Source organism: Oceanospirillum sp., assembly GCF_982874595.1.
Map to the genome: position 1 here is coordinate 1 of NZ_CEYNZH010000003.1, position 57,671 is coordinate 57,671.

Here is a 57,671-nt window from a genome sequence, read left to right on the forward strand (position 1 = left end):
ATGAGGTTCATCGGGCGCTGTAAAAAAGTGTCAACTTATATCAGGACTAGACACTTTTACTTTTTAAATTGGCTTAAGCATCATCATAAAAGAGCGGGTAAAAGCTTTTAGGGGTTCCGGGCGACAGCCATACCATCATATTTCTTCTTCGCCTTAACAACCTTTTCAATGTACTTGCGGGATTCCGCACTCGGGTGACTCCGGTTCAGTTTTATATAAACCTGCTGTGGCGTCAGACTGTTAATCACCTTAACCGCATGCTTACGATCACGGGAGAAGGTCCGTAACACATTACCCGCACCGCCATTATAGGCAGAAATCACACAGTACTCCCGCGCCAGTGGATGCTTAACGCCTTTCAGGTAGATGTCATCCAAAATGCTCAGGTATGCCGTTCCGGTATCAATATTATTGGTTGGATTAAACAGATAACTGCGATCAGGCTGATCATTTCGCTTCTTGATACGCTGAAACACATCCCGCCCGGCGGTACTGGGCACGACCTGCATCAGGCCATAGGCCGGAATATGGCTGGTCGCATACGGGTTAAAGTGACTCTCCGTCTCCATAATGCTGTAGATCAGCGATTCCTGCACGCCATACTGCTGTGCTGACTTGCGCACCAGAGCTTCATATTTCTGCCCACGAACCTGTTCGTGGTTCGCTTCCATAGGAATCTCAATCCGGTAGATCGTTTTGCCATCGGTGTTAACCCGCTGCAGTTTATTCTCCACCAGCCAGTCAGCATAACGGTTCGCACGCCACTCCCACTTTACGATCACCCCGTCATGGTCTCTGACCTGACCTTCCAGCACAGAAGGGCCGCGATAGGTTATTCCCTGATCCGAGAACAGATTTGGATCCCTGGCGTTATCCGGTGTCAGCAGCGTTGTCACAATCGCTTCCTGAAGGCGCGCCTTATGATTACGCTCTTCAACCGTTTCTACAATGATATTACCCTTGGCAAAATCGACCTCACCACGACTGGTATAACCGGTGCCGTACTTCACATACTTATCGGACCCCGACTCATGAACATTGCCATCCCCCCAATAACGGCGGGCTTTCTGCTTAAGATTCTGAACCTTTTTCTCGTACTGACGGTACTCTTTCTCCAGCTCTGACCGGTACTGCTCATACTCCTTGGCTAATGCCGGATAACGGGAGATCCAAGTAGCCGCTTCTTCATCCTTAATCGCTTTAGCGATAGGGGAACTTTCCCGATTAATACCGGAGCTGATCACGGGTGGAGGTGTTGCTACAGGCTGGCTTTTAGGAGCACTACTGAAGACTGAACTGAAGCCCCCAGGTGGAGGCTGAGGCACCAAACTCTTTGGCGGTTTGACCTGAGCTGAATCCTGCTGACTATTATGATGACCGGATGTGTTAACACAGGCTGTAAGCAGCAATGTGGAGCAAACCAGCATCAACGTACGCCACCCCGTCCCTGAGGCCCTCAATACGCTTTTTCCATTTTGTTGATTAGCCAATAATTCAAACATCCCTGCCTGCTACCTCTGGTGCTTCAAATAGGGTTTCGCGACGCTATGCAAAAATTCAAAGGGAAATTTTAAAGAGATCCCCCGGTTTGTCCATTAGGAGCGTCAAAACTATGAGAGAGACCTCATAAGCCGCTCAATATCCCGGTCTCATAACGGCCTACTGGTACGGATTCAAAGCAATTGCCGGTTGAGCCAACAGAGCTTTCTGTTGTTCAAGGCTATTGATGTGCTCCTGCCACCAGTTTTCGCCTCCAAAATGACTAAACGCGGCTTTAAACGCCGGATCTTCCCGACGTTGCGCCAGCCAACCGCTGTAATAGATCATCCGGAGCGTACGCAAAGGTTCGATCAGCGCCAGCTCCCGACGGGGAAACTCACGATACTCCTCGTAACCTTCTACCACTTCTGATAACCACTGCTGTTGCTGGATCTTATCGCCGGAGAGCAGCATCCATATATCCTGCATCGCCGGTGCCATGCGGCAATCATCAAAATCCAACAGCATCAGTTCATCATCACGCCAGAGCATATTGCCGCCATGACAATCCCCCTGCACACGAATCAGAGGGGCATCAACCTGTTTAAGGCGAGCGTCGCACTCCGCAAGCAGCTCATCGGTCAGAGCCTGATAGCGGGACTGAAAAGACTCCAGCAACCCACTCTCCAGAACCTGCTGCTGACCAAGACGCGCGTAATCTGCCACATTCAGCTGCGGACGATATTGAAACGGCTTTATCTCACCGATACTGTGCATCAGCCCCAGAAAACGTCCCAGTTCAAACAGGTGATCCTCGTTATCCAGCTCTGGGGTATGGCCACCCTTACGGGGAAACAAGGCAAAACGGTATTCCTCAAACCTGTGCAGACTCTGATCAAACCGCTGCAGGCTCTGACCTTCCCCTGAACCCTGATCACCGGAATCAACACTCCCGGAAACGGGCGTATTAATCAGCAGAGGCGCGATAACATTCATTCCTGCCTGTGCGAGTTCAAGGGAATACTGATGTTCCTCAAGGATCTGAGCATCACTCCAGCGATTTGGCCGGTAAAATTTGGCGATCAGAGGCTGTTCATCTTCAATCCCCACCTGAAACACCCGGTTCTCATAGCTGTTCAGCGCCATGATCCGGCCATCACAATAGAAGCCGAGAGACTCAACGGCATCCATGACCCGATCAGGATTGAGCTGATAGTAAGGAGTTACATCTGCCGGATTGCTGCTATCTGTCATCACTGAAGCCTTATTGTCAGGTGGATCTAACGCCGCTGGTAAGGAGTACGGGCTAGTGCCCACACCTGTACCGAATGGGCGCCATTATCCCTTAACAGCGCCGCAATAACATCTGCTGTGGAAGCCGTCGTCACCACATCATCAACCAGCGCCACGGATCTCCCTTTAATCCGCTCAGAATCACGCAAACCAAAACTCTGATCCAGATTCTTCAGGCGTTGCGCCCGGTTCAGATCATGCTGAGGCTTGGTCAGAATCTGCTTGCGCAGCAGATCCATCTCAACCGACAGTGTCAGCTGACGACCCACAGCATCAGCGAGACAGGCTGCCGGGTTAAATCCCCGCCGCAATCGGGTTCGCCAATGGGTGGGAACAGGCAGAATAAGATCAGGCGGGTTTATCGCTCCGGCTTCAAGCCGTTCCAACACGTGTACAGAAAGCAGATCTGCCAACAGCCGGTTCAGCAACAGATGATCACGGGTCTTGAATTGCCGGATGATCTCACTCATCGGATAACGGTAAAGATAGGGTGCGACCACCCGCTCATAGGCAGGCGATTGTTTCTGACAGCGGGCACAAAGAAGGTCAACTGAATCCTGGTCTTCCGATAGAACCTGACCATTGGTGATACCGGTTAAAGGCTCAGCACAACACCGGCAAGCGGTCTGATTCAGCGGCAAATCTGCCTGACAGGAGCGGCAAAGCAGCCCCGAGGCCAAATATTCCGGCTCAACCTGAGCACGACATAACAAACAGATACGGGGAAAGAGAGCAGCAAAGCGCGGCGAAATGCCGGATTGCAAAAAAGAAGGCAGCATCCTCTGCCAAAACATCCTGATCATATGAATCCCTTCATCCTGAAATATTGTCTGGCGCAACGGCTCCACACAGACAAGACTGCGTCCCTAAAATCAAAAAACAGGTTTACGGTAAACCTAAAAAACAAAACAAGGTTGACAGCTTTTTGTTGCCCGTTATGATCTCTGCAACGTCTATTGATAATCGGCTTTTGAATTTAGCACAGGAATTTCCATGACTGCATCCACCGCGACAGCTTCTCAATCCACCCGCCACGACTGGTCCCTTGAAGAGGTGGAAGCCCTTTTTGCCCTGCCTCTGAACGACCTTCTGTTTAAGGCGCACAGTATTCACCGTGAGAACTTTGATCCGAATGCGGTTCAGGTCAGCACCCTGCTGTCGATTAAAACCGGTGCCTGCCCGGAAGACTGTAAATACTGCCCGCAGTCCGGTCACTACAACACCGGTCTGGCTAAAGAGCAGCTGATGGAAGTTCAGAAAGTGCTGCAGCAGGCGAAAGCCGCCAAAGAGACCGGTGCCAGTCGTTTCTGCATGGGTGCCGCCTGGAAATCCCCCAGCAAGAAAGACTTTCCTGCCGTTCTGGAGATGGTTAAGGGTGTTAAATCCCTGGGTCTGGAAACCTGTATGACACTGGGTATGCTGGATGAAGATCAGGCCAAAGAGCTGTCTTCTGCCGGTCTTGATTACTACAACCACAATCTGGATACCTCGCCGGAATACTACGACCAGATCATCACCACCCGCAGCTATCAGGATCGTCTGGACACTCTGTCTCATGTGCGTGAGGCAGGTATGAAAATCTGCTCCGGCGGTATTCTGGGTATGGGTGAAGAAGAAACCGACCGCGCCAAGATGCTGATTCAGCTGTCTAATCTGGCACCACATCCGGAAAGCGTACCCATCAATATGCTGGTAAAAGTGGAAGGTACGCCAATGGATCAGGTGGAAGACCTCGACCCAATCGATTTTGTCCGCACCATCGCTGTGGCCCGTATTATGATGCCGCAATCCCACGTTCGTCTGTCTGCTGGCCGCGAAGAGATGAGCGATGAGATGCAGGCGATGACCTTCTTCGCCGGTGCTAACTCGATTTTCTACGGCGAGCGTCTGCTGACCACCGCCAACCCACAGGCAGACAAAGACCGTCAGCTGTTCACCCGTCTGGGTATTCATCCGGAGCGTCGTGAAGCACCGGTGGATGAAGCGACCCATGAAGCGGCACTGAAAGAAGCGATCACCGAACAGAAGAACAGCTCCCTGTTCTACGATGCCGCTCAGGCGGACAGCGCTGAAGCCGGCCGTGAGCGCAAACCCTGCGGTCTGGTGGTTTAAGGCCTCTGTCTGTGACTGAAATAACAACCGACCGGCTCACCGAAGCCCTGAGTCCTGAGTTAGAGGCGCGCCGTGCGGCGCACCTCTATCGCTCCCGCCGTACCCTTAACGGGCCGCAGCAGCCGCAGACTCAGGTGGATGGCCGCGACCTGCTCACCTTCTGCAGCAACGACTATCTGGGGCTGGCTAACGATCCCCGTGTGATAGCACGCTTTCAGCAAGCCGCCAGCCGTTACGGTGTCGGCAGTGGCGCGTCACATCTGGTGAACGGTCACAGTGCCGAACATCACGGATTGGAAGAGGAGCTGGCTGCCTTTACCGGACGGGACAGAGCGATTCTCTTCTCCACCGGTTTTATGGCCAATCTGGGGACGATTCAGGCGCTGGTCGGCAAGGCTGATACCGTATTTCAGGACCGTCTGAATCACGCCTCTTTGCTGGATGGCGGCCTGCATTCCGGTGCCCGCTTTAAGCGCTATCAGCACAACGATGCCGCACATCTGAACCGTTTGCTGGCAAAAACCGACACGGATAACCCTAGCCGCAAGCTGGTGGTCACCGATGGCGTATTCAGCATGGACGGCGACTGCGCCCCCATGCAGCCATTAATTGAAACCTGCCAGCAGCATAACGCCTGGCTGATGGTGGATGATGCCCACGGCTTTGGCTGTCAGGGTGATAACGGGCAGGGTATCGGTGCGAGTTTCAGTCAGAACGAAGTACCGGTTCTGATGGGCACCTTAGGTAAGGCGATCGGCACCAGCGGTGCTTTTATCGCCGGTTGTGACGCCCTGATCGAAACCCTGATTCAGTTTGCCCGCCCCTATATTTACACCACCGCGATTCCACCTGCCGTCGCCGCAGCGACCCGCACCAGTCTTGAGATCGTGCAGCAGGAACCGGAGCGCCGTCAGCACCTGAACGCCCTTATTGCCCAATTCCGCACCGGTGCTCAGCAGCTGGGACTGACGTTGATGGATTCACCGACCGCGATTCAGCCGATCCTGATTGGCAGTGAGGCGGAGACCCTGAACTGGAGTCAGGCTCTGGAAAAGGCCGGACTTCTGGTAACCGCCATCCGGCCACCGACCGTGCCCAAAGGCAGCGCCCGCTTGCGGGTCACCCTGAGCGCCAGCCATACGACAGAACAGGTCGATCGTCTGTTAGCGGTGCTTGCGGATATTGCCCAGCAACGGGGTGTGCCTGAGGTCGTTTTACCATGACCCCCAAGATGATAAACAAACCTCTTGTTCTGCTGCACGGCTGGGGCGCAACACCGGCCATCTGGCAGCCTCTAACCAAAGCTCTGCAAGCCCTGAATCCCGGACGAGAGATTCTGACACCGGCTCTGCCCGGTTATCAATCGGATCAGACAACCTCGGATTGGGCAGGTAGCAAAACAGAACTGCCGGACTTAATCGAACAAATGCAACTACCGACCGATGCCCATTGGCTTGGCTGGTCTTTGGGCGGCAACCTGCTGCTGGAGATCGCACAGTTTCTGGCGGAACAGCGTCAGCCTCTGCCCCGCAGCCTGACACTGTTATGCAGCAATCCTTCGTTTCAGCAGCGTGGCAATCACTTGACTGCCATGCCGGAAGAAACACTGGGCCAGTTCCGATCCGGTTTTGATCTGCAGCCGGAGAAAACCCTGAAGCGTTTTCAGCTGTTACAGCTACAGGGCGAAAGCGATCTGCGGGCAATCAAAAAGCAGCTAACGGGGCTAAACTCTGAAGCACTGCCCGCCTCCATTGAAACACTGGCCAACGGTCTGACCGCGTTATCGGTTCTCGATCAGCGTGCCTACTGTGATCTGTCTGAAAACGGCTGCCCAACTCTTTGGCTGCTGGGTGAAAACGACCCTCTGGTTCCTGCTGCTATTACTGAGCAACTGAATCATAAACTACTGACCGATTGCGGCCATCTGCCGATGCTGAGCCAACCGGAACCACTGGCACAACTGATTCACGAAACTCTGACCCGACTTGAATCGACACACGAGGCATCCCAGCCATGAATGCGATGACAGCACTGGCGGTTACGTCTGAAGCTACTCCTGGCTCTGGCTCTACCCCCACCCCTGCCCAAAAGCCTCGGGATAAGGGCAAAATTGCCGATGCCTTCAGTAAAGCCGCGGGTCAGTACGATCAGTTGGCCGAGGCGCAAAAACGTATCGCACAAAAGGTACTGGATCTCTGCCCGACATCAACCTCAGCGGAAAGCCGTATCCGCAATGCACTGGATATTGGCTGTGGCACCGGCTACTGGACACGCAGGCTACGGGATCATACTCAGGCACTGCAGGTCACCGGACTGGATCTTGCCGAAGGCATGCTTCGCTTTGCGGACGAGCAGCCCGACAACCAGCGCATCCAATGGCTCTGTGCCGATGCCGAGCAGCTGCCGTTACCGGCTGAAAGCCTTGATCTGGTGTTTTCCAGTCTGGCAATTCAGTGGTGTAACGATTATCACGCTCTCTTTAACAGTATCGCCGGAACACTGAAACCGAGCGGCGAAGCCCATATCGCTACCCTGCTTCCCGGAACCCTCTGCGAACTGGAACAAAGCTGGGCACAGGTGGATAACAAAACCCATATCAACCGCTTTACTGACTCAGAGATACTGGTACACGCGATCCGACAGGCCGGGCTGACCCTAAGCGCAACGAACGCATATTGCGAGACGATGTTTTATCCTGACCTGCGCGCTGTTTTTGACTCCATCAAGGGCGTTGGGGCACACCATACCGAAGGTGAGGCCGGTCTGACCGGACGACGCCGTCTGCTGAAGCTGAAACAGGCCTACGAATCCCTGCGCACGCCTGAAGGCTTACCGGTCAGTTATCAGGTGCTGATTCTGTCCATCACCAAACCCTGACATAATCACCTTCACGCTTTTCCCGTTTTTCTAATCTTTCTGTGTATAAGGCAACGCTATGAAGACCTATTTTGTGACCGGAACCGATACTGACGCAGGCAAAACCTTTTCCAGCTGCGCCCTGTTGCACGCGGCTAATAATCTGGGCTTTAAAACCCTCGCCCATAAGCCTGTGGCCGCCGGTTGCGAACAAACCGAGGCAGGCCTGCGCAACAGAGATGCCGTAAGCCTGATGGCTGCCATGAGCGAGTTTGAAGCGTACGAGATGGTCAACCCTATCGCGCTGGAACCGGCCATCGCCCCGCATATTGCGGCACAGGAAGCCGGAAGCCAGCTCAGTGTCTCCCGCAGCGCCGGTTTTGCCCGGGGCATTATGATGGCTCGCGCTGACCTCTTGTTGATCGAGGGAGCCGGGGGCTGGCGTGTTCCCCTGAACAGCCGTGAAACCCTGGCCGATCTGGCAAAAAACCTAAAGCAGCCGGTCATCTTAGTCGTGGGTATGAAGCTGGGCTGCATCAACCACGCGCTGTTAACCGCCGAATCGATCAAAGCGGATGGATTAGAGATTGCAGGCTGGATCGCCAATAAAATTGATCCGGATATGAATCGTTATCAGGAAAACCTGGCAACACTGGCCCAACTAATTCAGGCACCGTTACTGGCAGAAATTCCTTATATGGAAAACAGTGACTGGAAAGCCGCGGCTGACCATATCCCCGAGGCTGCGGTAAAACATCTCCTGAACGCGTCTTAAACTCCGCTTTCTAAGATAAAGCCTGCTCCCGAGAGGAAGCAGGCTTTTTTTATGGCTTGAGATCCCGCTATATTTTGATATGTTACATCATAACATTTTATAGCCGGATACCCTGATGACCGCTCAACAAACCCTCTTTAACATCACCGATGATTCATTAAAGACCCACCGGGATACACACGCGATTTCAGGTCAGGATCCCCTGATTCTAACCGAGATCTATCAACCTGAGGTTCACCTGACCTGCTGGCAAAGAAAACAGGAAGCCGCCTGCCTTGATTATGCTCAATGGCTCACCGAGCGTGGCCGCTTACTTCCTATCCGCCTTATTGCTAAACCGGATGAGCTTCTTAAGCAACTGAAACAGGATCTGCCGGATCACCCCAGTCGTGATGCTTTCTTGTCTGATGTCATCCTGCTGGCCGACATGCTTGCTTGTCTGTTTGGCATGGAAGAAGTCGGATTGCGGCTTTCATTATTGAAGCAGGCCATGTGCCCCCGCTTCCATGTCGATCGAATCGGTGCCCGCATGGTATGCACCTATACCGGAGAAGGCACTCAATGGCTGGCAGATGAGTGGGTAGACCGCTCAAAACTCGGACACGGCAGTAACGGCCTGCCGGATCATCAATCCGGTCTCTATCCGGGCCATGTAGCCCCCCTGCAGGCATCAACAGGAGATGTCATTATTATGAAAGGTGATACCTGGCCGGAACATGAAGGACGGGGTGTCGTGCACAGATCCCCTGAATGTAGCGAGAAAACACCCCGGCTATTTTTGAGCCTTGATGTGATGTAAATGGGTTTATCTTATTGAAGAACAATAATTTTTTGTTTTTTCAGGCTTTTGGCTTGACCCTTATAAACACTTAACTATAATACGCTCCGTGCTGCGGGAGTGGTGAAATTGGTAGACACGCCAGATTTAGGTTCTGGTGCCGTAAGGTGTGAGAGTTCGAGTCTCTCCTTCCGCACCATCTTCTCTTCCCTCCGACATGTTTCTGAAAGATGTCACTGAAGATGGCCCAGCACGGTTTTAGAGATCACGCTTAACGATCTGCTAAAACAGACAATTGCCCGATCAATGAGATCACCTCCTCAGATCAGCGGCATACGAAAAGATGCGGGAGTGGTGAAATTGGTAGACACGCCAGATTTAGGTTCTGGTGCCGTAAGGTGTGAGAGTTCGAGTCTCTCCTTCCGCACCATCTTTTCTTATTATCCATCAAGCTTTTAGATTCTCAGTAAAATTTCTCCCTTCAAAATTATTCATCTTTATTTACCCGTTACTCACTCGCCAGCTTCAAAAACACTTTATCCACACCCTTAGCCAAAATTCACTCTTGTGGATAATTACTACGTCAAGCCAGCCCAGCAAACCCTAGCTATTTAATAAAAACCAAAGCGCTAGTACCAAACCAGCGCCATACTAATCTTGTTCAACTCTATTCCCGTAAAAAGACCTGTCAGGCTCACAGGAACCCACAGATGCCACAATTATCAGGGATTAATTACACCTATCTCGTGCTTATGGGGTGGCTGATGCTACCTTTCGTTTCCGCACAAACTTTCGCATCATCCCATGATCCGATTACCTCTTACAGGCAACTGCCTGCTTATGAAAAAGCGCGCTGGAACGCTCTGATTCATGCTGAGCCTAATCAAAAAATTACTGACGAGCACTTTATCTTAAGTGGCGCTGATTTCAGCCCGGAAAACGAATGGCTGGCAACCTACCGACAACTCACAATCAGCACGGAAGCGATCTGTCGCTTCCCGGCGCGTTACCGGTTTATGCAAGCCTATACCGATCTGCCGATAAGAAATCCGCTAAATATCTGCCCCGAATATCGGGATTTTGTCGAGAGAGTCCCATTTGAGCAGCTAACACTGGTTTATGCCTCGGTGGATGTCGCCAACCCCGTTACGATGATGGGACATGTCATGCTGGCAACAGAGGGCATTGATCATAAGGGGCAACTCAAACGTAACTCCATCTCATTCTCCGTCGATCTGGAACAGATCAAACTACTCAAAGATGGCTGGCGGACACTCATCAGCGGCAAGGAAGGTTATCTGGCCATCACGCCGCTCAAAGAGCATTTCGCTTTTTACCAGAATACCGAACAGCGTGATGTCTTGAGTTTTACTCTGATCCTGCCGGAGAGAAATCTGCCTTTGATTCGGGATCATATTTGGGAACTGAAACAGCCCCGTCTCGACTATCTCTTTCACAGCTATAACTGTGCCACCCTGACGGCCAATATTCTGAAAGTCAGCCAACCGGAACTCGATGTCAGCTACTGGACCAGTCCACTGGATGTCGTTCAGGCTGCTGATAAAAACCAGATGATCGTAAAAAGCCACCTGAGACCCGCTTCCCGCTGGCAGGTAAACGAGATAACAGATGAGGACTTTCATCATCCGGCGAAACAAAACCAAGACTCACAAATCAATGTCGGCCTTGCCAACAGTAAAAGGTTGGGGACTGTTACGACTCTTGAATGGCTACCGACCTCTCACACCCTTGAGGATTACCAGCTCAGCCGCTTTAGCGATAGTGAGCTGAAAATAGCCGGGGTTACACTGGAGCATCAGCTTGATAGCAACAAAACCGAACTGCAGAGAGTGGATATTTATTCGATGACTAAACTGTCTGCAAATAAAGGGCTCTATAACGAGCTATCAGGCCGTTTACAGCTGGGCTATAAGCCCTTCTATGATAACGAACTTACTCGCCATAAAGCCGGTTATATCGAAGCCGGCGTTGGGAAAACCTATCCGCTCACAGAATCACTTTATCTGTTCGGATTGGTTAACGCTGGCTACCGACCATTAAAAGATGCAGACGGGCTTTATATCAGACCAGAAATCGGCAGCTACCTTTATAGCACCCCATTTTCGACAGGAAGGCTTAAAACCCGGTTAACCGCTTCAGCCCTTAGACTCAAACAGGATCGGTGGCAGCAGGATTATCGACTGACTCAAACCTTGTCTTTCAGAGAGCAGGCAATCGTGCTGAGTTATCGGCATTTAGCAAGCCAGCAGGATAGCGAGAATATCTCAGAGCTTGTTTGGAAGCATTACTTCTGAAGCTGTCAGCGGCTTAGATGAACCGAATGTCGACCAGATCAAGAAGCATAAAAAAACCGGCTAAGGGTTACCCCCTCAGCCGGTTTTCAGATCAGAAATTCTGCTCTCAGGGATTACTCACCGTAGAACAGCTCTTCTTCCAGATCCATCAGGGTTTCTGCGCCAGCATTCACCTGAGCCGCCAGAGAAGCAGCTTTAGGCAATACACGAGCGTAGAAGAAGTTAGCTACTTTCACCTTAGAGCTGTAGAAGCCGCTGGTGTCATCCGCCGCTTTAGGCGCAGCCACTGCAACCATACGCGCCCACATGTAGGCGTAAGTCACCAGACCAAACAGATCCAGATAATCCTGTGATGCCGCACCGATCTCTGCAGGATTCGCCGCTGCCTTCTCAATTACACCTTCAGTTACCTGAACCAGGGTGTCCATTGCCGCAGACAATTTCTCCAGATAAGGCTTAACCAGCTCATTATCAGCATTGGCTTCAATAAAGCTGCGAACATCCTGCTCGAACAGTTTTACGTATTCACCTTTGTTGGAAACAACCTTACGGCCCATCAGATCCAGCGCCTGAATACCGTTAGTGCCTTCGTAGATCTGTGCGATACGGGCATCACGCACATACTGCTCTGCGCCCCACTCACGGATATAACCCTGACCACCATAGATCTGCTGAGCAGAGATGGTGCAGTCCAGACCGCGATCCGTCAGGTAAGACTTAGCCACTGGTGTCATCAGAGCAACAAGAGCAGCTGCTTTCTGACGAACGTCAGCATCTTCATGGAACTTAGACATATCCAGCTGCATGCCGACGTATGATGCAAAGGCACGACCGGCTTCGTTGAAAGCACGTACATTCAGCGCCATGCGACGTACATCCGGGTGAACCAGAATGTTGTCTGCAGCCTTCTCAGGGTACTTAGCGCCGCCCGGTGCACGGGACTGAATACGCTCCTGAGCAAAGTCCATGGCACTCTGATATGCCACTTCGCCCAGACCCAGACCCTGAATGCCGATCGACAGACGCTCGTAGTTCATCATGGTGAACATACACGCCAGACCTTTGTTTGGCTCACCGATCATCCAACCCTGAGCGCCATCAAAGTTCATAACGCAGGTGGCGGAACCCTTGATACCCATTTTGTGCTCGATAGAACCACAGAATGCAGGGTTGCGCTCACCCAGAGAACCATCTTCGTTGATCAGGAACTTAGGCACCATAAACAGGGAAATACCACGGGAACCTGCCGGTGCATCCGGCAGTTTTGCCAGCACCAGGTGAATGATATTCTCACACAGATCGTGTTCACCACCGGTGATGAAAATTTTGGTACCGCTGATTTTGTAAGAACCGTCAGCATTGGGCTCAGCCTTGGTGCGGATCAGACCCAGATCAGTACCGGAATGCGGCTCGGTCAGACACATGGTACCCAACCAGCGACCTTCATACATAGGAGGCAGCAGCTGCTCTTTCATTTCGTCGCTGGCGTGGTTATCCAGACACAGCGTTGCACCGGAGTTCAGCGCCGGGTACAGAGCAAAAGAGGCGTTAGACGAGTACAGCATCTCTTCAAACAGAACGGTCAGCATTTTAGGCATGCCCTGACCGCCAAAATCAATATTACCACCCAGACCCAACCAGCCACTTTCAGCCATCAGCTGGAACGCTTCTTTGAAGCCTTTTGGCGTGGTTACTTCGCCATCGTTAAACTGGCAGCCTTCTTCGTCACCAGTGCGGTTCAGAGGGAACAGCTCGTTTTCATTAACCTTGGCACCCTCTTCCAGAATCGCATCTACCAGATCAGGGGTTACTTCCTGAGTCGCCGGCATGGAAGACCAAAGCTTGTCAGCTTCAAAAACTTCATTCAGAACAAAACGCATATCGCGTAAGGGAGCTTTATACTTTGCCATGGGGCCTACTTCCTCTTGGTTCTCTTGATTCTGTTGGTTGATTCTGGCCGGTTTCATCAAGTAGTTAGACAGCCAGAGTAAGGTCATTCGGTTACGGGGTTTACTCTGAAACAGTGCGGAACAACCCTGTAAAAATTCGACCAGATTTTAAATTTCGGTCATATTACTGAATGAACCATCAAGCTACCAGCTTGCTGCGTGACTTACGGGTTCAGGTTTTATGCGGGTTTCAGCCGTTGTGCACCGCAAGATAGGGCAGTTGCAAATTGCTGAAAAGTCAAGGGGGGACAGCTTTATTCTAAGGTCTATAGCATTGAGGTAAAACACGGGCCATCCCTGGCCCGCTATAGTCTTTTCCTACTGATCCGGAATCAGATTTCGAAACCAGCTCCGAACTGATCCTCATCCATCGCCATCAGGCTATCACCGCCTTCAGCCATGGTTGCAACCAGCGCTTTAGTGCGCGGCAGCAATTTGCTGAAGTAGAACTCAGCTGTCGCCAACTTACCTTTATAGAAGGCTGTTTCAGTGGTGCCGTTAGCCAGTGCTTCCTGAGCCACCTTAGCAGCCTGCGCCCAGAAGTAAGCCAGAGTCACGTAACCGGAATACATCAGGTAATCAACAGAAGCAGCACCCACCTCTTCACGGTTCTGCATCGCTTTCATACCGATCTGCATGGTGATGTCGCCCCACTCTTTGTTCAGCTTACTCAGAGGCGTCACAAACTTCGCCATATCAGAGTTGCCTTCTTCTGCCTGGCAGAATTTGTGCACCTGCTTGGTGAACTTACGCAGGCTCTCACCCTGATTCATCAGAATCTTACGACCCAGCAGATCCAGCGCCTGAATACCGGTTGTACCTTCGTACAGACGGGTGATACGGGCATCACGTACGAACTGTTCCATACCCCATTCGTGGATAAAGCCGTGACCACCAAAGATCTGAATACCTTCGTTGGTCGCTTCAAAACCTGCTTCAGTCAGGAAGGCTTTAACGATTGGCGTCAGCAGACCCAGCAGCTCATCAGCCTCTTTACCTTCTTCACCACCTGCAGAAACCTGATCGATCAGCTGTGCCGTGTAGTAGATCAGCGCACGACCGCCTTCTGCGAACGCTTTCTGGGTCAGCAGCATGCGACGCACATCAGGGTGAACAATGATAGGATCAGCGGCTTTCTCTGGCGCTTTCGGACCGCTCAGAGCGCGCATCTGCAGACGATCACGGGCATACGCCAGCGCATTCTGGAAAGAAACTTCGGTCAGACCCAAACCCTGTATACCGACACCGATACGGGCAGCATTCATCATAACGAACATATAGGACAGGCCTTTGTTTGGCTCACCAATCAGGTAACCTTCGGCATTATCAAAGTTCATTACGCAGGTGCTGTTACCGTGGATACCCATTTTGTGCTCGATGGAACCACACTGAACACCATTACGCTCACCCGCTTCGCCATTCGCATCAGGGGTGAACTTAGGCACGATAAACAGAGAGATACCTTTAGAACCTTCCGGGGCGCCCGGCAGCTTCGCCAGTACCAGATGCACGATGTTGTCAGACATATCGTGCTCACCGGCTGAGATAAAGATCTTGGTTCCGCTCACGGCGTAAGCACCATTATCTTTCGGCTCTGCTTTTGTACGGATAAGCCCCAGATCAGTACCGCAATGGGGCTCGGTCAGGCACATGGTACCGGTCCAGCTACCCTCGATCATCTTGGTCAGATACAACTCTTTCTGTTCTTCGGTACCGTGGTGCAGCAGTGCATCCATCGCACCGTGAGACAGGCCCGGATACATACCCCATGAAAGGTTAGAAGAGCAAATCATCTCATTCAGAACCATACCCAGAGACTGTGGCAGACCCTGACCGCCGTAACGGATGTCCTGAGTCATGGATGGCCAGCCGCCTTCAACGTACTGTTTGTAAGCTTCTTTAAAGCCTTTAGGCGTGGTTACTTCGCCATCGTTGAACTGACAGCCTTCAGCATCGCCGCTCTGGTTCAGGGGAGTCAGCACTTCTTCAGAAAACTTAGCGCCTTCTTCCAGAATAGCATTCACAATTTCAGGGGATGCCTCATCACCATTTGGCAGCTGCGCGTAATGGGCAGGGAAATCCAGCATCTCGTCCATAACAAAACGGATATCACGCAGGGGGGCTTTATATGTTGGCATATCGACCTCGGCTATTCTTGTTGTACAAGTATTCTTGTTTTATGGCCTGCAGCTTCTCAGCAGAATGCGGTCTAAGAAGTCCGGCAGATCAAATAAAGAAATCTGATTCAAACGTATGTTTGAAACTTAAGTCAGACAAACTTCTGGGTCAAGCGCTATTTTATCTAAATTGGTGTCCGGTCAGTCGAGCCTGGCCATACTCCAGATACAAAAAAGCCCCGATACGGGGCTTAGTCGATTAAAATCAATGAGTTATAAATCATAGCGTTAAAAAAATCATCAAGCGCTTATAGCGACCTGCTGGCCTGTTGGAGTGGGTGGATAACTCAGGCCCAAAGTGTCAAAGCGATCTTTAAGTTGCTGAGCAGCAGTCAAACCGGCAGCGGCACTCTGCTCTGCCCCAACAAAGTTCTGAGGGAAGCTCAAACCAAAAGAGAAACTTTTTGGCTCTTTATACATCCCGGATGGCAACTGATTATCATCAGCACCTAATATCGAAGCCTTTTCTGTCGTATCAGTGTCTTCCTTACTATCGGATTCTTCTGCCTCGTCACTACCTTCCAGCTCTTCGGTACGCTCCAGAAAATCCCGTTCACGAATATCGACGCGAGCTTCATTGCCCATCGCCCGCGCTTCAGAGGCTACTTTCAGATCCTGCTCAGAAGGCTGCGCCGGAGCTAAAGCAGCGCGTTCTACAATCTGGGACTTATCCAGTGTCGCTTCCGGGTCATCAGCCACAGGAGAGGTATCAATAGTGACATGACCGCCAACAGCATATTCACGGCCATCAGGCCCTTCTGTCATATCGTATGAGGGTGCGGAGGCATAACGACCACCTACAGAAGCATGAGCCTGTTCATGAGTACGAACCTCCTGATCCCGCTTGCTCAGCTCTGAGATAACCTGTCGCTTCTCCTGCTCAAGACTCGCCTTTTCTTTTTCCGCTTCAGCTTTTTCCACAGAACTGGCGCTCACAGACTCGGCTGCGCGCTCTTTCTCGCGGTAATCCTGAACAAGGCGACTATATCGCGATGCAGTACTGACGGATGGCGTTTCCATAAAAAACCTTTAATGGCTATTTACTGAATATTAATTAAACGTGTGATAAAGATATTATGGCTAATTTTTAACCTTTTTTCATAGCCAATTCATGTGACCGAATTCTTATTTACAACAATTAATTAGGTAGATATAAAAGGAATTTTATTAACACACTGATATACCAACGCATTCTTTTCATTACCTAAACCATCCTCCTTAAAAGACAGTTCTTGATTTATATTCAAAAAAAAGCCTCGCATAATGCGAGGCTTTCATATTAAGCAATACTTACTACAACAATCGACTACTCATCGATAAAGCTGCGCAAGTGCTCAGAGCGAGTTGGATGGCGTAACTTACGCAGTGCCTTCGCCTCAATCTGACGAATACGCTCACGGGTTACATCAAACTGCTTACCCACTTCTTCCAGCGTGTGGTCGGTATTCATATCGATACCGAAGCGCATACGCAGAACTTTCGCTTCACGGCCCGTCAAACCACCCAGAACAGAGCGGGTAGCTTCAATCAGACCTTCGCCGGTCGCTGTATCGATTGGCGAGTCAGTACCCACATCCTCGATAAAGTCACCCAGGTGCGAATCTTCATCATCGCCGATCGGGGTTTCCATGGAGATAGGTTCTTTGGCAATTTTCAGCACTTTACGAACTTTATCTTCCGGCATTTCCATACGCTCACCCAGCTCTTCCGGAGTAGGCTCACGCCCCATCTCCTGAAGCATCTGACGTGAAACACGGTTCAGCTTATTGATCGTTTCAATCATGTGTACCGGAATACGGATGGTACGTGCCTGGTCAGCAATCGAACGGGTAATTGCCTGACGAATCCACCAGGTGGCATAAGTCGAGAACTTATAGCCACGACGGTATTCAAACTTGTCCACCGCTTTCATCAGACCGATGTTGCCTTCCTGAATCAGGTCCAGGAACTGCAGACCACGGTTGGTGTATTTCTTCGCAATGGAGATAACCAGACGCAGGTTAGCCTCAACCATCTCTTTCTTAGCGCGACGAGCTTTAGCTTCACCAATCGACATGCGACGGTTAACTTCTTTAATCTCGCTCAGATTAAGATGAACATCTTTCTCCACTGTCAGAATCTTGCGCTGGCAACGCAGGATCTCGATACGCAGACCTTCAAGCTTTTCAGCGTACTTAGGCTTGTCTGCCAGTACGTTATCCAGCCACTCAAGGTTGGTCTCGTTACCGGGGAAAGAGGTAATAAATTCTTTACGGGTCATTTTAGCCTTGCGTACACAAAGCTGCATAACACGACGTTCCTGACGACGAATCTCGTCCATGCTATTGCGCACACGGGCAACCATCGCATCGAAGTTTTTAGGCGTCAGTTTGATCGGCGCAAAGTAATCAGCCAGAGCCAACTGGGCTGCCTGATAATCAGCGCTGTCAGTCCCTTTCTTCTCAGCAACCTCAAGCACTTCGTCGTGCAGTTCTTTAAGACGAGTAAAGCGTACACGCGCTTCTTCCGGATCCGGACCGCTCTCGGTTTCTTCCTCATCATCCAGATCGTCGTCATCATCATCAGACTTTGCACTTGCTACCGGACCAACAGGAACTTCACCATCGTCCGGATCAATATAACCGATCAACAGATCACTCAGACGCCCTTCTTCTGTCTGGGTTTGTTCATAGGTATCCAGCACTTTCTGAATCGTACCAGGCAGATAAGAAACAGCGTGCATAACTTCACGCAGACCTTCCTCAATCCGTTTAGCGATAACAATCTCGCCTTCACGGGTCAGAAGCTCTACAGTACCCATTTCACGCATATACATACGAACAGGGTCAGTGGTGCGGCCTACATCGGACTCAACTGCAGCAAGGGCTGCAACTGCTTCTTCTGCGACAACTTCATCCGTTGAAGAATCACCATCAGTCATCAACAGGGTTTCTGCATCAGGTGCTTCCTCGGAAACACTGATACCCATGTCGTTGATCATACGAATGATATCTTCAACCTGATCTGGGTCTGATATATCTTCCGGAAGGTGGTCATTTACTTCTGCGTAAGTGAGGTAGCCCTGTTCCTTTCCGCGGGCGATCAATTCCTTCAAGCGCGACTGTTGCTGCTCATTTCCAGCCATAGATACCCTATCTCAAATGTAGTGCAAAGAACGAGGTGGGAAAAATGCTAAGCGTTCAAATTTAGCATAATTCGGTCTTGACTTCCACCCGATTCTAAATTATTGCGAAAATTCAGCGTTATCACCCTCCGGCTGACTTTTCTTTTTAGCCAACAGGTTAAGCAACATCACCAGCTCTTCATTTTCATTTCTGGTCAGTTTCTGACCGGAACGGCTTTTCCGCGTCAGCTCGTCAAAACGTTGATCGTGCTGATATTCACGCCGCTTAAGCTCCAGTGACCGGAGCCATTCTTTAAATTCTGAGACAATAAACTCTTCGGCAAGCACCTCTTCCAATGCAATCTGGTCCAATAAACGGCCTGTTTCAGTGCCGTACCAGTGCGCTTGTAGAGAAGAAGTGGTGACTCCCGGGGTGCATTTCAAGTATTCAAGCACCTGATCAAAAACCTTTCCCCAGAAGAAACCTTTATTTTCGTCGATAATCTCTTTTAATTGCTGGTACTCAGCATCGGTAAGAGCCTGACAAACATCAGGACATCGCACCAACCAGACCAGTAATTTATAGGCATAACTGGTCGATAATTTAACTTCTGGCTCGTTATCGGCCTGAATTTCAGTTTCTGCAGCATATTCCGGAATAATATCAACCGGTTGGCTTGGCACGGCTTCCCGCGGGGCCGGCTCCTGCTGCTCATCAATTCTTGACTGAAGGTCTGTCGCTTCAATCCCCACCATCTCCGCCAGCTTTTTAACCAGCAAAGTGCGCAAAATACCTTTGGGGATTTTCTTAAAATAGGGCAATGATTTCTGCGTCAGCAGGGCCATCCCTTCAGGCTCATGAGGATTAAGCCCCTCCTGAAGAAATCGAAACAAAAACTCTGACAGCGAATCAGCCCGGACAATACGCTGCTCAAACAGATTCTTACCATTGGCGCGTACCATAGTGTCAGGGTCCTGTCCTTCGGGTAAGAACATAAACCGCGCCTGACGCCCGTCAATCATATGAGGCAGAACATTTTCCAGCGCTCGCTGCGCCGCTCTGACACCTGCTTTATCACCATCAAAACAAAAGACGACTTCAGGGACGACTTTAAACAGCCGCTCCATATGCTCTGATGTAGCCGATGTCCCCAAAGTAGCCACAGCGTAGGGAATACCGGCTTCAGCAAGGGCAACCACATCCATATAGCCTTCCACAACCAGCAGGCGTTCCAGCTGACCTGGAGAGGTTTTGGCCTCGTATAAACCGTAAAGCTCTTTACCCTTCTGGAAAACCGGTGTTTCCGGAGAGTTCAGGTACTTAGGCTTCTCATCACCCAGAACACGACCGCCGAACGCAATAACCTTGCCTCGCCAATCCCTGATCGGAAACATGATGCGATTACGGAAACGATCATAGGTACGGCCGGTTTCCTCTTTCTGAACCAGAAGTCCCAGATTGATCTGCTCTTTTTCGCTGATGTTCTGGCCGGTCAGATATTTCTTCAGCAGCTCCCAACCTTCAGGAGCAAAACCGATACCAAAGCGTTCGACCGTTTCAGGCTTCAGCCCCCGATGCTGAAGATAGGCCTGTGCCCGCTGATGACCTTCTGCCACCTGCAATGAATTGCGATAAAACTGTGTGGCAAGTTCCAGTGTTTCAGCAGACTTTTTAGCCGCCTGACGTTTCTTGGCTTCAACAGGATTTTCATCACGGGGAACTTCCATGCCCAGCTGCTTGGCGAGATCTTCAATCGCCTCAACATAACCCAGGCCATCATGTTCCATCAGAAAACCGATAGCGTTGCCATGAGCACCGCAGCCAAAACAGTGATAAAACTGCTTATCCTGACTAACCGTAAAAGAGGGAGTTTTTTCGTTGTGGAAAGGACACAGACCGTGCCAGTTGCGACCACTTTTTTTCAGCTTAACCGCACTTCCCACTACATCAACGATGTCTGCTCGCGCGACAAGGTCATCGATAAAATATTGAGGAATCCGACCGGCCATAAGGGCACTAACTACCTAAAACGAAAATACAATTCAGAAAAGAAGCTGTCAGGAATGACAGTTCTGATTTTGCAGGCGCTGCAAAATGAAAAACGGCCGCCGGTTAAGGCAGCCGTTTTTACCCCTAAAAAGACAACCGTGCAGACCGAAATCTGCAAATAGGCTGCTTAGTACAGACGCTCGAAACGTTTTTGCTCGCGCTGTACCTTTTTAGCGTGACGCTTAACAGCAGCAGCTGCTTTACGCTTACGAACCCAAGTTGGCTTTTCGTAAAATTCACGACGACGAACTTCGGCTAAGATTCCAGCTTTCTCACAAGAACGTTTGAAACGACGCAGAGCAACGTCAAACGGTTCATTGTCTTTAACTTTAACAGCAGGCATTAAAGACTCACCACCTTAAAAAGTAATAGGATTGAAATTAGAGATGTCACCTAAATCGGTGACATGCCTTAGGGGACGCATGATTCTATAGGCTTTGACCACCCCATGCAAACGGCTTTAGGGGCAGTGATACTGCTTTTTTCACTGAATCAACGCCTTTTGGTGCCATTTTGAGCTTCACATAGGTAGAATTGCGCCCATTCTTTCAAGCAGTTAGTGATCATCATGCGTGTACTCGGAATCGAAACATCCTGTGACGAAACAGGGCTGGCAATTTATGACTCAGAACAGGGTTTATTAGCTCATGCCCTGTTCAGTCAGATCGATATGCATATTCCCTATGGCGGTGTTGTACCTGAACTCGCCTCCAGAGACCATGTGCGCAAGCTTCTGCCCCTCACCCGACAGGTGATGTCCGAAGCCAACAGCAGCGCCGATGATATCGATGCTATCTGCTATACCTCAGGTCCCGGCCTGATCGGAGCCCTTATGGTGGGCGCATCAACGGCTCAGGCTCTGGCGATGGCGTGGGATAAACCCTGCCTTGGCGTTCACCACATGGAAGGTCACCTGCTGGCACCCATGCTGGAAGAAACACCACCAGAATTTCCTTTTGTGGCACTTCTTGTCTCCGGTGGCCACACTCAGCTGATCGATGTTCAGGGTATTGGTCAGTATGAGATGCTCGGCGAGAGCATTGACGATGCTGCCGGTGAAGCCTTTGACAAGGCTGCCAAGATGATGGGGCAGCCCTACCCCGGCGGCCCTCATATCGCCCGCTTCGCACAACAGGGCACACCGGGGAAATACCTGTTCCCAAGACCCATGACCAATCGCCCGGGGCTGGACTTCAGCTTCAGCGGCCTGAAGACCTTCACGCTGAACACGGTAGAAGCAGCCAAAGAGGCTAACAACGGCGAGCTGACTGATCAGGAACGTTCTGATATCGCCTTAGCGTTTCAGGATGCCGTCGTGGATACGCTGGTGATCAAATGCAAACGCGCTCTTAAGCAGGCAAACCGCAAAAAGCTGGTTATTGCCGGCGGGGTTAGCGCGAATAAAGATCTGCGGGAAAAGCTGGAAGCAACACTCACCGGCATGGGCGGTCAGGTTTATTACCCGCGAAATGAATTTTGCACCGACAACGGCGCCATGATCGCCTACGCGGGTTGTCAGCGACTGATGGCAGGTCATAAGAACGACAGACAGATCAAAGTTCAGCCACGCTGGCCACTGACCGATCTGCCACCCTTAGCACCACAGAACGACCTGTAGTGCTAATTCAACATTATTCCGCAATCAGCAACAAAGATAGGTGATGGTTTGGACCGGGTTTTTATTGAAGGTTTAAAAGTTGACGCTTTAATCGGTGTTTACGATTGGGAGCGTGAGATTCTGCAGCCACTGGTATTCGATATCGAGATGGCAACAGATATCCGTCCCGCCGCAGCGTCCGACGAATTATCCCTGACACTGGATTACTTCTCCATCAGCCAGGCGATCACAGAACTGGTTAAAAACTCATCCTACAAACTGATTGAAACTCTGGCAGAGGCGGTCAGCGAACTGATCCGCGATCAGTTTTCCGTATGCTGGGTGAAGGTTAAAGTCAGCAAACCCGGTGCGGTTCCCAACGCTCATAATGTTGCCGTTATGATTGAGCGCGGCTCCCTGATAGCCCCCTCAGCGGAGCGCAATCAATGAGCCGCGTGTACCTGAGCCTTGGCAGCAACATTGATGCCCGCAACAATATCCGCAGGGGCATCAACGCCCTGAACGAACGCTTTGGTGACATGCAGCTGTCACCCATTGTCGAAAGCGAGCCGGTGGGCTTTATCGGTGATCCCTTCATCAACCTGATGACGGTATTAGAAACCGAATTACCCATTGAGGAACTCAGCCAGCAGTTCCGCCAGATGGAATATGAGTTTGGCCGGGAAGACAACGCACCAAAATTCAGCGGGCGGACACTGGATATCGATATCGTGCTGGTGGATCAGCTGGAAGGTCAGCACTTCGGTCTGACCCTGCCCCGTAAAGATCTGTTTGAGCACGGCTATATGCTCTACCCTCTATCCCTGATGGAACCGGAACTGATTCCGCCAGGTCAGGAGAAAACGGTAAAAGAGCTATGGCAAAGCTTCCCCTTCCCGGAACAAAAGCTCTGGCTTACAGAGCTTTAAGAGCCTCTTCAATCAGTTCCAGGCGCCGGGCTTTAATCGCGGCGCCAATCTCCGGCCCCTTTAATCCTTGCTGGACAAAGGCTTTCGCTGTTACACCGCTCATATCAATGGCGAGCGACTGCCACCACTGCATCATTTGCCGCTGCTCCGGTCGCCAAAGCTCCAGCCAAAGTTCAAATAAGCCCCCCTGCTTAAAAGCACCCGCCCGTTCCAACAACGACAGGCACATCACCGGATCTGACGCAGGCCTGCAATTCAGAAGCGACCAGAACTGCTGAACCAACAGAGCAAAATCCAGGTAACGCTTTGGAGCCTTTATTCGCTGACAAAGAGACTCTATCGCCTCTGGTGTTAACACATGCAACATCCAGCCCCAGCAAATCAAAGCCCTGAACTTCGCATCCGCTTCCCTCAAAAAAACGGGCAACTCAACGTCCATTTGTTTCAGTTCAATGAACCAGAAGTTCAATGCACCAACCTTATCCAGAAGCAAAAAAAACTGCTCAGGGTTTTTCTCATCAAGTGCACGCTCTGTCTCTGACCAGACTCTTTCAGCGGATAACTGCTGCAACTCTTCGGCCTGAACCAAAGACTGCATTAGCGCCTTTGTTTCTTCAGCCACAGAAAAGCCGAGATGATAAAAGCGCGCCAGAAAACGAGCCCCCCGCAACACCCTAAGAGGATCCTCGGCAAAAGCAGGAGAAACATGACGCAGAACCCTATTTTCAAGATCTGTCAGTCCGTTATAAGGATCGTGAATATTACCTTCAGCGTCCTTAGCCATGGCATTAATGGTGAAGTCTCGTCGCATCAGATCTTCTTCAAGTGTCACATCAGGTGATGTGTGACAAACAAACCCCTGATAGCCTTTACCGGACTTTCGCTCTGTACGGGCTAACGCATATTCCTCTTTGGTATCCGGATGCAGGAAAACAGGAAAGTCCTTGCCGACCTGAACAAACCCTGCCGCTTTCATCACTTCTGGTGTCGCTCCCACCACCAGCCAATCTCTGTCACGGGGCTGCAAACCAAGCAGTTCATCCCTTACAGGTCCACCGACGAGATAAATATCCTCAGTTTTCAAAGCATTATCGTCAGTTTTATAAAGCTGGCTCATTTTTTGCTACACCCGATATATAAAACGAATAAAAGTTTACTTTTCTGTAGGTTAACCCTTCAGTCAGACTAAACTTTACGAAAGTGGTGCCGATAGTAAACGGTATAATTTTCGGCTCAACTATAAACGGCTTTTATCTTTTCAGGTGAGAGGCCGCTATAAATTGAGTTCGCATCAGAATGTCAGGAAGAACCGATGCTAAAAACCGTAAAAGTAATCACCGGCACTTTGTTCCTTGGTCTTACACTCTCTGCATGCACGATGCCCTATTATGGTTATCAGCAGAATGCGCAATCCCGGGGAACTTATGTGCAGATTCCACCTGCAAAGCCGCAACCAAGACGCAAGGTGATTATCCGAACGGAGACTCATCGCGTTCTGACACCGCAGATCATTATGGAACCCTGCTGCAATATGCAGCCCGATGTGATCTACAGGCGTCGCTACTGATTTGTGATGCGCGTTAAAACACTTTATCGATTTATTTGTGACGGACATCAGGAGTGATGATGATGAAACTTAAACTGGCCTCTCTGGCAATTGCCGGTACTGTATTGACTGCGGGTTGTGCCCCTATCAACCAGCAATCAATGAACAATCAGGCAAACGGCGATTACGTTGTTTACCAGCAGGTTGAGCATACTTACAGCCCTAAGGTTGAGCCAATTATTGTTCGTGTAACAGGCTACGGCGCTTACATGGAGAACCCTCGCATGTCCAAAGGACAGAATCAGTTAATGGCAATGCGCGCCTCCAAGCTTGACGCTTATCGCGCAATTGCGGAACGGGTATACGGTACTCGTGTAAGCGGTGGGTCGACCGTTGAGGCTATGGTACTGCGGGACGACCGCTTCCGTACCTACGTAGATAGCGTTATCCGCGGGGCGAAAGTTATATCAACATATGAGCTGGCCCACAACAACTACGAAACAACTATGGAACTGGTTCTGGAGCCTACGTTCTACGATTGCTTGGGTTCAGCTGATGCTCTGCAATCGCCAAACTGTACGGCACCAACAGTACATGGTGAATCACCAGAAACACGAGCTATTGCTCGTCCTCTGGTTAAAGTGCAGCCTGGGCAGTACTATCTGAACTAATCTGTCAGCAGACATTTTTCTGCTGATGTTATGATTAACACTCAGTTGTTATTAACAGGTAAATAAGGAGCGGTCGGTTGTTAAACACCCTATTCCGTCACAAGGTGTTATGGATTCTCTGTCTGATTCTCGGATTTGAGACACCTCAAGCAGAAGCCAAATGGCTTGAAGCAACCGGCCAGGCCAAAATCGTACATCAGGATCTGGTCAGCGCCCGCCGTATCGCGATCAGAGATGCCGTCCAGCAGCTTAGTCTGCAGGCCGGCGCTGATGTCAGTAGTGTTCAGCAGATGACTGACGGAGCCATCACTGCCGACAATCTGCGCGTTAGCTCAAACGGAACCGTTCAGGATATCAACATCCTGAAAGAAGAAGTTAAAGGCGATATCCTGACACTGACCATTGAAGCCGATGTACTGGTCAAAGACCAATCCTGCGGCAATGGCTCAAGCAATGGCTATCTGAGAAGCGCGGCAGTCACCTCTTTCTATCTGGAAGATCCTCAGTCAGCTTCTTTTGGCGGCTTTTACAATATCAGTCAGGCCCTGCCTGCTGACCTTTCGCGCCGAATGAACAGCCTTCAAAAGGTTAAGGCTTTGGATGCCTCCAGCTTTCAGGTCTATACCTCACCAAAAACAATCCCAACATCCGTAACTACCGAAGGCACTTTGACCACTGCGATTTCAGCTTCCGGTCAACTCGGTGTCCAATACGTAGTCAGTGGTGTGATTCGTGATATTTCGATGGCTCGTCCGGACTTACTGAGAACTAAGTCCTATTTCAGCCAAGTCAAAGATAAAATGGAACACGGCGACAATCGTTTTGAGCGTCGTTTCCAGATGGATATATACGTACACGATGGTTTTAGTGGCGCCATGGTCTATAGCCAGCGCTACGAAACATTGGGCAATTGGAATGTACCACTGGAAGAAAAACCAGGCTTCGGCTCTGTGGCTTTCTGGAAAAGCGATTACGGCCAGCAAGTAAGTGATGTTTTCGATGAAGTCGTCAGCGATCTGAACAGCACACTAAGCTGCCAGCCATTTATGGCTAAAGTAACCCGCACCGAAGGTAAGAAGATCTATATCGATGCAGGTGCTGGTGAAGGCCTTCGTCCTGGCGACACTCTGAGTCTGTACCGCCTGAGCACTTTCTACGATGCGAACCAGAACGCCTATACTGAACTGGAAAACACCAAGATTGTGGTGACACTGAAGAAAGTTCAGCCATTCTTCTCCCGCGGCATCATCAGCACTGAAACCGATAAGCTGGGTATTCAACAGGGTGACGTAGTTATCGCCTGGTAAACGATTCACCTGTATTCTGATCACAAAAAAGGAGCCTGATGGCTCCTTTTTTTATTCTATGCATAACCACCGAAGTGGCTTAAGATCAATTACAGTGCTCAGGACAAACTGTTTTCCACAATTCATAACCGCCCTGCAGGCTGTATACATCACTGAACCCCTGCTCCGCCAGAAACTGTGCTGCAGACTGACTGCTGTTGCCGTGGTAACAACAAACCACTACTGGCTGCGACTTATCGGTCTGCTCAACAAATAGCTGAACATTATCGTTATTCAGAGCCTGAGAGCCTTTAATAGATCCAGCTGAAAAACTTGCCGGATCACGAATATCCACAACAACCGTCTCTTCACCGGCTTCCAGCTTGGCTTTTAATTCATCGGGATTCATAAACTGAAATTTCATAGGGACACCTTTTGTCGTCACCAAAGTTTGCTTGTGGTTTCAAGCCTCTAAGCCATGAAGTCAAACAATTAATAAGTGTAATCAATAAAATATAAGATATCACTAATATCTTTTAGTCTGCAAACTTCTGACAGAGGTCAGCTTGCCGCTTTCCAGGTTCAACGCTGTCAGAGAACCTCCCCAGACACAACCTGTGTCCAGAGCAAAGATCCCCTCGGCATCAATCTGGCCTTCCAGTGCAGCCCAGTGCCCGAAAATGATCTTTTCCTGCACCAAACGGGGATAACTGAACCAGGGAGCATAACCCTCCGGACACTGATCGAGACCTTCCTTAGCATCGAAGTCGAGCTTACCCTTCGGCGTACAAAAACGCATTCGGGTGAAGTAGTTGGTGATCGCACGCAGACGGTCAAAACCTTTCAGATCATCAGACCACTTAGCAGGTTTATTACCATACATATTGTCGAAGTACGCCTTGCATTGAGCGCCGCGCAGAACTTCTTCAACCTCTTTGGCATAAGCCAAAGCCTGCTCAAGATTCCAAACAGGTGGGATCCCGGCATGGGTCATCACATAGCCCAACTTAGCATCGTAATGGCAAAGAGGCTGATGGCGCAGCCAATCGAGTAGCTGATCCCTGTCCGGAGCCTCAAGAATAGGCTGCAAGGTATCGGAACGCTTTAACCGCGCACCGGAATAGGCAACCGCCAGCAGATGCAGATCGTGATTACCCAGCACGCAGCGCGCTCTATCCCCCAGAGAGGAAGCAAAGCGCAGAACCTCAAGGGACTCGGGACCACGATTTACAAGGTCTCCCGCCAGCCAGAGCTGGTCACGATTCGGGTCAAATTGAACGGCATCCAGCAGGAGTTCCAGTTCACTGAAACAGCCCTGCAGGTCACCTACAGCATAAGTTGCCATAACGCTAAATTGCCATCGGTTGTATCGAAAAGATCAGATTGGAATGTTGGATTTGTATCAGCTAGCTATCGGCTTACGGAAGATAAGCCGATCAGTGCAGCATATCCTCTTTCGCCAGCCGGAATGCCGGAATATCCAGCTGCAACGGACAATCGAATTCAATATCCGTTAACTCATAAAACCCCTGCATAACGCCCAGTGGCGTCGGGAAAATAGCACCAGAGGTATAACTGTAGGACTCACCTGGTGCAATCACCGGCTGCTGCCCTACAACACCTTTGCCCTTCACCTCATTCACCTTGCCATTACCATCCGTGATAACCCAGGAGCGGGTCAGCAGCTTCACACTAGTACGGTTATTATTGGTGATGGTGACCTTATAGCTGAAAACATACTGATCGCGATCTTCAGCAGTATCCTGTTTGATAAACTTGGGTTCTATTTTCAGATCCAGCAGGCCAGCGGATGCCGGCTGATCCTGATCACTGATATCAGTCATGTTTACCCAACCTGTCAGCCAGACAATCACTTAAGGCTACCACTTCCTGCAGGCTGAGGGTTTCCGGACGGCGCTGTGGATCGATGCTCAAACCTTCGATTTCAGCAACGTCCATCAGACCTTTCAGGTTATTACGCAGGGTTTTACGGCGCTGGGCAAAAGCGGTTCGTACCAGATTATCCAGACACTCCGCCGACTTCGCCGGGTACGGCAGCTCTTTGTGCGGTGTCAGGCGAACAATGGCCGAGTCCACTTTTGGCATAGGATCAAAAGCTTCTGGTGGCACGATAAAGAGCGACTCCACATCACACAGATACTGCGCCATGATGCTCAAACGTCCCCAGTCATTCGTACCCGGAGCAGCAGCAAGACGCTCAACCACCTCTTTCTGCAGCATAAAGTGCATATCCTGAATATTCTGACGCTGCTCCAGCAGGTGGAAAATCAGAGGCGTAGAGATGTTATACGGCAGGTTGCCCGCAACACGCAGAGGCTTGCCGTCATCGATCAGTTCAGCGAAATCAAACTTCAGCGCATCCGCCTGATGAATCTCAAAACCTTTATGGTTAAAGAATTTCACCTTAAGGCCCGGAATAAGGTCACGGTCGAGCTCAATCACATCAAGGCGCTCGGCAGATTCCAGAATAATTTCGGTCAGCGCCCCCATACCCGGGCCAATCTCAACCATGTGATCATCAGCCTGCGGCGCTATGCTGCGAACAATGCGACGAATAATACCTTCATCCTGAAGAAAGTTTTGTCCGAAGCGCTTACGGGCGCGGTGTTGCTGAGGCTTCTTAGCCATTCATTCCTCTCAGATTCTTCAGGTGTTATCGACTACGGGCTTCTGCCATCAGAGCAGCGTAACCCAGAGCGGTCCAGAGACTGCCTTCATGGGCTTGTCCGGTTCCCGCCAGATCAAGGGCTGTACCGTGATCGACAGATGTTCTTACAATAGGCATGCCGAGGGTGATATTGGCTGCGCGGCCAAATCCGGCATGTTTGAGTACAGGCAAACCCTGATCGTGGTACATCGCCAGAACGGCATCAGTGTCTTTCAGATGATGCTCAGCAAACAGGGTGTCCGCGGGCAGCGGACCAGTCAGAGCAATACCCTCATCAGCCAGAGTTTTCATGGTGGGGATAATCACATCCAGCTCTTCACACCCCAAATGACCATCTTCACCGGCATGGGGGTTGAGACCACAGACCAGTATCCTGGGCTTCTGCAAACCAAAGTCCCGCTGCAAAGAGCGGTAAAGCACGCGACTCACCCGTGAGATGCGCTCAGGAGTCACAGCATCAGGTACATCACGTAACGGCAGATGTGTCGTTACCAGGGCAACACGTAATCCTTCTGTGGCCAGCATCATCACAACCTGCTCAGTTTCTGTTCTTTCCTGCAGAAACTCCGTATGACCGGTAAACGGTACACCGGCTTCATTGATCACGCCTTTGTGCACAGGAGCTGTCACCATTCCCTGCCAACGGCCGGAAAGACAGCCATCGGTGGCCAGTTTCAGTGTATCAAGTACATAAAGGGCATTGTCAGAGTTCAGTTCACCGGCCACTTCCTGCTCAGCAAGGCTGACAGGAATCACTGCCAATTGATTAGCCTGCATCAGGGGGAGCTCGCTATGGGCATCAACCTCGATCAGCTCAACGGGCAGTCCGAGCGCTTGCGCACGACGCTTCAGAAGTGCCGGATCGGCAATCACACCCAAACACAGATGACGACAGTCGACACCGCTCCAGCTCAGGCGCTCAGACGCTTCAGCCCAGCCAGCCGCAAGCTTTAATACAACATCCGGACCAATACCCGCAGGCTCACCCGCGGTGATCACCAGAGACAAACTCACAATATCGTCCTCTTAACGAATCTCGATATAAGCTGCGGCTTTTTGCTCACGCAACCAGTTATCCAGTTCAGTATCAAACTTACGTTTAAACAACTGCTGACGTGCCTGTTCACGAACCAGCTGATCACCAATATCCTGACTACGTCGGCCCTCCACACGTAAAATGTGCCAGCCAAACTGAGTTCTGAATGCAGGACTCACACGGTTAACCGATGTATTGTTGATAGATGCTTCAAACTGAGGCGCATACTTACCCGGCTTAGCCCAACCCAAATTACCGCCATCACCGGCAGAGGCTTTATCATCAGAGTAAGTTCTTGCCAGTTCAGCAAAATCCTCCCCTTTCATAATGCGCTGGCGTAGTTTATTCACCAACGTACGGGCCTGAGCATCGGTCCTAAGCGCCGTTGGTGCGATCAGAATATGACGCACCAGAGTTTCGGTAACCAACTTGGTTGGGCCACCACGTTTTTCCAACAGGCGGATAATGTGAAAACCGGATGGGCTACGCAGCGGTACCGAGGTCTCATTGATATCCATGGCCGGAACCTGGTCAGCTAACAACACAGGCAACTCGCTGCCGCGACGCCAATCCATCTCACCACCCTGCAAGGCATATTCATCATCAGAGACACGAATCGCCAGTTGGCTGAAATCTTCACCCTGAATCAGCTGCTGATAAATCTCCTGCGCTTTCTGATCAGCTGCCGCTACCTGCTCAGGTGTTGCCTTTTCCGGAATCGCTACCGTGATCTGTTGCAAACGATAGTCGGTGCTGCTCAGCTCTGTTTTCTCCTGAGCCAGAAAGTTATCCACTTCCTGCTCAGAGATACGGATACGCTCGCCAACGCGACGCTGACGTAACTGACTGATCAGCAACTCACGACCGATCTGATCACGCACACTGCTGAAAGGAATCCCCTGACGTTCTAACACCTGACGAAACTGATCGACCGTCATTTTATTTTGCTGGGCGACACTGGCCAGGGCTTTGTTAAGCTCGCCATCGGATACCCGCATACCGGATTCTTCTGCTTTCTGCATCTGAATCGTATCCAGAATCAGGCGATCCAGTACCTGCTTACGCAGTACATCCCGGGCTGGCGGAGTGATATTACGCTGACGCAAATTCTGGTAAACCGAATCTAATTTGGCTTCAAGCTCAGACTGCATCAGAGCTTCCTGATTCACGACCGCCACTACCTGATCCAGCGGCTGACGCGCGGCATGAGCGGATAAAACAAATGCCAGCGATAAACTTAAAACGATCCAGTTAACTGCTTTCTTCATCATGGGGTTACTACTTAGTCATAGGTGTATAGCCCGGAACATACTCTTCCATCTGGGCAAATGAACTTTTCTGTCCGATTCCGCCAAAGCCTTTCAGCACTAGCTGAATGCCAATGGAGTCATCCGAAGTCGATGTACTGCTACTGGTTTGCCATTGATGGCGGGCGAAGCGAACCAGCCAGCAACAGCTTTCATACTCAACCCCCGTGATCTGTTCTAGGCGGGTGTCATTTTTAAGATCCTGCTTTTGAGCATAAAAGGTGCGCCATTGATCATTAAAGGGATAGAGCACACCTAAGTCAGCTACTTCCGAATAGGTTTCATCATCTGCATCACAGTTACCCAGTAACGTGCAGTTTGACAAGGCCCTAGTGTGCCGAACCATCATGGTAGCACCTCCCGGCAGCAAAACCGTAACCTGTTGATCCTGACGTTCCAGACGATCTTTATTGTAATCCCACTGCCGCGTGAGTTTCGCCATCAATCGCTCTGTCGGTTGCCATAATGCCTGCAGAATCAGAGGTGAGCTTTCGCGGGAACGGAAGTAATTGGTCGCTTCATTCGGGTCCGAACTGGTGGTTACGGTTCGGTCTTTGGCATAAAAAGCCTGCCCCGCGTTCAACGTAAGCAGCTCACGACCATTTTCGTTGGAGATAAAACGGCTGGTAACACCCAGCGAGGTTTTTATCAGATCACCGGCCCGGTCTACTCCAGAGAAACGTGTGTCCCGATAAAGCTGGTTAATATCAAAGGCGTATTCGGAAGTGTCGAAGACCGGATTTTCAACCTGCTCTTCCGTAGGGGATGCGGTAAAAAACAGGCGCGGTTCAAGCGTTTGAATGTAGTCATTTTCAAACAGCTGCATCTCACGCTCAAAATAAAGCACACCATCAGCAGTAACAACCGGAATCATGCGCTGAGTTGAATCACTCAACCCGGCCGGCTGATCGTCCAGTTGATAGCCGGTCTGCATAAGGCGACCTTTTATCAGCCAATATCCCCAAAGTGCATCTTCCCGATACTCGGCAAAGGGTTCAAGATGATAGCGGTTTGCCTGAAAAGAGGTCCCCCAATCAACAGCACCCTTGGTCACGCTGCCATTAACAGGGTTGTTAATATCTCGTCGGAAAGCAACCCACTGAGAATTAACACCGTAGGTTAAGCCACTATTCCTCCAGCGCCCATTCGCCTGTAATTCAGGCAGCTTATAGAATACTTTATCTTTATCATTCAGATTAGGATTCAACTGCTGATAACCCTGGACACGAGCTAACAACTGCCAGTTGTCATAACGCCCTTCAGCTTCTGCCAGCTGCAAAAGCTCACTGGTGTTCGCTGCTGTAAAGCCTGCTTCAAAATCATTCAGGAAATAATCATCGGAAGATTCTGAATAATCCACACGATAGCGCCAGCGATCTGCAGGCTTACCTCTTAATAAGAGATGAGTTAACTGACGGTCATCACCAAAGTCAGGATCATTTTCAAAGAAAGAGTTTGAAACTTCCCCATAATGATTTTCGGTCGCTAACAGTCGAAACTCTGAATTCAATAATACTCCACGATCTCTATACCAACGAGGACTCAGCGTAGCATCAGCATTCGGGGCCAAATTCAGGTATAGCGGCTGCTCATACTCTTCCAAACCCTCACTCCCCACCGAGAGCGAAGGCATCAAAAGACCGGTATGGCGGCGATCATCAATCGGAAAACGAAAATAGGGCCAGTAGAAAACCGGAATATCGGCAAGTTCCAGCCGGGCGTGTATCGCAGTACCAAAACCACTTTGCTGGTCCAGCTCGATATCACTTCCAACCAAGCGCCAACTGTTGTCACCTGGGGAGCAGGAGGTATAGCTGCCATCGGAGATCACAATCTCTCCCGGTGCCGTCTGAATAATGGTGGACGCCTTGCCCCTCATGCCATCGCTGGGGAGTGCGTATTCGGGATTTACAATCTCAAACTGATCGTCATTCAGATTAAACTTACCTTCATCCCCATGAACAACGACCCCATTCTGCCGCAGGGTCACGTAGTTAATCGCCTCAATTCGGGAACGATCAGAAGAGACTTTGGCTTCTTCAGCCTGAAGACTAATCTCCGGACTGATAATTTTCACTTTGCCTCTGAGGTGGATACTGCCATCAGCGAGATAGTCTGCAGACTCCGCTGTAATTTGAGTCGCATCGCCTTCCGGCTGCAAATAAGGCACAGGTCGGTATGAACCCGCACAAAACGAAGGCAGAGAAGACTGCTCCTCAGGCGACAACTCATTGCGAGGCACCCAATCCAGAAAATAGGAGGAATCTATATCAGCAGCCAAAACGCCTTCAGAAAATAAGCTTAAAGCCAAAACACACGCCATCAGCTGACCGGTGCCGGATGCCAGCAAACGCTTTTTCCGGTGCGAAAAAGTGAACACCAGATCTGAAGATGAAGATGACAATTTCAAACAAGATCCTTACTTGGCTGATGTCTGGCCTGAACCTGAAGCAGGTTCGGCCCGAATGAGTTTGGCTGAAATCAGTAGGGTACAGCTAAAAGCGCAACATTATAGCGACTTTGAAATCTTCCGGCTCGAAGAAATATTTCTGACCAAAAAGTATAACGGTTACGGCAGTTTACCTCATTGACCGAAGCAGCCCAATGGCATAACAAAAGCCAACAAGACGACTCAAATGAATCCGACGGTGGTCGAACGAATTAACATCAGTGCAATCTCCCTTTATTAACAGAACCACTTAACAGTGTTAACAAAAGCTTCAGGCTTCTATATGGGCAGCTGCAGACGCTTTTGCCATAATACAGCAGCTTCCGGAATAATACGGCCACGATAAGGAGTGCCGATGACCCCTAGATACAACCAGCTTTGCCAATGGCTGATTCAGGCAACCAATATCAGCCAGCCTGAGCTTGAGATGGTGGCAGGTGATGCCAGTTTCCGTCGCTACTACCGTCTGCATTGGAACAACGCACGCACGCACGGTAAAGACACCTCCTATATCGTAATGGATGCCCCGCCTCCGGAAGAAGACTGCGCTCCTTTTGTCCGTATCGCCCGCCATTGGTTCCACCAAGGCGTGCATGTGCCTGAGATTATTGCGCAGGATCTGGAACAGGGCTTTCTCTTACTACAGGACTTTGGCGATAACCAGTTACTGCCAAACATCTACGATAACCACTCTGTGGCAGACCGGCTTTACAAAGACGCCATCGAGGAACTGATCCGTATTCAGCAAACCACCGATCTGGAGCTTCCTGCCTACGACCACGAACTTCTGACCCGGGAGATGGAGCTGTTCAAAGAATGGTTCTGCCTTAAATGGCTGGAGCTGGATCTGAGCGCCGAAGAGATCAGCCTGCTGGATCATACCTTTGATTATCTGTCCCACAACGCACTACAGCAAACCCAGGTTCCGGTTCACCGGGATTATCACTCCCGTAATCTGATGCTGACGGACGAGGAGAAAATCGGCATTATCGATTTTCAGGATGCAGTCCTTGGCCCCATCAGTTACGACCTGGTATCCCTGCTGAAAGATTGCTACCTGCACTGGCCTGCTTCAGCGGTCAATCAATGGCGAAATCACTATCTTCAGGAAGCAAAAAATGCAGGCCTACTGGCTACGGATTATTCCAAAGACAAGTTCCGTCAAGAGTTTGACCTGATGGGTGCCCAACGCCATATCAAAGTACTGGGTATCTTTTCCCGACTCTGGCTGCGGGATGGTAAGCCCGGCTACCTGAACGATATCCCCCGCACGTTACAACATCTGCTTGAGGCCACTGGCGAATACCAAAATCTGAACCGTTTCCACCAATGGCTGCTGGACCGGGTCGTGCCGGCTATCAACCTCAAACATCAGAAACAACAAGAAATTCAACAGACCGAAGGCGCATAACATGCAGGCGATGATTCTGGCAGCAGGCCTGGGCACCCGAATGCGTCCCCTGACGGACCACACCCCCAAGCCTTTGTTAAAGGTTGCAGGAAAGCCATTGCTGGAGCACCAAATCAACCGACTGATTGATGCCGGAGCCGACTCGATTCTGATCAATATCAGTTATCTGGCAGAACAGATTGAAGAATTTATCGCCTCACGCCTCTGGCCGGTTGCTATCCGTCTCTCCTTTGAAGATCAGCCTCTGGAGACCGCGGGCGGCATTCAGAAAGCACTGGAACAGGACGACCTGGATTGGGACTCGCCTCTGCTGCTGGTCAATGGCGATATCTGGTGCGATTACGATCTTGCTAATTTGCCTCCCCTCAATGGAGATACGCTGGGCCACCTGATTCTGGCATCAAACCCTGAGCACAACCCCGCGGGAGACTTCCTGATGGCTGCCGATGGCAACGTCCAGCGAAAACCTGACAATGCTGAATCGACTGACCACTCATTGTCAGCACTCACCTTCAGTGGCATCAGTCTGCTTGATCCCAAACTGATCCCCACAAGCCAGATCTCCCCCCCTCCTCTTGCTCTTGGTCCGCTACTGAAACATGCGGCAGAAAAGGGACAGATCACCGGCGAGCATTTTGATGGATACTGGTTGGACGTCGGCACACCGGAAAGACTGAAACAGCTCGAAGAGAAAATTCTGAAGGATCAGATATAACCCCCATGAAAAGCCGATTCCTGATCTCATTTAAAATCACAGGTCTGTTAACCGGCATGCTGACCTGGGGCTGGCGAGGGATGGTTATCGGCTTTCTGCTTGGCTACCTGCTGGACAAAAAACTCAACAGCTATCTCGACAAAGCTCCCAAGGCTCCCTATGGCAAGCGCTATCGCAGCAAAGATGAAAGTCTCTTTTTTCAGATCACCTTTCAGATGCTGGGCTATTTAGCGAAAGCTGACGGGCAGGTCTCCCAGCGGGAGATTCACGCAACCGAATACATCATGTCATCCATGGCACTCTCGGCGGATGAGCGCTTAGCGGCTATTGAAGCCTTCAATACCGGAAAAAACCAACCGGAGCTGCCTTACACCCTGATCAGCCGGTTTAGAAAACGCTTCAAACAGCGCACCGGAAAGAAAATGGAATGGCTGCACTATCAGTTTCAGCTGCTCTATGCAGAAGGTCGTGCGGATACCCAGCTGGTTGAAACACTCGGCATGGCGGCGTTTCATGCCGGGATAAACCCCGAACAGTTCCAAACGATTCGTCAGCAATACCGAAAGGCCTGGCAGGACAACGCCCGCCAGTACACCTCCGGCCGCGATGAACACAAACATGAACAGCGGAATGAACAGCAACGCTGGCAACAGGACAAGACATCAAGTCAGCAAAGAGAAAGGCAAGAGTGGGGATCCCACTCAGGATATCGCCAACATTACCGCTCTAACGCTTACTCCAGTTTCGGGCAGGAGCTGAACGCCGCTTATCAGCTGCTAGGCGTCACGCCGGATTGTGACCCGGCCAGCCTGAAGAAAGCGTACCGCCAGAAAATATCTAAGGTACACCCGGACAAGCTGGCAGGAAAAAATGCCAGCCCATCCGAACAGGCCCGTGCCAAAGAGTTATCACAACAAATTCAGGCTGCATATCAGCTGATAAAGAAAAGCCGGCAAACCTTCTGACCCAACCGGCATGTTATGACCTTTCAAAGCCACCTGAAGCGGACACAAAAAAGCACCGACAGCTCAACGCCAACGGTGCTTTTTTATCGATGTCTATGCAACAACTGGGGCGCAGCGCCCGTCGTAGTCAATAACGAGGGCGCTCCATGCGCTCCTCATATAGAGAGCGAATCGGGCCCTTAATATAAGAGTCTGCCGGGTCTCTCTCCTCCCCCTCAAATTGATAGAGATAATCCAGCCAGCCCCTCAGAGACTGAACGACACGACGATCTTTCGCTTCGGACTGGCCGGATTGCAGACCAAGCCCCCCCAGACGAGTCTGACGATAATGAGGGTTACCGGAACGACGGGCAAAATTAGCCCGCTCTGTAGCAAAACCTTTATCAAAGCGATTATCGTCGTAATAGAGATCCAGAATAGGTCGCTGCTGTTCCAGCAATAAAGCAGGTAGATCCACATCAATCTGACGTTGAGGCATACGGGGTTGAATCATAACGACAGCCTGCTCAGGCGGTGCCGTATGATCTTTGAGGTAATCCATAATCCAGACAGCCCCCACACCATGCCCAACAAAGACAATCTGCTCATACCCCTGGCCCAAAAGGTGCGATATAGCCGCTTCAATCCGGGCATCAATCCGATCAGACAGAGGGCCAAAATCGTCAACAGGAACAAAAGTGGGGTTTTGGGGGGGCCAGTCAGGATTACCTCCCTCTTCACCCTCCTGACCCTCACCTAACTCGTCACCCTCTTCATCAGCAGAAGTCTGAGACTCGGGGGCTGCATCTTCCGCAGCGCTATCAGCCAGTGCGTCTTCACCCTCACCACCTTCGCCCTCAGCCGGCGCCTCTTCCTCATCATCCCCCGCACCTTCCGGCATTCCGGCAAGCACCTGAGTTGCCGGCAAGGTTCGTTCCGGGATCTCTGCCGGGCCAGGGCTTGGAATCGCAACCGATAAAGTTGCCCAACCAAAATCCGGCATCTGCGTCCGCACCGGGTTGACCACCATAGGCCAGTCAGGATGGCCGTCTTCAATATGCAGAATCACCAGCGCACCGCGGGCTTTCGGCGTATGCTCAGGACGAAACAGGGTCAGAAACTCTTCCTCATTCGCGTTCAGCCGAAGCACTTCTCTCGGATCAGCCTGGCGGGCCAGTACATCAAAACGGGTTTTCTCGGCATTAGGAACAATATAAGGCTTGGGTGGCTCTTTGGGTTTTGCCGGTTCTTCCTGCGCGTCCTCGCCATCAAGAGGCTCATCCTCTTCAGCCGCCCATAGGACAGGAGCTGTTACAACAGAAGTAACCAGCAAGCTAAGTAGCAAAAAACGCAGCAAAAAACGACGCGCCAACAGACGGCACGACATAAGTGCCGGAACTGAAAGCCGCATCGATAACCATGAATTTAATTTCCACCCTGAACAAACCATGCCGTTATCCCGTTACTGTAACCATGGCACAGGCAGAGGTTTGCCTCCTGCCTGCGGTAAAACTGAAACCTTTACATTTCAATGCATTAACTGTGCCGTAAAATCTGTAGCCAGTATAAATAACCTGCCGTGAATTAAGAACCCATCGGACAAGGGGGAAGACAATAAAAGAAGTACGACGAAGACAGGCCTTCCTGGCGGATAGCACTGTGACCCGCCTTTGGTTAAAATAGCGCCACCTGAACCTCAGCCCTTTCGGCTGGCCCGTATAGTTTAAGACCGATGAGAGTACCTGATGTCTGATTTTAAAATCGCCCCTTCCATTCTATCCGCTGACTTTGCTCGTTTAGGTGAAGAGGTCGATAACGTGCTGGCCAGCGGTGCCGATGTGGTTCACTTTGATGTGATGGACAATCACTACGTTCCGAATCTGACCATCGGACCTATGGTGTGTAAAGCGCTGCGCAACCATGGAGTAACGGCTCCGATTGACGTTCACCTGATGGTTTCTCCGGTAGATCGCATGATCGGCGACTTTATCGATGCCGGCGCCAGCTGGATCACCTTCCACCCGGAAGCCTCCGATCATATTGACCGCTCTCTATCGATGATTCTTGACGGCGGCTGCAAATCCGGTTTGGTATTTAACCCGGCCACACCGCTGCATTATCTGGACTACGTGCTGGATAAAGTGGATGTGGTCCTGCTGATGTCGGTTAACCCGGGCTTTGGTGGCCAGAAGTTTATTCCGGGTACTCTGGATAAGCTGCGTCAGGCACGCAAGATTATCGACGAAAGCGGTTACGACATCCGTCTGGAGATCGACGGTGGCGTGGGCATTCAGAACATCCGTGAAATCGCTGAAGCCGGTGCCGATACTTTTGTCGCCGGTTCTGCCATCTTCAACACTGACGACTACAAAACCACCATCGACGCAATGCGGGCCGAGCTCGCTCAGGTCAAAAACTAAATAGTGGCTCAGGTGAAGAAATAGCCGCTTCGGTTAAGCGTTAAAAAGATACGGTTTAAAGAAAGGCACTGTTAAACCCACAGTGCCTTTTTATTTGTCTCCACTTTTGTCATACCCAAGGACAGCCCTATGCACCCTCTGCTCTCTGATATTCAGCTACTGGCCTTTGATCTTGATGGCACCCTGATCGACTCCGTGCCGGATCTGGCGGATGCCATCGATCAGATGCTGAGCCAAATGGATCGCCCTAAAGCAGGACAGGAAAAAGTGCGCAGCTGGGTGGGTCAGGGTGCCGTGGTTCTGGTCAAGCGGGCACTGGCCGAAGGTCTTGAGATCGATCAGATCGACGAAACCTCAGAGCTGTTTATGCAGGCGCATGCCGCCTTTATGACCGCCTACGATGCCAACAAGGGGGCAAAAACCCGTTGCTACGACGGCATCTTCGAGCTGCTGGATCACGCCAAAGCCCGAAATATCCCCATGGCGCTCATCACCAATAAGCCCTATCGCTTTGTGCCAGAGATCCTTGAACAGCTTAATCTGGACCGCTATTTCGATCTGGTTTTAGGCGGTGACTCTCTGGCAGAGAAAAAGCCTTCGCCTCTGCCCTTGCTGCACGCCGCTGCACAACTTAAAGCGGATCCGAACCGCAGCATCATGATTGGCGATTCCATCACCGATATCTCTGCCGGACAAAAAGCGGACTTTAAAACCGTTGCCGTCCGATACGGTTATGACCATGGCGTTCCTGTAGACCAATGTGGGGCTAATCTGGTGGTTGATTCATTAGCCGAGCTGGTATAACTTAACCGCCTTAGCACTAACAAAACTTAAATTATCAATGCGTTAGTGCATTCAGTTATATAGAATTCAACAGGGTTATGAACCCTCTCTACAAACGGATCTGACATGTTTCCTGATAAATCACTGGGATTGATGCGCGAGGTAAAACGCTGGCGATGGTGAAGCTCACATCGCGTGGTTAGTGCTGCCTGATGGTCGTGCGTATCATGCCGCTTCATTCAAATTCGTTTGCGCTTTATTTTTCCATTTATACCGTGACAGGAAGACAACATGACTCCGGAACGCTTCTCCGAGCTGGCCGCAGCTGGCTACAACCGCATCCCACTGGTACGTGAAGTACTGGCTGATCTGGATACCCCGTTAAGTACCTATCTGAAACTGGCCGACCAGCCCTACAGCTATCTGCTGGAATCCGTGGAAGGTGGCGAAAAATGGGGGCGTTATTCCATTATCGGCTTGCCCTGTCAGCGTCGCCTGCAGGTACGCGGTCACGAAGTAACTCTGTTTGACGGCAATGCCGTTATCGAACAGAGCCAGCAAGATGATCCGCTGAGCTACATCGAAGCATTCCAGAAGCGCTTCTCGGTACCGGAGCTGGATAACCTGCCGCTGTTTACTGGTGGCCTTGTGGGTTACTTCGGTTATGACACCGTGCGCTATGTGGAAAAACGTCTGGTCAATATCCCGGAAAACGATCCGATTGATGTGCCGGATATCCTGCTGCTGATCTCTGAAGAAGTGGTCGTGTTCGACAATCTGAGTGGCAAGCTATATCTGATTGTTCACGCCAATACCGAACATAAACGCCCACTGGAAAAAGCCCGCCAGCGCCTGAATGAGCTGGAACGCCAGCTGCGCTCTCTGGCGGTATCGTCCTACAGCGTTGGCACCGGCCGCACAACCTCTGAAAGTGATTTCAAATCCGGCTTTACCGAAGAGAAATTCAAAGACGCCGTCAGCAAGATCAAAGAGTATGTACTGGCCGGAGATATCATGCAGTGCGTGATCTCTCAACGCATGTCGACGCCGTTTGAAGCTCAGCCGCTGGAACTGTACCGCGCCCTGCGCTGCCTGAACCCGTCCCCTTATATGTTCTTCTTCAATCTGGATGACTTCCATGTGGTGGGCTCCTCGCCAGAGATTCTCGCCCGCGTGGAAGAAAATCTGGTCACCGTGCGCCCCATCGCCGGTACCCGCAAACGCGGTGCGACCGAAGCCGAGGATAAGGCGCTGGAAAAAGAGCTGCTGGAAGATCCGAAAGAGCTGGCCGAGCACCTGATGCTGATCGATCTGGGCCGTAACGATGTGGGCCGAATTGCACAAACAGGTAGTGTCACCCTGACCGACAAGATGGTGATTGAGCGCTATTCCCACGTGATGCATATCGTCTCCAGCGTGACCGGTCAGCTGAAAGAGGGCATGAGCGCCATGGATGTACTCAAGGCCACCCTGCCCGCCGGCACATTAAGCGGCGCACCTAAAGTGCGTGCCATGGAAATCATCGACGAGATGGAACCGGTGAAACGTGGCGTCTATGGTGGCGCTGTGGGTTACCTCTCATGGAACGGCAATATGGATACCGCCATTGCGATCCGTACCGCCGTCATCAAAGATCAGATTTTGCATATTCAGGCCGGTGCCGGTGTCGTTGCCGATTCTGAACCACGGCTCGAGTGGAAAGAGACCATGAACAAAGGCCGGGCAATCTTTAAAGCCGTTGCGATGGCAGAAAAAGGGCTGGATAACCCGGAGTAACCCCATCCCCGACTGATACGGGGAATCATCCGGAGCCAACCATCAGGATTGCTCATAACGCCTTTAAGATTGATATTAAAAGCACCTTATTCAAAGACTTAAGATAATTTTGACTACCAGTAGGTAGTCAAAATACAGGTACAGACCATGCTGTTAATGATCGATAACTACGACTCTTTCACCTACAACGTCGTGCAATACTTCGCTGAGCTGGGCGCTGATGTTCAGGTCTACCGTAACGACGAAATTACCATCGAACAGATCGAAGCCCTGAAACCCGACCATCTGGTGATCTCCCCCGGTCCCTGCACCCCCAATGAAGCCGGTATCTCCGTAGAAGCGATTAAACACTTCGCCGATAAACTGCCAATATTAGGTATCTGCTTAGGCCATCAGAGTATCGGCCAGGCCTTTGGCGGCAAGGTGATCCGCGCCAATGAAGTGATGCATGGTAAAACCTCACCGGTTCACCATATTGATGACGGCGTGTTTGCAGGACTGAATAATCCGTTTCAGGCTACCCGCTACCATTCTCTGGTCGTTGAGCGTGCCACGCTGCCGGATTGTCTGGAAGTGACTGCATGGGTAAACAATGAAGACGGCACCCCGGGTGAAATTATGGGTCTGCGTCATAAGACCCTGCCAATTGAAGGCGTGCAGTTTCACCCGGAATCCATTCTGACCGAGCACGGTCACGATATGCTGCAGAACTTTCTGAATCAGACGCTTTAATCCGTTTAATCGAAAAAAGCAGCCCGGAAGAGGCTGCCCAAGCTGACAGGATCACTGCTAAGGCAGTGCGAAAACAGGACCCTAGACCATGAATATTCAAGATGCTCTGAGCAAAGTGGTAGAACAAATGGATCTGAGCCGGGAAGAGATGCGCGATGTCATGCGTCAGATCATGACCGGTCAATGCACCGATGCTCAGATCGGCGGCTTTCTGGTAGCCCTGCGCATGAAAAGCGAAACCCTGGATGAGATCACCGCAGCGGTTGAAGTGATGCGCGAACTGGCAACCCCGGTTGAGCTGGATATCCCCAACGCGGTGGACACCTGCGGTACCGGTGGCGATGGCTCCAACCTGTTTAATGTCTCTACCGCATCGGCCTTTGTGATTGCCGCTGCCGGTGGTCATGTGGCCAAACATGGCAACCGTTCGGTGTCCTCTTCCAGTGGTAGCTCTGATCTGCTGGAAACCGCAGGTATTAACCTGAACCTGAAACCGGAACAGATCGCCCGGGCTATCAGCGAAGTCGGTGTTGGCTTTATGTTTGCGCCGAATCATCACAGCGCCATGAAGTATGCCATCGGCCCGCGCAAAGAGCTCGGTATGCGCACCCTGTTTAATATGCTGGGCCCTATGACCAACCCTGCCCGCGTGAAGCATCAGGTGATCGGTGTCTTTACCGAGAAACTGTGTCGTCCGATGGCGGAAGTTCTGAAAACCCTGGGTAGCCAACACGTTCTGATTGTTCACGCCAAAGATGGTCTGGATGAGTTTTCTCTCGCAACCAGCACCCATGTCGCCGAACTTAAGAATGGCGAAGTCACCGAATATAAGGTGACACCGGAAGATGTTGGTCTGACCAGTCAAAGCTTAGTGGGACTGGATATCAAAAGCGCAGACGAGTCTCTGACCCTGATACAGGATGCTCTTGGTAAACAGAGCAACGAGACTGCCGGGAAAGCGGCCGATATGATCGCACTTAATGCTGGTGCCGCACTGTACGCCGCCGATGTTGCCGACAGCCTGAAAGAGGGTGTCGCCATGGCACAGGACGCCATCGCCAGCGGTCTGGCCGGTGAGAAAATGAAAGAGCTATCCAGCTTTACCAGCGTGTTTGCGGATCAGTAGTGCTTCCGGTTAAAGACTTTCAGCGGCTGTTTTGCCCGCTTAACAATACAAGAGCGATCTCAGGAGACCTCCTTTGAATACCCCGACCATTCTGAAAAAAATTGTTGATCGTAAATGGGAAGAGATCAAAGAGCGCAAACAATCAATCTCACTGGAAGCGATGCGCGATCTGGCTTTCGCCAATAAAGATGCCCCAAGAGGCTTTGCCGATGCGCTGGCCCGCAGCCTGAAAGCCGGTCGTTCCGCTGTCATCGCTGAGATTAAAAAAGCGTCACCGAGTAAGGGTGTACTGCGCGAAGACTTCCATCCGGCAGAGATTGCTGCCAGCTATGAAGAAGGTGGTGCCAGCTGTCTGTCGATTCTGACCGACCGCGACTTCTTTCAGGGCCATGAAGATTATCTGAAAGAGGGTCGTGCGGCCTGCGACCTGCCGGTAATCCGCAAAGACTTTATTGTCGACCCGTATCAGGTGTTTGAAGCCCGCGCGATCGGCGCAGACTGCATTCTGCTGATCGCAGCCTGTCTGGATGACGACACCATGCGCGAACTGAACCTGCTGGCTCATGAGCTGGATATGGATGTGCTGATTGAAGTTCATGATGAAGAAGAGCTGCATCGCGCACTGAAGCTGCCGAATCGCCTGATCGGCATTAACAACCGCAACCTGCATACCTTCGAGGTCAGCCTGCAAACCACATTCGACCTGTTGGATCAGATTCCGGAAGACCGCATTGTGGTGACCGAAAGCGGCATCCTGAAACAGGAAGATGTCGAGGCAATGCGCCGCCATAACGTCAATAGTTTCCTGGTCGGCGAAGCCTTTATGCGCACCGAAAATCCCGGCGAAACACTGGCAGGCTTCTTCAGTTAAGCCACGGTTCGAGGGAAGAGATCAGATACCGTTATGTTTCCGCAACGGTATCTGATCTCTTCCTGATCCCTACTCCCTGCTGCAAAACAGGCGATAACTATCGGACAGCAAAGTCACCATCCTTTAATCTTTAAGCGTCACAAAACGTTAAAAATCCCCCAATATCAAAAGTATAAACTACTTGCCTGTTGTGCCTCGGTTTCGCATACTGAAGTGAGTTTCCATAAAAAAATAAGATAAATATTGCTTTAGTTATCCACTAATAGCTTAAGATCTCGCAGAATCATGCAATAACGGATATTCGTTTGAAAAAATCAGCCCTGCATAAACGACTTTCCTACCGGCAAGCAAAGTACACGGTCATCGTCGCCTTGGTGCTTGGTCTGGTATTTAGTTGTATTCAGATTGCGATTGATATCCGCCATAGCCGTGAGAGCATGAATGATAAGGTTCGTCAGGTCATACACCTGGTTGAAGAATCCGCTGTTCAGGCTGCCTATAATATTGATAAAGATCTGGCTGACCGTGTTGTAAAAGGCCTGATCAATCACGCCTATATCCATTACGCTCAGATTCGGCTGGATGATAATAGTGTACTGGCAACATCAGATGCCCCTGTTCTGAATGTTGGCATGATGTCTCAAATTGTAGAAGAAGAGCGACGTTCCTATGCAGTCCCTCTAATCACCGTATTTGAAGAATCTCCCGTGGGCACCCTCATTGTGGAAACAGATCCGGATGCCCTAAGCGAAGGTATTTTTGACCGGGCTATTGTGATTCTAACCACAGGTTTTCTACGCAATGTACTGCTGGCCATCTGCCTTTTCTTTGTCTTCCATACGCTGATCAGCCGCCCTCTGACCCGACTCTCAGACAGTCTGCTTCTACTGAAAGACAACCACAATAGCAATAAACAGATTCCGACCCTGAAAGGGCATACCGATGATGAGTTAGGCTTTTTAGTTGATACTTTTAATGAGCTATGGAACTCGCGAAACAAAGCGGAAGAGGCCCTGAGAAGCAGTGAACAGTTTATCCGCGATGTGATGAACAGTATCAGTGACATGCTGATTATCTGCGAGACCGACTTTAAGATATACGATGCGAACCACAAGGCTTTTCAGACGCTGGGAATAGACAAGAAAGACCTTGTTGGCACCAGCATGAAAACGCTTTTCGATTCAGACCAACTCCCCTATTCATTGGCAAGCCTGGCCTCTTCAGAAGAACTGATGCACGAGGTTTCTCTGGAGAGTGAGCTGCGCACCAGTAATAAGCAGCTGATACCCGTTGAGATTAAAGCGCGTAGTATCGACCTGGGAGGGAAAACCTATATCCTCGCCCTATCCAGAGATATCTCTCTGCGTAAAGCTCAGGAAGCCCGTATTCACCACCTGGCCTATTTCGACTCTCTGACCGATTTACCCAATCGAAGCCTCTTTCTGGATCGCATGCATCAGGTTCAATCAAAAAGCCTGCGTCATGAGATGTACAGCGCGCTGCTTTTCCTTGATCTCGATCGGTTTAAAAACATTAACGATTCTCTGGGCCATGATGTCGGCGATGAACTTCTGATCGTGGTTGCTTCACGCTTGAAAGAGATGATGCACGAAGAAGATACCGTTGCCCGCCTGGGGGGGGATGAGTTTGTTGTTATCCTGCCGGAACTGGCAGAGGAACAAGAACCTGCGGCACTTAATGCTCAGCGCATTACCAATCGTATTCTTGAAGTGATGGCGAAACCCTTCCATATTGGTCAACATGTTCTTCATATTTCTGCCAGTGTGGGTATCCGGCTGTTCCCCGATGATGACAATGACATCAAAAATATCGTTAAGCAGGCAGATACCGCGCTGTACCGGGCAAAATCAAACGGTAAGAACACTTTCCACTTCTATCGCCCCAGCATGCAGCTGCTGGCTGACCAGCATCTGGCCATGGAAAGAGCCCTGCATACCGCTTTGGAGCGTAATGAGCTTTATCTGCATTACCAGCCACAGGTAGATCACAACTTCAGTATCATGGGCACAGAAGCCCTGATCCGTTGGCAGCACCCTGAGCAAGGCTTTGTACCACCGGATCAGTTTATTGGCCTTGCAGAAGAAACCGGTTTGATTATCCCTATTGGGCGCTGGGTGTTAGAGCAAGCCTGCACACAATTGGCAGAATGGCAGAATAGCGGTCTGTGCCCAGCCCAATTCCGAATGGCTGTCAATATCAGCGCAAAACAGTTCGATCATCCTCAGTTTCTGAACGTACTGTCAGAAGTGATCAGCAACACCGGCGTTGATCCGAACAAATTGGAACTTGAGCTAACTGAAAGCTTGCTGGTGAAAAACATGGATGCCACCATCACCCGTATGGATGCCATTCGTGCAATGGGAATCGCGCTCTCTATTGATGACTTTGGCACCGGTTACTCTTCTCTGAAATATCTGAAGCAGATGCCGATCAACCAACTGAAAATCGACAAGTCATTTGTGATGGATCTACTGACGGATGCGAATGACAGAGCCATCACCGAAACCATTATTGCAATGGCCTCTCACCTGCAAATGGAGATAATTGCAGAGGGGGTAGAAGACGCTGCCATTATGGATATGCTGATTAAACTCGGCTGCAAACATTTCCAGGGGTACTATTTCAGCCGCCCGGTTAGTGCCGATAACTGCTCCCAGCTGCTACAGGTACAAAAACTCCCCTTAGGCAGCTGAGAACTCTCAAAAAAACCGCTGCCCCTTGTCAGAAGAAGTAGCGGTTTTTTTATACCTTCCGTGGCAGATTCAGACACATAATATATAGTCAGTCATCGGGTGCCGTAAACCACCATAGTTTTACCACTGGCAGTGACCAATCCCTGCTCTTCCAGGTCTTTAAGAACACGCCCAACCATCTCACGGGAACAGCCGACAATGCGGGCAATTTCCTGGCGGGTGACTTTAATCTGCATACCATCAGGGTGGGTCATTGCGTCCGGCTCTTTACAAAGATCAAGCAGAGTCCGTGCAACACGGCCCGTCACATCCATAAAGGCCAGGTCACCCACTTTGCGGGTGGTATTACGTAAGCGTACAGCGAGCTGATTACCCAACACATACAGAAGACGTGTATCTTTCTCGGTCAGTTCCATAAAGCGGGTGTAGCTTACCTCAGCGACCTCCACATCGGTCTTAGCTTTCACCCAGGCACTACGACGGCTGATCTCATCAAACAGGCCCATTTCTCCAAAGAAAGAGCCTTCATTCAGGTAGGCTACTATCATCTCATGGCCATCTTCATCCTCAATAGAAACAGTGACGGAACCTTTACTGAGATAGTAAAGCGAGCCACTCTCAGCACCCGCGGAAATCAGTGTTGAACGCTTAGGAAAGCTGCGCCTGTGACTGATCGAAAGAAATTCGTTCAGTCCCGGAATCTCCTTTTTAATGGCAGGCAACATAACAAAAAACCCTTTTTTACATGCGAACGGAAAGCTACCGAATGAGACAATACCCGATCTACAGGCAAACAACAAAAAAACCCTATTTCAGGCAATGCTTAATCACTGTCTTTTTAGAGCCAAAACTTGCGTGACCATCACATATCAGCGATATTGCCTGCTTAATTTCATTTATAAATATCAAATATTACGCAGGAGAATAGAGCGGAATGAAAGCAGTCGTTAAGTGGACCGATGGCGTTCAATTTCTGGCAGAATCCGGCTCCGGTCACGCAATTGTTGTTGATGGTCCACCTGACAAGGGTGGCCGCAATACAGGTCCTCGTCCAATGGAGCTTCTGTTAATGGGCTTAGGTTCCTGCAGCTCATTCGATGTCATCGGCATTCTGCAGAAGTCCCGCCAGGATGTCAGCGACTGTTATGTAGAAATTGAAGCAGAGCGAGCTGATGCCGTGCCAGCACTCTTTACAAAAATCCATCTGCATTTCGTTGTAAAAGGTCGTGGCATTAAAGAAGCGCATGTGAAAAGAGCGGTTGAGTTATCGGCAGAAAAATACTGCTCTGCGTCAATTATGCTGGCCGCTGGCGGCGTTGAAATCAGTCATGATTACGAAATTATTGAGCTGTCATAATGCAGCTGAAAATCACCCTTTCGGTCAAAAATAAAAGGGTAATTTTTTTGTGCAATAGCCACTTTTTATAGGCATAATACGCGCCTTTCAAAAGTGGCTAGCCAATAAGGTTGGTGGGAAATTTCACGAATTTTGCATTACGCGAGGTCTCGGGCGTGAAGGACAATATCAGGCTTCATGGGTTTAACAACCTTACCAGTTCCCTGAGCTTTAACATTTATGACATCTGCTATGCCAAAACAGAGCAGCAGCGTGAAGAGTATATCGACTACATTGATGAACTGTATAACGCTGAACGCCTCACGCAGATCCTGAAAGATGTGACCAATATTATTGGTGCCCACATTCTGAATATCGCGCGTCAGGATTATGATCCGCACGGTGCCAGTGTTACGGTGCTGATTGCTGAGCATGAGCTGACCGACGAATCAGAAAATGATGTAGGTCCGGGTCCTCTGCCGGAAACCGTAGTGGCCCATCTGGACAAAAGCCATGTAACGGTCCATACCTACCCGGAAAGCCACCCAGACGGTGGTATCAGTACGTTCCGCCTGGATATTGATGTATCCACCTGCGGTATGATTTCACCACTGAAAGCGCTGAACTACCTGATCCATAGTTTCGATTCCGATATCGTGACCATGGATTATCGTGTACGTGGTTTCACTCGTGACGAATCCGGCCGCAAGCTATTTATCGACCATCCAATCACATCAATTCAGGACTATCTGTCAGAAGATACTAAGAACGCGTATCAGATGATTGATGTGAACGTTTATCAGGAAAACATGTTCCATACCAAAATGCTGTTGAAGGATTTTGAGCTGGATAACTACCTGTTTGGTATTGATAAGAACAAACTAACTTTTGAAGAGGCGGCAGATATTGAAGCCCGCCTGCGCAAAGAGATGCTGGAAATTTTCTACTCTCGGAATATAGAGTAGGGTTTCAGCCATAAAAAAGACCTGCAGCTTTAAGCTTCAGGCCTTTTTTTATGCCAATAACTTACGAATAACTAATAGACATCAGGCACGCCAGATCAGCTCCAGCAAATAGGGCGCCAGAAGCATAATCATCACACCAGAGGCAACAACACCAATCACACAGCCAGTCGCCATCGCTTTATCTCCGGGAAAGAGGATCTGAACCACCTGCGCCGCCAGACTGGCCATAATCTGGGAAAAAAAGATCGCGCCATACATCAGGGTACTGATGACAACAAACAGGTTGATTGTATTCAGTGCCTCCCACCAAATACCTTCCGGCTGACTAATACTTATCAGAAATTTTACCGCACCCAGAATCACCAGAAAGACACAACCTACCAAAGCGTGATGGCGAAAAGGTAAAGAAGCGTAGGCAGACAAAAAGGCAACAACACCGCTTGGGGAAGTTTTTTCTGTCTGATTTAAAGAAGCAGTCATTGCTTTTCTCCTGAAAAGTAAGGCATCACGTCCTTGAATCCATGACACCTATTTACAAAAACTAACACACAAAAGTGTCTGCCAGTCCTGGGATACTCTACCTTTGCAGCCTTAAGCCACCAAGGCGGTTACATTTTGCAACAAAACCACCTTAATGGCGAGCGTCCTTTAGTCAAAGCCATAAACCAGCAGTCAAATGCGATAAACAGACTTCGTCATTACCTTTGACATCAATTTCATCGCCATCTTTACCGGTACAGGGAAACGAACACCGCCAGCATCGAGCGCCTGAGTCGCGTGCTGCTCTTCATCAATGTACATCTGTTCCAGAATCGCACGACTTTTCTGATCGCCCGAGGGAAGGCTCTGCATATGAGACTCCAGATGCTTACAAACCTGTTGCTCTGTTGCAGCAACAAAACCCAGACTGTATTTGTCGCCAGCAGCACCCGCAGCGGCACCAATGCCAAACGACAGCCCGTAAAATACAGGGTTCAATAAACTCGGGCGACTACCCAACTGACGGATACGCTGCTCACACCAAGCCAGATGATCGATCTCTTCCCGGGCAGCCTCTTCCATTTGCTCTCGTACTTCCGGCAACTTAGCAGTCACAGACTGTCCCTGATACAGCGCCTGAGCACAAACTTCACCGGTATGATTAATACGCATGAGACCGGCGGCATGCTTTCGCTCATGAGGAGTCATATCCAGCTCAGCTTCAGCACGGGAAGGGTTCGGGCGATAGGGCTCGGCTGCGCCGGGAATCAGTGTTTTAAGAACAGTATCAGCACCAATCAGGATCTTATCCAACGGTGTATGTTGACGAATATTTTGCATGGGGGAACCTCACCTTTATCTGCAGGGCATGTTAGCGAATGCCTGCTCATTCGGCTATGGCTTTATACGGACTTTTTAAAAAGCCGATGAGATAAATCAAAAGAGTTTACAAGGCGATACGACAGATGAATCCGTTATCCAAAATGTAAAAAGAGACACCGGATCTTCTCGGTGTCTCTTCATTCAAAAACGAGCAAAAAAGAAAAATTACCGCAGCAAACGTGACGTATGACGAGCAATCATCAGCTCTTCATTGGTCGGAATTGCAAAAACCTTCACTTTGCTGTCATCTGCACTAATCAGATACTCATTGGCCGCGTTGCGTTCCGGATCCAGTTTCATACCCAGCCATTCGTTCTGGTGAGCAACCAGGGCGCGAATCTCAGCATCATTTTCACCCACTCCACCGGTGAAGACAAAGGTATCCATCCCACCCATAGCAGCTACCAGAGAACCTGTTTCACGGGCAATACGATAGACAAACATATCAATCGCTTCCTGAGCATGAGCCGAAGCATTTTTATGTAATGTCAGCATATCGCTACTAATACCGGAAACACCCTGCCAACCACTTTTCTTGTAAAGCAGCCCTTCGATCGCATCAACATCCATCTTATGCTCACGCATCAGATAAAGGAGTACACCGGGATCAATCTGCCCACAGCGGCTCCCCATTGGCAGGCCATCCAGAGCAGTAAAACCCATGGTTGACGCGATGCTGTCACCGTTCTCAATAGCACACATACTGGCACCAGCACCAAGGTGTGCGACAACAAGCTTGCCTTCAGCAAGATCAGCATCCAGCTCAGTCAGTTTGTTGTGGATATACTGATAGGACAAACCATGGAAACCATACCGTCGAACGCCTTCACGGGTCAGCGCCCGGGGAATAGCAAAGTTTCGGGCGACATCCGGAATCGTGCTGTGAAATGCGGTATCAAAGCAGGCAACCTGAGGTAGCCCCGGCAGTATGTCCTGACACACTTTCACCAACTTAAGATTATAAGGTTGATGCAACGGTGCTAATGGGATCAGTTTAGACAGATTGTCCAACACCTCATCTGTGATAATGACAGGCTCTGAATAGAAGTCACCGCCATGGACAATACGATGGCCCACCTGAGTGACTTTAAACTTGGTATTCCGATCCAGCCAGTTCATCACAACTGAAAGCGCCTGATGATGCGCCTGACTATGGGCAACATCCAACTCTGATGCAGAGATGTCCATCTTATCCACTAAGATGCCATCAACTTTCTCACTATGATCATAAATTTCCAGGTGTGCAGGCCCTGCCAGATTAGCCACTTTAACTCGGAAGTGCTGACGAATCTCGCCGCCATCTTCATCAAAAATAGAGCATTTCAGGCTGGATGAACCTGCGTTAACAATCAAAATTGAATTCATAGAATCTTGTTCCTGTTTACAGCATGCATCTGTCTGAGCGTCGGGCTTACTGAAACCCAAAAAATATCAGCAGTAAATGTCTCAACCAATGAGCTACCTTAAAGCATCAGCCCTTGCTTATGGGCAACCAGGGAAGCGACCGCACAAGAACTTAGACGCTCCAGAGGCTTAGCCGCACGACTGGTCAAAATAACAGGAACCTTAGCCCCCAGAACAATGCCTGCTGATTTCGCGCCAGCAAGATACTGCAGCTGTTTCGCGAGAATATTGCCGGACTCCAGATCAGGAACCAGCAGAATATCCACATCACCACTCACCTCTGAATCGATACCTTTATCCAGAGCGGCTTCCTTTGAGATCGCATTGTCAAAAGCCAACGGACCATCCAGCAGGCCGCCGGTGATCTGCTTGCGGTCTGCCATTTTGCATAACGCTGCAGCATCTAAAGTGCTCTGCATACCCGGCTTAACTTTTTCAACCGCAGCCAGAATAGCCACTTTAGGCTGTTCAATGCCTAAAGCATGGGCACAGTTAATTGCATTCTGGGTGATATCTTTTTTCGTCATCAGATCCGGGTGCACATTGATGGCCGCATCCGTCACGATCAGCGTTTTATGGTAGCTTGGAACATCCATAACAAAAACGTGGCTTAAACGGTATTCGGTTCTCAGGCCAGCTTTTTTGTCGATAATGGCCGCCAGTAGTTCAGAGGAACCCAGACTGCCTTTCATCAGCGCCTGTACTTCACCACAATGAGCCATCTGAGCCGCAAGTTCTGCAGACTCATGGCTGTGTGCCGTAGAGATAATCTTGTACTTGCTCAGGTCAACGCCGCACTCTTCCGCTACAGCTCGAATCTTAGCTTCCGGCCCCACCAGATAAGGGATGATAAGGCCTTCCTCTGCGGCTTCAATCGCACCAAGAAGGCTGTTGCCATCACCTGGGTGCACAACCGCTGTCGGGATAGGCTCATATTTTTTTGCCTGCTCCAGAAAAGCATTCAGCTGCTCATGATGATGGTCTTCTACCCGAGGTGCGCCAGGCACCAGAATTTCGCGAATCACCTGATCCATAATTAAGATTCCTACTTCAAAGTTTAAGTCTGACAGGCTTCCGGCCTGATCTCAGTATCCCTACTGATTGTGACGATTTCCTGATTATTGACTAAAACACCGACTCATTAATGACGCATGAGTCAGGTCAAGATCTGTACATTTCTTTTCGGACAACGAAAAACGGGTGTCTTTCGACACCCGTTAAATATTCAGATTTTAACCCGGAGGCCAGGTCATCGACCGGCCACCCAGCAGATGCATATGTATGTGGTAGACCGTCTGCCCACCATCCTCATTGCAGTTCATCACGACACGGTAACCATCTTCTGCGATACCTACCTCTTTCGCGATTTTCTGCGCGGTAAACTGAAGACGGCCAACCAGGGCACAATCATCTTCAGAGAGATCATTCAGAGTCGAGATATGGCGCTTAGGAATAATCAGAATATGAGTCGGAGCCTGAGGGGCGATATCGCGAAAGGCGATAACATCATCATCTTCAAAGACGATATCGGCCGGGATCTCCCGTGCCACTAATTTACAAAACAGACAATCCATAGTATCGGTTCCGCTTTACACTGTTAAAGCCAGCAAATTACATAATGACCGGCTTGTCTCATGGGACGCTGAATCCAGCGATAAAAACTCATTGTAGACCTGCGGATCGCCGCTTCCTAGCCCTGTCCGACTTAAGATGCATACAACTCAGGTCCGGTAACGCTGGACGCGCTGCTGCAGTCCGGAAACCGCCTCGGAAAGCGATCTGGAGGCCTGCTCGGCAGCATCTGCATCATGTTGCGTTTCAGATACCATCGATTGTAACGACTGCATCTGTGTCACCACCTCTTCCGCTGAGCTACTGTAGGAGTTGGCGGTTCGGCTGATATCTGAATTCATCTCTGCAATGTCAATCACAGCTTGCGTAATGCTCTCCAGTGCTTCACCTGTCTCACGAATCTGATCAACACTGGACTGTGCAGTGGTTTGCCCATGACTCATCGCCGTTACTGCATCCCGGGACTGCTCCTGCAGACGATCGATCATGCCATGAATATCTTCTGTCGCCTGACGGGAACGACTGGCCAGTGTCCGTACTTCATCAGCAACAACAGCAAAGCCCCGCCCCTGCTCTCCGGCACGGGCAGCCTCAATCGCCGCATTCAGTGCTAAGAGATTCGTTTGCTCAGCGATACCTTCAATAATATCCAGCACCTCACCAATATTTTCTGCTTCCCGGGCCAACCCCTGAAGGGTTTCACTAACCGTGTTCACATCATTGATCAGCTGACTGATACCCGAAATACCCTTCTGAACAACAGCATTACCCTTTCTGGCATCTTCTTCTGTATGCTGAGCAACACCAGCAGTTGATTGAGCATGGGAGGCAATACTCACCACGGCATCTGCCATAGTGGCAACGGTTTCATTAATTTGAGTTAAACTGTCATTCTGACTGACGACATCAGCTCGTGTGCGCTCAGTCTGACGATTAAGCGCCTGCATCGAAGTATGGATAATATCGCCACTCGCCTGAACAGCTTCTACCAATTCACGCTGACTCTGATTCATCTGGTTGAAGTGGTGAATAATCTCACCAAAAGTGTCATTACTTTGAATAGTACAACGCTTACTCAGGTCACCATTAGCGACAGCTTTGGATACCAGAGCAATTTGTTCCAGCTGCACCAGAACTAATCGCTTAAACAACCAGTAATTAAACAGGCCAATCATCAGACCAGCCCCCAGACAGCCGATAATAAACCAGGCTTTCATCCCCGCATTAAAGGTCACAAAGCCCTGAGCATAGAGGGGAAAAACAGCCCCCATAAGCAGACCAAATCCGATAAACGAGTACAGTAGCCGCTGCTGAATACTCTGCTTCATGCAACCTTCCTCTGTTCAGCTATCCACTGGTATTAGTATCAATTAAGTTATTCTGCACATAATGAGGCAATAAAAAACCTCCGTAAAGGAGGTCTTTTAAGTTAACGCTGTTTCTTTGGGATGAGTCACAAAGAAACCCACCTTAATCCGCCAAAATCAACGGAAACGGCGGTTCTCCAGTAGCTCATGAATCCTGGGAGTCAGAATCAGCTCCATTGCCAGACTCATTTTTCCACCGGGAATCACAAGAGTATCCGGTCGGGTCATAAAGGAATCCTTCACCATAGCCAGCAGATAGGGAAAGTCGGTGGACAAACGATCTTTAAAGCGAATAATCACCATACTTTCATCGTTCGACGGCACATCCTGCAACGCCAGAGGATTCGAAGTATCCACCGTAGGTATACGCTGAAAGTTGATATGCGTTCGGCTGAACTGAGGCAAAATATATTGCATGTAGTCCGACATTCGGCTTTGAATCGTATCGATCACAGCTTCCTGAGAGTAACCTCTCAGATTGGTATCACGGTCAATCTTCTGAATCCATTCAAGGTTAATCGTCGGAGCAACGCCAACCAGAAGATCTACATACTGGGCAATATTAAACTCATCAGTTACCAGACCTCCGTGCAGACCTTCATACAGCAGAAGATCCGTTCCTTCCGGCAGTTCTGTCCAGGGAGTAAAGGTGCCCACCCGGTAGCCCTGCTCCAACATCTCAGTATCTTCTGCATGGATATAATGGCGATATACACCTGTGCCATTATCTGCATAGGTATTAAATAGGCGATCCAGCTCGTCCAGCATATTCGCTTCTACGGCAAAGTGGCTCAGAGACTTTTTCCGCTCCGGACTTTCACGCAGAATTTTAGTCATCTCCTCCCGGGAGTATCGGTGAAAACTGTCACCGTGAACAAAAGCGGCTTCAATCTTTTCACGATTGAACATACGCTCAAAGGCATCCTTAACCGTAGTGGTACCTGCGCCGGAAGATCCTGTCACGGCAATAATCGGATACTCTCTAGACATACGCGTCCCTTATGAATGACCTGAACCAGCCTGAGTAACCATCTGCTTAAAAGCCTCCGGCACATTCACAGCAACACGTTCCTGATAATCAAAAAAGACAATACCGGTTTTTGCCAATGCGACCAGACCGCCATCTGAAGCTTTAGTCACCCGATAGATCAGATCACCACCCTTACGGGACAACTCATCTGTTGCGATCTCAACCGTTAGGGTATCCGGATAAAAAACTTCCGCCCGATAGCTGATTGCCAGATCCGCCACAACAATGCCAACCCCCTCGATATCGATCTCCTTGTGACCATGGGCAATGAACATCTTGGCCCGCGCCTCATGGATGAGAGAAATCAAGGTATCGTGGGCCAGATGATTACCGTAGTTAAGGTCGGTAATACGTAATTCCAGTGTCTGAGTATGCAGAGTATTCGCTTCGGGATACTCAATTCGGATACGGGCCATGACACAGCTCCTTGTTTATTATTTTGCCAGATAATTTACCGGTTAAGGCAAGCTCGGCCAACGGCTGTCATCACTACTTTCTTCATGGATGGCCGACTGATAAGCAGCAGCCTGAAAGACATTGATGACAAACGATGGAAAAGATCAAAAAAGCCGGAGGGATGCTCCGGCCTTTCTGTATTTAAGGCAATCTGATTTCCCGCAGGAAATAGCAGATTACGCCTTACGCTTCGCCCTGCTCGCGGGCGATAGCACGGTAACCAATATCAGTACGGTAGAAAGAACCGTCCCAGCTGATACCTGCTGCCAGTTTATATGCGTTGGCCTGAG

Annotated in this window: 53 protein-coding genes and 2 tRNA genes (1 of these 55 running past the window's edge); 27 read left to right on the plus strand and 28 right to left on the minus strand. The window is 50.2% G+C overall.

All coding sequences use genetic code 11. The features are described from left to right. Window positions 1–107: 107 nt before the first annotated feature. From AC4GL5_RS02080 to AC4GL5_RS02090, 3 genes are all read right to left on the minus strand, one after another. On the minus strand, window positions 108–1,325 hold the full coding sequence (locus tag AC4GL5_RS02080; protein ID WP_490381130.1) for a murein transglycosylase domain-containing protein: 1,218 nt from the start codon (window positions 1,323–1,325) through the stop codon (window positions 108–110). Between the two features lie 334 nt (window positions 1,326–1,659). Continuing rightward, window positions 1,660–2,733, minus strand: a complete 1,074-nt coding sequence (locus tag AC4GL5_RS02085) for a serine/threonine protein kinase (protein ID WP_490381131.1) — start codon at window positions 2,731–2,733, stop codon at window positions 1,660–1,662. A 26-nt stretch (window positions 2,734–2,759) separates the two neighbouring features. After that, the gene (locus AC4GL5_RS02090; protein WP_490381132.1) at window positions 2,760–3,551 is read right to left on the minus strand and encodes a ComFC family protein; all 792 of its coding nucleotides are present in this window, start codon (window positions 3,549–3,551) and stop codon (window positions 2,760–2,762) included. Window positions 3,552–3,765: 214 nt separating this feature from the next. On the opposite strand from AC4GL5_RS02090, the gene bioB reads away from it, so the two are divergent. The 9 genes from bioB to AC4GL5_RS02135 all read left to right on the plus strand — a co-directional run bounded on the left by bioB (window position 3,766) and on the right by AC4GL5_RS02135 (window position 11,608). Further along, window positions 3,766–4,884, plus strand: coding sequence for a biotin synthase BioB (gene bioB, locus AC4GL5_RS02095; protein WP_490381133.1), 1,119 nt, complete (start codon window positions 3,766–3,768; stop codon window positions 4,882–4,884). 11 nt (window positions 4,885–4,895) lie between these two features. Next, a complete protein-coding gene (gene bioF / locus AC4GL5_RS02100; protein ID WP_490381134.1) occupies window positions 4,896–6,107 on the plus strand; it encodes an 8-amino-7-oxononanoate synthase in 1,212 nt (403 codons plus the stop codon). Further along, a complete protein-coding gene (locus AC4GL5_RS02105; RefSeq protein WP_490381135.1) occupies window positions 6,104–6,901 on the plus strand; it encodes an alpha/beta fold hydrolase in 798 nt (265 codons plus the stop codon). The genes bioF and AC4GL5_RS02105 overlap by 4 nt, the downstream gene beginning before the upstream one ends. Next, entirely contained in the window at window positions 6,898–7,761 is an 864-nt protein-coding gene (bioC, locus tag AC4GL5_RS02110) for a malonyl-ACP O-methyltransferase BioC (RefSeq protein ID WP_490381136.1), read from the plus strand. Before AC4GL5_RS02105 ends, bioC begins: the two co-directional genes overlap by 4 nt. A gap of 58 nt (window positions 7,762–7,819) precedes the next feature. Beyond that, window positions 7,820–8,515 carry a dethiobiotin synthase gene (gene bioD, locus AC4GL5_RS02115; protein WP_490381137.1) on the plus strand — a complete coding sequence of 232 codons (696 nt, stop codon included), beginning with the start codon at window positions 7,820–7,822 and terminating at the stop codon, window positions 8,513–8,515. 115 nt (window positions 8,516–8,630) lie between these two features. Continuing rightward, the gene (locus tag AC4GL5_RS02120) at window positions 8,631–9,314 is read left to right on the plus strand and encodes a DUF1826 domain-containing protein (protein WP_490381138.1); all 684 of its coding nucleotides are present in this window, start codon (window positions 8,631–8,633) and stop codon (window positions 9,312–9,314) included. 93 nt (window positions 9,315–9,407) lie between these two features. Beyond that, window positions 9,408–9,492 (plus strand) — tRNA-Leu (locus AC4GL5_RS02125). Window positions 9,493–9,638: 146 nt separating this feature from the next. Further along, a tRNA-Leu gene (locus tag AC4GL5_RS02130) sits at window positions 9,639–9,723 on the plus strand. 280 nt (window positions 9,724–10,003) lie between these two features. Next, window positions 10,004–11,608: a lipoprotein N-acyltransferase Lnb domain-containing protein gene (locus AC4GL5_RS02135; protein WP_490381139.1), complete on the plus strand. Its 1,605-nt coding sequence runs from the start codon at window positions 10,004–10,006 to the stop codon at window positions 11,606–11,608. Window positions 11,609–11,721: 113 nt separating this feature from the next. Here AC4GL5_RS02135 and AC4GL5_RS02140 read toward each other — a convergent pair whose 3' ends face one another. The 6 genes from AC4GL5_RS02140 to rpsU all read right to left on the minus strand — a co-directional run bounded on the left by AC4GL5_RS02140 (window position 11,722) and on the right by rpsU (window position 21,230). Continuing rightward, entirely contained in the window at window positions 11,722–13,518 is a 1,797-nt protein-coding gene (locus tag AC4GL5_RS02140) for an acyl-CoA dehydrogenase C-terminal domain-containing protein (RefSeq protein ID WP_490381140.1), read from the minus strand. Between the two features lie 371 nt (window positions 13,519–13,889). Then, a complete protein-coding gene (locus tag AC4GL5_RS02145; RefSeq protein WP_490381141.1) occupies window positions 13,890–15,695 on the minus strand; it encodes an acyl-CoA dehydrogenase C-terminal domain-containing protein in 1,806 nt (601 codons plus the stop codon). 279 nt (window positions 15,696–15,974) lie between these two features. Further along, on the minus strand, window positions 15,975–16,754 hold the full coding sequence (locus AC4GL5_RS02150; RefSeq protein ID WP_490381142.1) for a putative metalloprotease CJM1_0395 family protein: 780 nt from the start codon (window positions 16,752–16,754) through the stop codon (window positions 15,975–15,977). Window positions 16,755–17,040: 286 nt separating this feature from the next. After that, on the minus strand, window positions 17,041–18,858 hold the full coding sequence (gene rpoD / locus AC4GL5_RS02155) for an RNA polymerase sigma factor RpoD (RefSeq protein ID WP_490381143.1): 1,818 nt from the start codon (window positions 18,856–18,858) through the stop codon (window positions 17,041–17,043). Between the two features lie 99 nt (window positions 18,859–18,957). Further along, on the minus strand, window positions 18,958–20,847 hold the full coding sequence (gene dnaG / locus AC4GL5_RS02160; protein WP_490381144.1) for a DNA primase: 1,890 nt from the start codon (window positions 20,845–20,847) through the stop codon (window positions 18,958–18,960). A gap of 167 nt (window positions 20,848–21,014) precedes the next feature. Further along, entirely contained in the window at window positions 21,015–21,230 is a 216-nt protein-coding gene (rpsU, locus tag AC4GL5_RS02165) for a 30S ribosomal protein S21 (protein ID WP_028304873.1), read from the minus strand. Window positions 21,231–21,455: 225 nt separating this feature from the next. Between rpsU and tsaD the strand changes: the two genes are divergently transcribed. From tsaD to folK, 3 genes are read left to right on the plus strand one after another with little or no spacing between them, the layout of a single operon-like run. Next, window positions 21,456–22,505 (plus strand): tRNA (adenosine(37)-N6)-threonylcarbamoyltransferase complex transferase subunit TsaD, encoded by a 1,050-nt coding sequence (tsaD, locus tag AC4GL5_RS02170; RefSeq protein WP_490381145.1) that lies wholly within the window; start codon window positions 21,456–21,458, stop codon window positions 22,503–22,505. Window positions 22,506–22,553: 48 nt separating this feature from the next. Next, the gene (folB, locus tag AC4GL5_RS02175; RefSeq protein ID WP_490381146.1) at window positions 22,554–22,934 is read left to right on the plus strand and encodes a dihydroneopterin aldolase; all 381 of its coding nucleotides are present in this window, start codon (window positions 22,554–22,556) and stop codon (window positions 22,932–22,934) included. After that, entirely contained in the window at window positions 22,931–23,413 is a 483-nt protein-coding gene (gene folK, locus AC4GL5_RS02180; RefSeq protein WP_490381147.1) for a 2-amino-4-hydroxy-6-hydroxymethyldihydropteridine diphosphokinase, read from the plus strand. The genes folB and folK overlap by 4 nt, the downstream gene beginning before the upstream one ends. Here folK and AC4GL5_RS02185 read toward each other — a convergent pair. Then, complete coding sequence (locus AC4GL5_RS02185; protein ID WP_490381148.1) at window positions 23,400–24,530, minus strand: tRNA nucleotidyltransferase/poly(A) polymerase-related protein; 1,131 nt, start codon at window positions 24,528–24,530, stop codon at window positions 23,400–23,402. The genes folK and AC4GL5_RS02185 overlap by 14 nt on opposite strands. 195 nt (window positions 24,531–24,725) lie before the next feature. Here AC4GL5_RS02185 and AC4GL5_RS02190 point away from each other — a divergent pair, with 195 nt between their 5' ends. The 3 genes from AC4GL5_RS02190 to AC4GL5_RS02200 all read left to right on the plus strand — a co-directional run bounded on the left by AC4GL5_RS02190 (window position 24,726) and on the right by AC4GL5_RS02200 (window position 26,937). Then, window positions 24,726–24,980: a hypothetical protein gene (locus tag AC4GL5_RS02190; protein ID WP_490381149.1), complete on the plus strand. Its 255-nt coding sequence runs from the start codon at window positions 24,726–24,728 to the stop codon at window positions 24,978–24,980. 59 nt (window positions 24,981–25,039) lie between these two features. Next, the gene (locus AC4GL5_RS02195) at window positions 25,040–25,630 is read left to right on the plus strand and encodes an LPP20 family lipoprotein (RefSeq protein ID WP_490381150.1); all 591 of its coding nucleotides are present in this window, start codon (window positions 25,040–25,042) and stop codon (window positions 25,628–25,630) included. 77 nt (window positions 25,631–25,707) lie between these two features. Then, window positions 25,708–26,937 carry a flagella assembly protein FlgT gene (locus tag AC4GL5_RS02200; protein ID WP_490381151.1) on the plus strand — a complete coding sequence of 410 codons (1,230 nt, stop codon included), beginning with the start codon at window positions 25,708–25,710 and terminating at the stop codon, window positions 26,935–26,937. An 85-nt stretch (window positions 26,938–27,022) separates the two neighbouring features. Here AC4GL5_RS02200 and glpE read toward each other — a convergent pair whose 3' ends face one another. The 7 genes from glpE to AC4GL5_RS02235 all read right to left on the minus strand — a co-directional run bounded on the left by glpE (window position 27,023) and on the right by AC4GL5_RS02235 (window position 34,358). After that, on the minus strand, window positions 27,023–27,340 hold the full coding sequence (gene glpE / locus AC4GL5_RS02205; RefSeq protein WP_490381152.1) for a thiosulfate sulfurtransferase GlpE: 318 nt from the start codon (window positions 27,338–27,340) through the stop codon (window positions 27,023–27,025). A gap of 102 nt (window positions 27,341–27,442) precedes the next feature. Beyond that, window positions 27,443–28,261, minus strand: a complete 819-nt coding sequence (locus AC4GL5_RS02210; protein WP_490381153.1) for a symmetrical bis(5'-nucleosyl)-tetraphosphatase — start codon at window positions 28,259–28,261, stop codon at window positions 27,443–27,445. A 91-nt stretch (window positions 28,262–28,352) separates the two neighbouring features. Further along, window positions 28,353–28,760, minus strand: coding sequence for a Co2+/Mg2+ efflux protein ApaG (apaG, locus tag AC4GL5_RS02215; protein ID WP_490381154.1), 408 nt, complete (start codon window positions 28,758–28,760; stop codon window positions 28,353–28,355). Next, window positions 28,753–29,565 (minus strand): 16S rRNA (adenine(1518)-N(6)/adenine(1519)-N(6))-dimethyltransferase RsmA, encoded by an 813-nt coding sequence (gene rsmA, locus AC4GL5_RS02220; protein WP_490381155.1) that lies wholly within the window; start codon window positions 29,563–29,565, stop codon window positions 28,753–28,755. The genes apaG and rsmA overlap by 8 nt, the downstream gene beginning before the upstream one ends. Window positions 29,566–29,590: 25 nt before the next feature. Further along, entirely contained in the window at window positions 29,591–30,619 is a 1,029-nt protein-coding gene (gene pdxA, locus AC4GL5_RS02225; RefSeq protein WP_490381156.1) for a 4-hydroxythreonine-4-phosphate dehydrogenase PdxA, read from the minus strand. Window positions 30,620–30,631: 12 nt separating this feature from the next. Further along, window positions 30,632–31,912, minus strand: coding sequence for a peptidylprolyl isomerase (locus tag AC4GL5_RS02230; protein ID WP_490381157.1), 1,281 nt, complete (start codon window positions 31,910–31,912; stop codon window positions 30,632–30,634). A gap of 7 nt (window positions 31,913–31,919) precedes the next feature. Continuing rightward, complete coding sequence (locus AC4GL5_RS02235; RefSeq protein WP_490381158.1) at window positions 31,920–34,358, minus strand: LPS-assembly protein LptD; 2,439 nt, start codon at window positions 34,356–34,358, stop codon at window positions 31,920–31,922. Window positions 34,359–34,752: 394 nt separating this feature from the next. Between AC4GL5_RS02235 and AC4GL5_RS02240 the strand changes: the two genes are divergently transcribed. Genes AC4GL5_RS02240 through djlA form a run of 3 tightly spaced genes read left to right on the plus strand, consistent with a single transcriptional unit; the run spans window position 34,753 to window position 37,488 of the window. Continuing rightward, complete coding sequence (locus AC4GL5_RS02240) at window positions 34,753–35,808, plus strand: aminoglycoside phosphotransferase family protein (RefSeq protein WP_490381159.1); 1,056 nt, start codon at window positions 34,753–34,755, stop codon at window positions 35,806–35,808. Between the two features lies 1 nt (window position 35,809). Next, on the plus strand, window positions 35,810–36,523 hold the full coding sequence (locus AC4GL5_RS02245) for a nucleotidyltransferase family protein (RefSeq protein ID WP_490381160.1): 714 nt from the start codon (window positions 35,810–35,812) through the stop codon (window positions 36,521–36,523). Between the two features lie 5 nt (window positions 36,524–36,528). Then, a complete protein-coding gene (djlA, locus tag AC4GL5_RS02250) occupies window positions 36,529–37,488 on the plus strand; it encodes a co-chaperone DjlA (protein ID WP_490381161.1) in 960 nt (319 codons plus the stop codon). A 127-nt stretch (window positions 37,489–37,615) separates the two neighbouring features. On the opposite strand, the gene AC4GL5_RS02255 is transcribed toward djlA, so the two are convergent. After that, a complete protein-coding gene (locus tag AC4GL5_RS02255) occupies window positions 37,616–38,878 on the minus strand; it encodes a DUF3530 family protein (protein WP_490381162.1) in 1,263 nt (420 codons plus the stop codon). 334 nt (window positions 38,879–39,212) lie between these two features. On the opposite strand from AC4GL5_RS02255, the gene rpe reads away from it, so the two are divergent. From rpe to AC4GL5_RS02290, 7 genes are all read left to right on the plus strand, one after another. Then, a complete protein-coding gene (gene rpe / locus AC4GL5_RS02260; protein WP_490381163.1) occupies window positions 39,213–39,887 on the plus strand; it encodes a ribulose-phosphate 3-epimerase in 675 nt (224 codons plus the stop codon). A gap of 129 nt (window positions 39,888–40,016) precedes the next feature. Further along, window positions 40,017–40,691, plus strand: coding sequence for a phosphoglycolate phosphatase (locus AC4GL5_RS02265; RefSeq protein WP_490381164.1), 675 nt, complete (start codon window positions 40,017–40,019; stop codon window positions 40,689–40,691). A gap of 270 nt (window positions 40,692–40,961) precedes the next feature. After that, window positions 40,962–42,446 (plus strand): anthranilate synthase component I, encoded by a 1,485-nt coding sequence (trpE, locus tag AC4GL5_RS02270; protein WP_490381165.1) that lies wholly within the window; start codon window positions 40,962–40,964, stop codon window positions 42,444–42,446. A gap of 147 nt (window positions 42,447–42,593) precedes the next feature. Further along, window positions 42,594–43,178 (plus strand): anthranilate synthase component II, encoded by a 585-nt coding sequence (locus tag AC4GL5_RS02275; RefSeq protein WP_490381166.1) that lies wholly within the window; start codon window positions 42,594–42,596, stop codon window positions 43,176–43,178. An 88-nt stretch (window positions 43,179–43,266) separates the two neighbouring features. Next, window positions 43,267–44,304: an anthranilate phosphoribosyltransferase gene (trpD, locus tag AC4GL5_RS02280; protein ID WP_490381167.1), complete on the plus strand. Its 1,038-nt coding sequence runs from the start codon at window positions 43,267–43,269 to the stop codon at window positions 44,302–44,304. 73 nt (window positions 44,305–44,377) lie between these two features. Next, window positions 44,378–45,175: an indole-3-glycerol phosphate synthase TrpC gene (gene trpC / locus AC4GL5_RS02285; protein ID WP_490381168.1), complete on the plus strand. Its 798-nt coding sequence runs from the start codon at window positions 44,378–44,380 to the stop codon at window positions 45,173–45,175. A gap of 305 nt (window positions 45,176–45,480) precedes the next feature. Then, window positions 45,481–47,889 carry a putative bifunctional diguanylate cyclase/phosphodiesterase gene (locus tag AC4GL5_RS02290; protein WP_490381169.1) on the plus strand — a complete coding sequence of 803 codons (2,409 nt, stop codon included), beginning with the start codon at window positions 45,481–45,483 and terminating at the stop codon, window positions 47,887–47,889. A gap of 92 nt (window positions 47,890–47,981) precedes the next feature. On the opposite strand, the gene crp is transcribed toward AC4GL5_RS02290, so the two are convergent. Beyond that, the gene (gene crp / locus AC4GL5_RS02295; RefSeq protein WP_490381170.1) at window positions 47,982–48,614 is read right to left on the minus strand and encodes a cAMP-activated global transcriptional regulator CRP; all 633 of its coding nucleotides are present in this window, start codon (window positions 48,612–48,614) and stop codon (window positions 47,982–47,984) included. Window positions 48,615–48,823: 209 nt separating this feature from the next. On the opposite strand from crp, the gene AC4GL5_RS02300 reads away from it, so the two are divergent. Together AC4GL5_RS02300 and speD are read left to right on the plus strand one after the other, a co-directional pair. Next, on the plus strand, window positions 48,824–49,246 hold the full coding sequence (locus tag AC4GL5_RS02300) for an OsmC family protein (RefSeq protein WP_490381171.1): 423 nt from the start codon (window positions 48,824–48,826) through the stop codon (window positions 49,244–49,246). Window positions 49,247–49,401: 155 nt separating this feature from the next. Next, on the plus strand, window positions 49,402–50,190 hold the full coding sequence (gene speD / locus AC4GL5_RS02305) for an adenosylmethionine decarboxylase (RefSeq protein ID WP_490381172.1): 789 nt from the start codon (window positions 49,402–49,404) through the stop codon (window positions 50,188–50,190). Window positions 50,191–50,271: 81 nt separating this feature from the next. On the opposite strand, the gene AC4GL5_RS02310 is transcribed toward speD, so the two are convergent. The 9 genes from AC4GL5_RS02310 to purD form a co-directional block, all read right to left on the minus strand. After that, window positions 50,272–50,670, minus strand: coding sequence for a hypothetical protein (locus tag AC4GL5_RS02310; protein ID WP_490381173.1), 399 nt, complete (start codon window positions 50,668–50,670; stop codon window positions 50,272–50,274). Window positions 50,671–50,862: 192 nt separating this feature from the next. Then, the gene (gene coq7 / locus AC4GL5_RS02315) at window positions 50,863–51,510 is read right to left on the minus strand and encodes a 2-polyprenyl-3-methyl-6-methoxy-1,4-benzoquinone monooxygenase (protein ID WP_490381174.1); all 648 of its coding nucleotides are present in this window, start codon (window positions 51,508–51,510) and stop codon (window positions 50,863–50,865) included. A gap of 207 nt (window positions 51,511–51,717) precedes the next feature. Then, a complete protein-coding gene (locus AC4GL5_RS02320; protein WP_490381175.1) occupies window positions 51,718–52,917 on the minus strand; it encodes an acetate/propionate family kinase in 1,200 nt (399 codons plus the stop codon). A 98-nt stretch (window positions 52,918–53,015) separates the two neighbouring features. Continuing rightward, the gene (locus AC4GL5_RS02325; protein WP_490381176.1) at window positions 53,016–53,990 is read right to left on the minus strand and encodes a bifunctional enoyl-CoA hydratase/phosphate acetyltransferase; all 975 of its coding nucleotides are present in this window, start codon (window positions 53,988–53,990) and stop codon (window positions 53,016–53,018) included. A gap of 198 nt (window positions 53,991–54,188) precedes the next feature. After that, window positions 54,189–54,530 (minus strand): histidine triad nucleotide-binding protein, encoded by a 342-nt coding sequence (locus AC4GL5_RS02330; protein WP_490381177.1) that lies wholly within the window; start codon window positions 54,528–54,530, stop codon window positions 54,189–54,191. Window positions 54,531–54,677: 147 nt separating this feature from the next. Beyond that, window positions 54,678–55,856 carry a methyl-accepting chemotaxis protein gene (locus tag AC4GL5_RS02335; protein ID WP_490381178.1) on the minus strand — a complete coding sequence of 393 codons (1,179 nt, stop codon included), beginning with the start codon at window positions 55,854–55,856 and terminating at the stop codon, window positions 54,678–54,680. 156 nt (window positions 55,857–56,012) lie between these two features. After that, window positions 56,013–56,885 (minus strand): phosphoribulokinase, encoded by an 873-nt coding sequence (locus tag AC4GL5_RS02340; protein WP_490381179.1) that lies wholly within the window; start codon window positions 56,883–56,885, stop codon window positions 56,013–56,015. 9 nt (window positions 56,886–56,894) lie between these two features. Then, complete coding sequence (locus AC4GL5_RS02345) at window positions 56,895–57,341, minus strand: acyl-CoA thioesterase (protein ID WP_490381180.1); 447 nt, start codon at window positions 57,339–57,341, stop codon at window positions 56,895–56,897. Window positions 57,342–57,564: 223 nt separating this feature from the next. Further along, window positions 57,565–57,671: the 3' end of a phosphoribosylamine--glycine ligase gene (gene purD / locus AC4GL5_RS02350; protein WP_490381181.1), read on the minus strand. Its footprint extends 1,186 nt past the window's final position; 107 of the gene's 1,293 nt are visible here — the last part of the coding sequence; the start codon falls outside the window, past its right edge — the gene reads right to left on this strand; it ends in the stop codon at window positions 57,565–57,567.

What these genes read in the sequence shown, in the direction of transcription:
- AC4GL5_RS02085 (WP_490381131.1), bottom strand. Translation starts at nt 2,733, where the DNA reads ATGACAGATAGCAGCAATCCGGCAGATGTAACTCCTTACTATCAGCTC.
- AC4GL5_RS02090 (WP_490381132.1), bottom strand. Translation starts at nt 3,551, where the DNA reads ATGCTGCCTTCTTTTTTGCAATCCGGCATTTCGCCGCGCTTTGCTGCT.
- bioB (WP_490381133.1), top strand. Translation starts at nt 3,766, where the DNA reads ATGACTGCATCCACCGCGACAGCTTCTCAATCCACCCGCCACGACTGG.
- AC4GL5_RS02105 (WP_490381135.1), top strand. Translation starts at nt 6,104, where the DNA reads ATGACCCCCAAGATGATAAACAAACCTCTTGTTCTGCTGCACGGCTGG.
- bioC (WP_490381136.1), top strand. Translation starts at nt 6,898, where the DNA reads ATGAATGCGATGACAGCACTGGCGGTTACGTCTGAAGCTACTCCTGGC.
- bioD (WP_490381137.1), top strand. Translation starts at nt 7,820, where the DNA reads ATGAAGACCTATTTTGTGACCGGAACCGATACTGACGCAGGCAAAACC.
- AC4GL5_RS02120 (WP_490381138.1), top strand. Translation starts at nt 8,631, where the DNA reads ATGACCGCTCAACAAACCCTCTTTAACATCACCGATGATTCATTAAAG.
- AC4GL5_RS02135 (WP_490381139.1), top strand. Translation starts at nt 10,004, where the DNA reads ATGCCACAATTATCAGGGATTAATTACACCTATCTCGTGCTTATGGGG.
- AC4GL5_RS02140 (WP_490381140.1), bottom strand. Translation starts at nt 13,518, where the DNA reads ATGGCAAAGTATAAAGCTCCCTTACGCGATATGCGTTTTGTTCTGAAT.
- AC4GL5_RS02145 (WP_490381141.1), bottom strand. Translation starts at nt 15,695, where the DNA reads ATGCCAACATATAAAGCCCCCCTGCGTGATATCCGTTTTGTTATGGAC.
- AC4GL5_RS02150 (WP_490381142.1), bottom strand. Translation starts at nt 16,754, where the DNA reads ATGGAAACGCCATCCGTCAGTACTGCATCGCGATATAGTCGCCTTGTT.
- rpoD (WP_490381143.1), bottom strand. Translation starts at nt 18,858, where the DNA reads ATGGCTGGAAATGAGCAGCAACAGTCGCGCTTGAAGGAATTGATCGCC.
- dnaG (WP_490381144.1), bottom strand. Translation starts at nt 20,847, where the DNA reads ATGGCCGGTCGGATTCCTCAATATTTTATCGATGACCTTGTCGCGCGA.
- rpsU (WP_028304873.1), bottom strand. Translation starts at nt 21,230, where the DNA reads ATGCCTGCTGTTAAAGTTAAAGACAATGAACCGTTTGACGTTGCTCTG.
- tsaD (WP_490381145.1), top strand. Translation starts at nt 21,456, where the DNA reads ATGCGTGTACTCGGAATCGAAACATCCTGTGACGAAACAGGGCTGGCA.
- folK (WP_490381147.1), top strand. Translation starts at nt 22,931, where the DNA reads ATGAGCCGCGTGTACCTGAGCCTTGGCAGCAACATTGATGCCCGCAAC.
- AC4GL5_RS02185 (WP_490381148.1), bottom strand. Translation starts at nt 24,530, where the DNA reads ATGAGCCAGCTTTATAAAACTGACGATAATGCTTTGAAAACTGAGGAT.
- AC4GL5_RS02190 (WP_490381149.1), top strand. Translation starts at nt 24,726, where the DNA reads ATGCTAAAAACCGTAAAAGTAATCACCGGCACTTTGTTCCTTGGTCTT.
- AC4GL5_RS02195 (WP_490381150.1), top strand. Translation starts at nt 25,040, where the DNA reads ATGATGAAACTTAAACTGGCCTCTCTGGCAATTGCCGGTACTGTATTG.
- glpE (WP_490381152.1), bottom strand. Translation starts at nt 27,340, where the DNA reads ATGAAATTTCAGTTTATGAATCCCGATGAATTAAAAGCCAAGCTGGAA.
- AC4GL5_RS02210 (WP_490381153.1), bottom strand. Translation starts at nt 28,261, where the DNA reads ATGGCAACTTATGCTGTAGGTGACCTGCAGGGCTGTTTCAGTGAACTG.
- apaG (WP_490381154.1), bottom strand. Translation starts at nt 28,760, where the DNA reads ATGACTGATATCAGTGATCAGGATCAGCCGGCATCCGCTGGCCTGCTG.
- rsmA (WP_490381155.1), bottom strand. Translation starts at nt 29,565, where the DNA reads ATGGCTAAGAAGCCTCAGCAACACCGCGCCCGTAAGCGCTTCGGACAA.
- AC4GL5_RS02230 (WP_490381157.1), bottom strand. Translation starts at nt 31,912, where the DNA reads ATGATGAAGAAAGCAGTTAACTGGATCGTTTTAAGTTTATCGCTGGCA.
- AC4GL5_RS02240 (WP_490381159.1), top strand. Translation starts at nt 34,753, where the DNA reads ATGACCCCTAGATACAACCAGCTTTGCCAATGGCTGATTCAGGCAACC.
- AC4GL5_RS02245 (WP_490381160.1), top strand. Translation starts at nt 35,810, where the DNA reads ATGCAGGCGATGATTCTGGCAGCAGGCCTGGGCACCCGAATGCGTCCC.
- djlA (WP_490381161.1), top strand. Translation starts at nt 36,529, where the DNA reads ATGAAAAGCCGATTCCTGATCTCATTTAAAATCACAGGTCTGTTAACC.
- AC4GL5_RS02255 (WP_490381162.1), bottom strand. Translation starts at nt 38,878, where the DNA reads ATGCGGCTTTCAGTTCCGGCACTTATGTCGTGCCGTCTGTTGGCGCGT.
- rpe (WP_490381163.1), top strand. Translation starts at nt 39,213, where the DNA reads ATGTCTGATTTTAAAATCGCCCCTTCCATTCTATCCGCTGACTTTGCT.
- AC4GL5_RS02265 (WP_490381164.1), top strand. Translation starts at nt 40,017, where the DNA reads ATGCACCCTCTGCTCTCTGATATTCAGCTACTGGCCTTTGATCTTGAT.
- trpE (WP_490381165.1), top strand. Translation starts at nt 40,962, where the DNA reads ATGACTCCGGAACGCTTCTCCGAGCTGGCCGCAGCTGGCTACAACCGC.
- AC4GL5_RS02275 (WP_490381166.1), top strand. Translation starts at nt 42,594, where the DNA reads ATGCTGTTAATGATCGATAACTACGACTCTTTCACCTACAACGTCGTG.
- trpD (WP_490381167.1), top strand. Translation starts at nt 43,267, where the DNA reads ATGAATATTCAAGATGCTCTGAGCAAAGTGGTAGAACAAATGGATCTG.
- crp (WP_490381170.1), bottom strand. Translation starts at nt 48,614, where the DNA reads ATGTTGCCTGCCATTAAAAAGGAGATTCCGGGACTGAACGAATTTCTT.
- AC4GL5_RS02300 (WP_490381171.1), top strand. Translation starts at nt 48,824, where the DNA reads ATGAAAGCAGTCGTTAAGTGGACCGATGGCGTTCAATTTCTGGCAGAA.
- AC4GL5_RS02310 (WP_490381173.1), bottom strand. Translation starts at nt 50,670, where the DNA reads ATGACTGCTTCTTTAAATCAGACAGAAAAAACTTCCCCAAGCGGTGTT.
- coq7 (WP_490381174.1), bottom strand. Translation starts at nt 51,510, where the DNA reads ATGCAAAATATTCGTCAACATACACCGTTGGATAAGATCCTGATTGGT.
- AC4GL5_RS02320 (WP_490381175.1), bottom strand. Translation starts at nt 52,917, where the DNA reads ATGAATTCAATTTTGATTGTTAACGCAGGTTCATCCAGCCTGAAATGC.
- AC4GL5_RS02325 (WP_490381176.1), bottom strand. Translation starts at nt 53,990, where the DNA reads ATGGATCAGGTGATTCGCGAAATTCTGGTGCCTGGCGCACCTCGGGTA.
- AC4GL5_RS02330 (WP_490381177.1), bottom strand. Translation starts at nt 54,530, where the DNA reads ATGGATTGTCTGTTTTGTAAATTAGTGGCACGGGAGATCCCGGCCGAT.
- AC4GL5_RS02335 (WP_490381178.1), bottom strand. Translation starts at nt 55,856, where the DNA reads ATGAAGCAGAGTATTCAGCAGCGGCTACTGTACTCGTTTATCGGATTT.
- AC4GL5_RS02340 (WP_490381179.1), bottom strand. Translation starts at nt 56,885, where the DNA reads ATGTCTAGAGAGTATCCGATTATTGCCGTGACAGGATCTTCCGGCGCA.
- AC4GL5_RS02345 (WP_490381180.1), bottom strand. Translation starts at nt 57,341, where the DNA reads ATGGCCCGTATCCGAATTGAGTATCCCGAAGCGAATACTCTGCATACT.